The sequence below is a fragment of the Xenorhabdus budapestensis genome (assembly GCF_017743015.1).
Classification (GTDB): Bacteria; Pseudomonadota; Gammaproteobacteria; order Enterobacterales; family Enterobacteriaceae; genus Xenorhabdus; species Xenorhabdus budapestensis.
Map to the genome: position 1 here is coordinate 3,024,152 of NZ_CP072455.1, position 57,671 is coordinate 3,081,822.

Consider the following 57,671-nt stretch of genomic DNA (forward strand, 5'->3'; position numbering starts at 1 on the left):
GCAAAGCTACGCTAAAGGTATCTGGCAAATCTGGTTACAGCAACAAGGGCAAGATCGTGGGAGCTCAACGACGCCATTGATTGAGATGCAAATTCGCTATTGGTTTAATCCTGCCACTATCAGCCAACATTTCCTAATTCCCGGTGCTGTTTCAATTATCATGACAGTCGTTGGCGCAATCCTTACTTCTCTGGTTGTCGCTCGTGAATGGGAACGAGGTACAATGGAAGCCCTTTTATCCACCCAGGTTACCCGAACCGAATTGTTGCTTTCTAAGTTATTGCCTTATCAGATTCTGGGCTCTTTCGTTATGGTGCTTTGCATGGTATTTGCCGTATTTATTATGGATATTCCTTATCATGGTTCCCTTTGGATACTCGCTTTGATTTCCAGTCTGTATCTTGCTACAGCTTTGGGAATGGGATTATTAATTTCAACGGTAACACGCAATCAGTTTAATGCTGCGATGATTTCCCTGAATACCGCCTTTTTGCCAGCGGTTATGCTATCCGGCTTTGTGTTCGAAATTAACAGCATGCCGGCTTTGATTCAGGTATTCACTTATATCGTTCCTGCCCGTTATTTTGTCAGCAGCTTACAGACGTTATTTTTAGCAGGTAATGTCGTCACCGTTTTAATCACAAACTTGCTGTTTCTGATTGCCAGTGCCATCGTGTTTATCGGCCTGACTGCATGGAAAACCCGCCGGCATCTGGATTAAAAAGGAAAGAATATGTTTCATCGTCTATATACACTCGTTATGAAAGAATTGCAGTCTCTCCTGAGAGATCCTAAAACACGAGCCACTCTGATCTTACCTGTACTCTTCCAGATGAGCCTGTTTCCATGGGCTGCTACGCTGGAAGTAAAAAACGCTACCATTGCGATTTATGACGAAGATAAAGGACGGGCTTCCATTGAACTAACCCAGCGGCTGGCTAAATCGAAAGCCTTTCCTGATGTTATTATGTTGAACAGTTCACAGGAAATTCGGCCAACATTGGATAACCGTGACGCCCTGCTACTGGTTCGTTTCCCACAAAATTTTAGTGCCCATCTCGCCAGCCATATCCCTACTTCAATTCAAGTTCTGTTGGATGGACGTAATTCAAACAGCGCACAAATTGCCGCTAATTACCTTCAACAAATTGTAATGGATTACCAGAAAGAACTACTGGGTAATGCACCGAGTCTCAATAACAGTGAGTTGATCATTCGTAACTGGTATAACACCAATCTGGATTATAAATGGTTTGTTGTTCCATCTCTGGTTGCCATGATAACAACCATTGGCGTTTTGATCGTTACTGCCCTTTCCGTTGCCCGTGAAAGAGAACAGGGAACATTGGATCAATTATTGGTTTCCCCGCTGACTACTTGGCAGATTTTTATTGGCAAAGCCATTCCGGCGTTAGTCGTAGCAACGATTCAGGCAAGTATCGTTTTGTTGATTGGAACATTGTGTTACCAGATCCCTTTTTCCGGTTCATTGCTATTATTTTATGGTTGTATTCTGGTTTATGGATTATCGCTGGTTGGATTTGGCCTCCTTATCTCCGCCATCTGTTCAACTCAACAGCAGGCTTTTATCGGTGTATTTGTGTTTATAATGCCAGCTATTTTACTCTCTGGTTATATCTCTCCCGTCGAGAATATGCCAGCCTGGCTGCAAAACATAACGTGGATAAACCCAATCCGGCATTTTACAGATATAACCAAGCAGATTTATTTAAAAGGTGCTGACTTTTCGGTTATCTGGCATAGTTTATGGCCGTTATTGTTGATTATTGTCACTACAAATGGAATTGCTTACCGATTATTTCGGAGTAAGATTGCGTAATGTTTTAGTTTACGATACTTAAATAAATCCAAACAGGATAATTTATAAATAGAATTTTATTATATAAAATATTTTCCTCTATTTAACCCATTCAACTTTCTGGCTGATGTATTACAAGACTATATTATGACATAAATAAATATTATTTATGTCATAAGTTACTTTTATACTATTGTAATAACAAATGACCATATAAGTGAATTAACTATTTTTTTCATTTAAATGAATTAACGCATATCTTATTCTATAGAGTGACACTAATTATTATTTTTTATAAATACCTAATAACTTTTCAATATCTCTTTTTCTCTTTAGAAAAATTGAATTGTTATAAGTAATCCCTCTCCTAATAACATTAGATTCAATGAATTCGTTTTTACCAGGAATATTAAGTTTAACAGGTATACTTTCACTAGTGAGTGTACGTTCATGCCTTCGAAGTAAGGTCTCATTCAACTTATTCACTTTATAGGTATTTTTATTAAGGTTACCAAATATCCCTCTATCCAGCTCTGTTGAAAGATATTCCTTTACTCTCCTTGTTGACTGACAATGCTTCATTAATGAAGGAAGTAAGTATTTATCTGTATCCGATTGTTTAACAACAGATTTAAGTGTTTCCTCAACTTCAAAATCGTCATTTAGATTCTTTTCATGTAATGACAATAGTTTTTCTCGTTCTTTAAAAAGCATTTTTGCTAGAGCTAAGCTATATATCATACATTCTGTGCCACTGTTCTGCTGTCTAGTGGATAATATATGTAAAGAAACTTTATTATGTACATTATTAAAGTTAAGCTTTTCACAACGTTTCGCCATTTCCAAAGGGAAATCAGATAATCTTGAATTTCCAGACTCTATACCTAAAATAGATATACCTCTATTTTTAAAATGATAACAATCAAAAACTACAGCATGTGATAAAAAACATACTCTGTTATTGACAAACACAATAAATCTTGCAGAGTTCTCTTTATTATCTATCATATTTTCAATGTAAACAGGGAATTGAGAAACATCATTAACTACTTTTATATTTACTCCTTTATTTTCTTTATTAATCCTATCAACCATGTATAAGATATGGGATTTATCATGTAATTCTAAAATATCACTCTGGCTTATTTGCTCCCTTTTTTCTAATGATTTATTTATTTTAGATAAATATTCTGAAATTTCAGTTTTACCATAAGAATTTAACATATCTATACTCCTAATAAAACATGAAGTGAATTCTATAATGAAATTCATTTTTAGATATCAAAATACTACGTTTGATATCTTATAGGTATATTTATACTTATCGCTTCTCAAGTTGCAGCTTTGTTGACCATATTTTGAGGTATATAGGATAACTATTTGTATGTCAATTCTTCTATAAAAATAAGCCTCATTATTTTAAATAATGAGGCTTAGGGGCTTATTCACAATATGACTCTGTATCAAACAGGGTCTTTTTCATCAAAAATCGCAAGCCGTCAGCAATTAACGGCGATCACCCAGAATGCGCAGCAGCATCAGGAACAGGTTGATGAAATCCAGATACAGCGTTAGTGCACCAGTGATGGAGTATCTGCGCAAGTTCTCTTTATCGTTGACATCCAGCTCAGCACCCATTTCTTTCAGTTTCTGGGTATCGTAAGCAGTCAGGCCGGCAAAGATCAGAACCCCAATATAGGTAATTGCCCACATCAGAGCCGGGCTTTTCAGCCAGATATTGACCAAAGAAGCCAGTACAATACCGATTAGCCCCATAAACAGGAAACTGCCTAAACCGCTCAGGCTACGCTTCGTGGTATAACCATAAACACTCAGCGCACCAAACATCGCTGCCGAAATAACAAAAGTACTGGCAATAGAGCTACTGGTGTAAACCACAAAAATACTGGATAACGTCAGCCCGGTTAGCATGGAATAGAGCATAAACAGCCCTGTCGCCAGAGCACCACTCATTTTATGCACCAGACCAGACAGCACAAACACCAATGCAAGTTGCGCAATGATCAAACCATAAAATACGATAGAGTTACTGAAAATGGCATATAAAATTTCCGGCGTATTTGCCACATACCATGCAACAAATGCTGTTAATAACAAACCACAAGTCATCCAACCGTAGACTTGTGCCATATAAGTTTGTATACCTGAACCAGCTTGCTGGACAATCGAACCACTAGGACGTTGATATCGGTCCATGACGATTACCTTTTATGACAATGTTTAAGGGTATAGACTGTTAAAAATAAACAATCTATTTCAAATACTATACACTAGCATAGAACATGAACAAAACCATCTGCCAATTAATGACAATTTTAGTGATATATTATTTCTTTACCCAGTTTTAGAGATAGTTCGCAAAATACTCCGCTAATATATTTTTTCTGATTTTATATCATTGAGTTAACCAGCGACTAGCAGCTTCCCGATCGCTTTCCTTTGTTTCCACCCAACGTTCTCCATCATTAAGGAATTCTTTTTTCCAAAAAGGAGCCTGGGTCTTCAAGTAATCCATCAGAAATTCAGCCGCAGCAAAAGCCATGCTGCGATGGGCGCTTGTTACGCCGACAAATACAATTTCATCCCCCGGATATAACTTTCCAATACGATGAATAATGTTGATACGTTGTAATGGCCAACGCTGGCGAGCTTCATCAGCAATCTTCTGCAACATGTTTTCCGTCATGCCCGGATAGTGTTCCAGTGTTAACGCTCGGACATTATCGCCAAGATTGTGGTTACGTACCTTGCCTGTAAAAGTCACAACCGCACCATCTTCATCACACTGTGCCAGCCATTGGTATTCTGCACCAACATTAAATACCTCTTTCTGGATACAAATCCGTGTATTTTCCATACTTACCCTCCTGTAACAGGCGAAAAAAACGCCACTTCATCACCATCACACAGAGGATGTTCAGCATGGACAAAGGATTGATTCACAGCCACCAGCAATTTGCCTTCTTCCAACGCCAATTTCCAGCGTTTACCTTTCTCAAGTAGTGCCTGACGAAGATGGGCTACCGTTGGATATTCACTGGGCACTTCAAGATAATCGGTTCCCACCAACTCACGGACTTGAGCGAAAAACAGAACTTTTATCATTTTTCCACCTTAAAATTTCCCGATTTTCCACCACTTTTTTCCAGCAAACGTACAGGCCCGATAACCATATCTTTTTGTACTGCCTTGCACATGTCGTAAATTGTCAGTGCTGCTACGGAAACGGCTGTCAAGGCTTCCATTTCCACCCCGGTTTTGCCTGCCAAACGACAACAGGATTCAATTCTGACGCGGTTATGTTCTGTTTGTGCCTCTAATTGAACCTCAACTTTGCTGAGTAACAAAGGATGACACAAAGGAATTAATTCCCAAGTCCGCTTCGCGGCCTGAATGCCTGCAATGCGGGCCGTTGCAAAAACATCCCCTTTGTGATGATCGCCGGCAATAATCATAGCCAGCGTTTCGGCCTGCATTTCAACAAAGGTTTCCGCTCTGGCCTCACGCATAGTTTCTGCTTTGGCAGAAATATCCACCATATGAGCTTCACCCGCAGTATTGATATGAGTTAATTGGGACATTCTTGCTCCTGAAAATAAATTAAGCCGTTAAATTAACCGCCAATAAAAGAAAGATTAGGGGTAATGCCACTATTTCCCTGGTGTAGAAAATGCGTTTCACGTTTATGACGCAACCCGCCCTGAATACGTAATTTCAAATCACTAAGTGATGTGTCATCGGATAATAAATCACGCAACGGTATCCCCTGTTCACCAAACAAGCACAGGTGAAGATTGCCAATGGCTGAAACACGCAGGCGATTACAACTTTGGCAGAAGTCTTTTTCATACGGCATGATCAAACCGATTTCTCCCTGATAGTCTGTATGCCTGAACACCTGAGCCGGCCCGTCACTACGTGCTCGCTGCTGCTGCTGCCAACCTTGTTGGAGTAAATGACGACGGATCACATCGCCGGAAAGATGATGACGCTGGAAAGTTGCACTACCTTCTCCGGTTTTCATCAATTCGATAAAGCGCAATTGAATTGAACGATGCTTTATCCAATCAAGAAAAGCTGGCAGGCTGGTATCATTGATATTCTTCATCAACACCGAATTAACTTTTACTGTGCTGAAGCCTGCTTCAAAGGCCGCATCAATGCCACGCATAATCTGAAAAAACTTATCCTGCCCGGTAATAGCGTAAAATTGGCGGGGATCGAGACTATCCACACTCACATTGATTGCTGTAAGGCCAGCTTCTTTCCAGCGAGCAACATCACGCTCCATACGGTAGCCATTAGTCGTGACAGCAATTTTTTTAATCTGCGGATTTTCATGCACCGTCGCAATAATATCGCAAAAATCACGGCGCATAGTGGGTTCTCCTCCGGTCAGACGGATCTTTTCTGTGCCAAGCTCGGCAAATGCACGGCTGACACGACGGATCTCCGGCAGGGCCAGAAATGATTTGTGTTCCTTGGAGAGAGAGCTGTTGGGTTGATAGCCGTTGGGCAGACAATAGGTGCAACGAAAGTTACAGACATCAGTAACCGATAGCCTCAAGTAGTAAAACTTGCGGGAAAATATATCTATAAGTTGTTCCACTATAACACCTTCCAATCATGGGGGATGCAGGCATTTCTGCCTTGCACCCTGGTGACTCAAGAGCCACGGCCAAAGCATCATATCAATGTGGTATCCTTTGATAGAACTAATTAGTAGTAAAAAATTACACAGCAAAGACTTAGATGCAGAGGCTAGGGGTTAATTTCAAACTTAGTTATCATGTAAACTATTGCGTGAATAACCAAGTCTTAGTGTGGATTCTAACGCTTAAATCAATAAAAAGCTAACTTCCACATCGATATATATCTTTATATACAACGAGTTACGAAATATCATCAGCATCAACCTGTTGTCGTCTATTCATTCTATTTGAGTAGAAAAATAACTGATAAAAATCGCATAAAATCATGACAATTGCTCAAAACGTCATACTTTATGATAGATTACATAAAATTTATTCAATGACATTTATTCAGTAACAGGAACCCTATGCGAAACCGAACATTAGCCGATTTGGATCGTGTTGTTGCCCTCGGAGGTGGTCACGGACTCGGACGCGTCATGTCTTCCCTCTCATCTCTCAGTACCCGCCTGACTGGTATTGTCACTACAACAGATAATGGTGGCTCAACCGGAAGAATAAGACGTTCCGAAGGTGGTATCGCTTGGGGAGATACCCGCAATTGCCTTAATCAGTTGATTACGGAACCCACTATTGCTTCAGCCATGTTTGAGTATCGATTTGGTGGTAATGGCGAGCTAGCCGGACATAATCTGGGTAATTTGATGTTGAAGGCTTTGGATCATTTAAGTGTCCGACCTCTTGAGGCGATTAATCTGATCCGCAATCTACTGAAAGTGAATGCTCATCTGATCCCTATGTCTGAACAATCTGTTGATTTAATGGCCGTAGATGATCAGGGAAATACGGTATATGGCGAAGTAAATATCGACCAACTGAATTATGTCCCGCGAGAGTTAATGCTTTACCCCCATGTCAACGCCACTAAAGAAGCGCTGGAAGCAATTGAACAGGCGGATTTGATTCTAATCGGCCCCGGTAGTTTTTTCACCAGCTTAATGCCGGTATTACTGTTAGAAGATTTAACTCAATCCTTGCGTCGCAGTAATGCCAATATGATTTATATCGGTAATTTAGGGAAAGAACTCAGTCATGCTGCCGCTGATCTCTCATTGAAAGATAAACTCGATATGATAGAGAATACGATTGGTCGCAAGATGATTAATGCAATCATTGTTGGCCCATGCACAGATACCAGCAATTTGAATGACAGGATTATCACACAACAAGTTTTGGAAGCTCAGGATATTCCTTATCGTCATGATCGCGAATTATTACGGCAAGCGATAGAAAATACGCTGCAAAAATTGGGATAATTCATTCATTAGTGGCTTATATCAACAGATTACACAGCTAAATTACCGATGGAGAGTGATTATTTCACTCTCCATTTCAATTTAAGAATTGACAATAAACTGTGTTCTTAATGCCTGAACCTGATCACGCACGTTAGCCGCTTGCTCAAATTCAAGATCCCGAGCATATTGGTACATCTTTTCTTCCAACTCACGGATTTTACTCTCCAATTCTTTCATTGATAGTTTCTGGTAATTATCCATCCCCAAATCTGCTTTACCTTTGCCTTTGGTCTTAGTTCTCCCTTTACCATTAACAGGTTGGCCAAATTGCAGAATATCGCCGATTTTTTTATTTAGCCCTTTTGGTGTAATACCGTGCTTTTCATTAAACGCCTGTTGTTTAGCACGACGACGTTCTGTTTCACTAATTGCTTTCGCCATGGAATCAGTAATTTTATCACCGTACAGAATCGCTTTACCATGCAGGTTACGCGCTGCACGCCCAATCGTCTGGATCAAAGAACGTTCTGACCGAAGGAAACCTTCTTTATCAGCATCTAAGATTGCAACTAAAGAGACTTCCGGCATATCCAAACCTTCACGTAACAAGTTGATCCCAACCAGTACATCAAATTCTCCCAGGCGTAAATCACGGATGATTTCCACCCGCTCAACGGTATCAATATCAGAATGAAGATAACGCACCCGCTCGCCATGCTCTTCCAGATATTCTGTCAAATCCTCCGCCATACGCTTGGTCAGAGTGGTTACCAGTACACGTTCATTTTTTACTGCACAGGCACGGATTTCAGACAATAAGTCATCAACCTGAGTCGCAACTGGACGAACTTCAACCTCTGGGTCGATAAGGCCCGTTGGACGCACCACCTGTTCAACCACTTCATTGCCGGATTTCTCCAGTTCATAGCGGCTGGGTGTTGCCGATACATAAATGGTTTGTGGTGCCAGTGCTTCGAATTCTTCAAAGCGCATTGGACGGTTATCTAACGCTGATGGCAATCGGAAGCCATATTCCACCAACGTCTCCTTACGGGAACGATCTCCCCGATACATGCCACCCAATTGTGGGATAGTGACGTGGGATTCATCCACGATCAATAAACCATCCGCTGGCAGGTAGTCGAATAAAGTCGGAGGCGGTTCTCCCGGAGCACGGCCGGACAGATAGCGGGAGTAGTTTTCAATCCCGGAGCAATAACCCAGTTCATTCATCATTTCCAGATCAAATTGTGTTCTCTGAGTTATACGCTGTTCCTCCAACAGTTTATCTGAAGCCAGAAGAACTTTACGTCTCTCATCCAGCTCAACTTTAATATATTCTATCGCCTGAAGGATACGCTCACGTGGTGTTACATAGTGAGTTTTGGGATAAACAGTATAGCGGGGAACATTATATTGCACCTGCCCTGTCAGTGGATCAAACAAAGAAAGCCGTTCCACTTCATCGTCAAACAATTCAACACGCAACGCATGTTCATCTGATTCAGCAGGGAAAATATCAATTACTTCACCACGTACACGGAAAGTTCCTCGCTGAAATGCCTGATCATTACGCGTATATTGCAGCTCTGCCAGACGACGCAGAATAGAGCGCTGGTCTATCAACATCCCGTTAGTCAGGTGCAGCATCATTTTCAGATAACTATCGGGATCACCCAAACCATAAATTGCGGAAACAGAAGCAACCACAACAACATCCCTTCGCTCCAACAAGGCTTTTGTTGCAGACAAACGCATCTGTTCAATATGTTCGTTCACAGACGCATCTTTTTCGATAAAAGTATCAGAGCTGGGCACATAAGCTTCTGGTTGATAATAGTCATAGTAAGAAACGAAATACTCTATTGCATTCTCAGGGAAGAACTCCTTCATTTCACTATAGAGCTGAGCCGCCAACGTTTTATTCGGAGCCAAAATCATCGTTGGTCGATTCATGTTTGCAATAACATTAGCTATCGTGAACGTTTTGCCTGATCCCGTAACCCCCAATAATGTCTGATGGGCAAGACCATCCTCCAGCCCATCCTGTAATTTCCGGATAGCTTCTGGCTGATCTCCGCCAGGCTCGAAATCAGAACGTAACTTGAATACCTTGCTCGTTTCTTTACTCATCTTCCACCCGATATCATTTCATGCCTATACACTCATCTTTCAAGTTACAGCTTGGCTGACTGCACGTTGAAATTCATAGCGTATATATGCTAGCCAAAACACTCTTATAATACTGGATAAAAAACCAGCTTCAAGTAGATTAGCAAAATAATATTATCTCTAATTCAAAAGTTATATCTGATAGACGTTAACCAAGGGCAGAAACAACCATAAGGTGCATTAACATTAGTTGAGATTACTTTTATCCCCAGATAGCCATTTTGCTTTTTTCTATTTTCATTTTAGCTACTGAAATGATAAAGCAGGGAATAGTAAAGAGGCATTGAAAAGGATTGATTTTATATAACCAACTAATTTTAAATAAAAAAAACCAAAAGGAGAGAATAACAGCAAATCTTGCGCAAGCCGCGTATCATCTTGTGTCAGACTACTTTTCTAAACCTAATACACAAGGTTATCCACAGGAATAGTGGATAACTCAACAAATCCTATTAGGTATGGGAGGTTGCAGAGTTATCCTCTTCTGTGGATTTCTTCAATAATGAAATGTTTTCATACTATTTTGAAATAGTTTTACGCTATTTTTTGTTCAAAAATAGCGCAATAATTGTTAAAATGAAGCATATTTTATACCAACACCTCAATTTAAACCCATTTATTCAGGGGTCTACTTTAACTAATGGAGAATAAATAATTAGTTAACCAATAAATCAATATTTATATATTCTCCAATATTATTTTTTTTATCTGAGTCACTTAAATGGGGTATAACACCAAGTAACGGCGCAGAAATCATCCGTTTTAATGTTGCTAAATACTCATCCTGACGCTTGCCAGCAGGTTCAATTTCATTAGCAATCCAACCCACTAATTCCAAACCTGCATCTCGAATAACTTTTGCTGTTAAGACTGCATGGTTAATACAGCCCAATTTGATCCCTACTGTCAAGATCACAGGCAGTTTTTCCTGAACTACCCAATCTGCAAAAGTGGTATTTTCAGATAACGGCGTATACCAACCACCAGCCCCTTCAACTAACACCCAATTCGCTTTTGCCGCCAATTTTTCCAGACCTTGTGACATCACAGTAAACTCGATCGGCTGATTGAGTTCAGCACTGACAATATGGGGAGAAGTAGGTTCAACAAATACTAATGGATTAACTTCCTGATAAGACAGAGATACTGAACTGTTATACTGCAAAGCCAAAGCATCGCCATTACGTAACCCTTCCGAAGTCACTTCACTGCCTGATGCCACTGGTTTATAACCCGCAGTTTGATAGCCTTTTTTATTCGCCGCTTGTAACAAGGCGCAACTGACAACCGTTTTACCCACTTCGGTATCAGTCCCAGTAAGAAAGTATTTATTTGTCACAGTAAATGACTCCGAAAGCAATTTGATAGCTTAATGGATAATTCCCATTATTTCTCGGATACACTTCTGAAAGAGCATTCAGGCGTTTTCTCGTCATCAAGCCCTGTTGACGGCCACGATGAAGGTGTGTAGCTCCGATACCTTTCAAGGAATTCAATAAAGGCAGCAACTGTGGATAATACTGACTATATTGCTTGTGTATGAATTGATGCCGATACGGTTGACACGCACCAGCAATTGCCTGCAAGGGCAGAAATTGATTGATGTGTCGATAAGAATCAATGCGCTCCCATGCTGCTTCCAGTTCACACAGTGAACCCTGTGCAAGAGTGGAGAATAAAATAAAACCTCCGGGACGGGTTACGCGATGGAATTCCTGCAATGCACATGGCAGATCATTACACCACTGTACAGCCAAGTTACTGAAACAGATATCCACACTACTATCTGCCAGCCCTAAATGCTCAATATCGCCTTGCAGATAATAGTCAGCAACTTGCTGACTTTGAGCATGGTTTAACATGCCGGCAGCCAGATCCAATGCAATAACCTGTTTACCCCATTGTTTCCAGCGTTCACTAAAAAAACCTGTGCCACAACCGGCATCCAATACCCGCATACCAGTATCTTCTGCCCGTGCCAATTCCATCAGGTATTCCCCGGTTTGTTGTTGCAGCTTCGCAGCAGTGTCATAGTAAGAGGCAGCCCGGCCAAAAGCCCCCGCAATCGCCTGTTTATCAACATATTTAACAGCCAGATCCACGCAATGCCTCCAGTAATACATCAATATCTTGTCGGGTATGATTTGCTGTCAGTGTGACACGCAAGCGGGCACTATCCGGTGGTACTGTCGGTGGAAGAATCGCTTTCACCCATACTTTTTGTTGCATAAGCAAGTGGGATAAGGCGATACAACGTTCATTATCACCAATGATCACAGGTTGAATAGCAATTTCAGAATCCATCAGGGAAAAAGGTAAGTTTTGCGCCTCACGGCGAAAATAACGGATATTATTTTGCAGACGATAGCGTAATTCGTCTCCAGCCCGGATTTGCCGCACAGCTTCAGAAAGAGCTACAGCCTGAGCAGGCGGCATAGACGTGCTGTAAATCAAGTGTCGGGAATATTGAATCAGGTACTCTGCGGTCTGTTCATCACACAACACAGCCGCACCACTCAAACCAAATGCTTTACCAAATGTGACGATTAAAAGCTCTGGTTTCACATCCTGTAACCAACAACTGCCCCGTCCTTCATCCCCACGAATACCGATACCGTGAGCATCATCAACCATTAACCAACTGCCCGTAGATTGTGCTTGTTGTGCAATCACATCAAGTGGTGCGCTATCTCCATCCATACTGAAAATGCCCTCAGTGACCACTAATGTTTTACCTGCACACTCTTTTGCCAGATGCTGTTTCAGAGAATCAGGATTATTGTGCAGAAAGCGCCGCAGTTGAGCTGGAGATTGCATAGCTGCTTCCATCAATGAAGCATGGCTCAGGCGATCAGCAATGATACGATCCTCTTTTTCCATCAATGCGGCTATCACTCCTTGATTAGCGGCATAGCCAGAAATGAACAGTAAAGCCCGGGAATAACCAAGCCACTCTGCCAGTTGTTGCTCCAACATATAGTGAGCTGCGGTATAACCTGTAACATGCCCCGAACCACCGCTGCCTACACCATACTGCTCCGCCCCTTGTTGCCAGGCGGCAATAATTTGCGGATGTTGGCTCAATCCGAGGTAGTCGTTACTGGAAAAGTTCAGGTACTGACCATCAGAAGTGTCTAAGAGTTGCCCATCTGAACCCAAATGGACCTGCCTGCTACGCCATAAAGATGTGCCCCGGCGTTCAGCCAAACGCCGGGAGATAGAATCTGACCAATTCATCATATTGCCGCATTATAGAATTGTTCATTATCAGTATTGTTTATAAGTGCTTCTGTCAGGTATTGCTGCTGCTGATTGTCACCGAATGCTGTTTTTGTCTGTTGAGGATTGATGCCCAATCTGCGGAACAGTTGCAGGTCTTTGTCTTCCTCAGGATTCGGGGTCGTCAGCAATTTACAACCATAAAAAATAGAGTTGGCTCCGGCCATAAAACACATAGCCTGAGTCTGTTCATTCATCTGTTCACGCCCTGCGGATAAGCGGACATGAGATTTCGGCATCATGATCCGAGCCACCGCAATGGTGCGGATAAAGTCAAATGGATCGACGTCTTCGTTACTTTCCAACGGTGTTCCTTTCACTTTTACCAGCATGTTGATTGGCACACTTTCAGGCGGTTTCGGCAGGTTTGCCAGTTGTACCAACAATGCTGCCCGGTCACGAATTTCCTCCCCCAAACCCACAATACCTCCAGAGCACACCTTAATGCCTACATCCCTGACATTTTCCAGTGTATCCAGCCTGTCCTGATAACTGCGTGTGGTAATGATATTGCCGTAAAATTCCGGTGAGGTGTCCAGATTATGGTTATAGTAGTCCAGACCCGCCTCTGCCAGACGCTGTGCCTGAGATTGATTCAACATTCCCAGTGTCATACAGGTTTCCATGCCCAATGCCTTAACTTCTTCAACCATCTTCTCCAGATAAGGCATATCCCGTTCGTGTGGGTTTTTCCATGCTGCCCCCATACAAAAACGGGTTGAACCCGCACTTTTTGCTTTGCGTGCAGATTCAATGACTTTTTCCACTTCCATCAGGCGTTCTTTTTCCAGACCAGTTTTATAACGGGAACTTTGTGGACAATACTTACAGTCTTCTGGACAGGCTCCAGTTTTTATTGAAAGAAGTGTACTGACCTGTACTTGCTGTGGATCAAAATGTTCGCGGTGTATCTGCTGTGCCTGAAACAATAATTCAAAAAAAGGTTTATCAAACAGCACCTGCGCCTGTTTGATGGTCCATTGTTGACGCTCACTCACAGTAATTTCTCCAGTGTGAAAAAACGTTGTCAGTTTAAATAACGCCGCTATCATGTCAACTAAAATAGACCACAAAAGGTTTACAATAAATTTGTCATGAATCTTTCAGATATTGAATTCGACCTGCGCCATATCTGGCATCCGTATACATCAATGAGCAATCCCCTGCCGACTTATCCTGTTGTTTCAGCCAGTGGCGTTGAACTGGTATTGTCAGATGGTCGTAAGTTAATTGATGGTATGTCTTCATGGTGGGCCGCTATCCACGGCTACAATCATTCTGTACTTAATGAAGCGGCAATGTCGCAAATTGACAAGATGTCTCATGTCATGTTTGGCGGTATTACCCATCCACCTGCTATTGAGCTGTGTAAACAGCTAGTAGCAATGACCCCTTCACCATTAGAGTGTGTTTTTCTGGCCGATTCTGGATCTGTTGCCGTGGAAGTTGCCATGAAAATGGCGCTGCAATATTGGCAAGCCAAAGGGAAAAAACAGAAAAAAAGACGCCAGAAATTTCTGACACTACGTCATGGTTATCATGGCGACACTTTCGGCGCAATGTCGGTCTGCGATCCTGATAATTCAATGCATAGCCTTTATAAAGGCTATCTCCCCAATCATCTGTTTGCGGATGCCCCTCAATCCCGTTTTGATGGTGAATGGCAACCAGAAGATATCGCTTCTTTCCGGCAATTAATGCAACAGCATCATGATGAAATCGCCGCTGTTATTCTGGAACCGATTGTTCAGGGAGCAGGTGGAATACGAATTTATCACCCTGAGTATTTGCGTCAGGTTCGTCAGCTTTGTCATGAATACCAAATTTTGCTGATTGCGGATGAAATCGCTACTGGATTTGGCCGCACAGGCAAGTTATTTGCCTGTGAACATGCTGATATCGAACCAGATATTTTATGCTTAGGTAAGGCACTGACAGGTGGTTATATGACGTTATCCGCAACGTTAACAACCCGCCATGTAGCAGAAATCATCAGCCAGAGTGAGGCTGGCTGTTTTATGCATGGCCCAACTTTTATGGGCAATCCACTGGCTTGTGCCGTTGCCAGCGCCAGTCTGAAACTACTGACTGGAAGCCAGTGGCAACAGCGTATTCAATCAATTGAATCCCAGTTAAAAAGAGAGTTACTATCTCTGAAATCACATAAAACTGTTAAAGATGTGCGGGTATTAGGTGCAATTGGCGTTGTAGAAATGAAACAGCCTGTTGATATGGCCTCTCTACAGCATCATTTCGTACAACAGGGGGTTTGGATAAGACCATTTGGACGCTTAATTTATTTAATGCCTCCTTATATTATTCAGCCTGGGCAGTTGTCGAAACTGACAAATGCTATTACTGATGCAATAATTTAACAATTAAGGTCAGCATTAATAATGATGCTGGCTTTATTTCTTCCTCAAAATTTAATTCTCTCTTCTATTTTTCTACTTACTTATTTATCGATTTATGTCATTAAACTCGCCATATAATTACCCTGTTTAACCTCGAAAATCAGTCATTGATAAATATTAGTAACTAATTGGCTATATTCTTCATCATTTAAAAATAAATTTTCTGATATATTGCGTACACTGTCATATTTATTCTAACTAGAGAGGGATATATCATGAATCAAGAAAATTTAGTTGTACCTTCTAAAGAAGAGCTGGAAGCTATATTTACACAGTCTAACGACATGTATGAGCAAGAACAATCACATTATGAGGCAATAGCAAAAGAGAAACCTGAGCTGGCTCATTTATTTGGGAAAAACCCTGGGGCAAATTCATTACCTCATCCAGGCTTAAATATAACAGAATATGTCAGTGGATATTTTAATATTAACACATACCTCCAGTATGGAAGTTATCCGTTTATTCAAGTATCATCTTATCCTGTTTTAATTGGAACTGCTCCGAATACAAGAAGGAGTGCTAATTTCAATGGGTATATTTATGGTGGATATAATATGCCACAATTGAATTTTAACCATCTCTATCTTGGCGGTGTGATACACCATACCAATACAATTATAAACACTCCACTTAATTTCCAACTTTTCATTTACCCTCAAAAAATCTATCTGCGTTTATTTAAAGGACATGTTTATTTGGGAGATTTAATTTCTGTATATCAACATCATATACTGGTTACATATCCTATTGTTTTCTCAGGGGTTGGCACCTTTAACCTTGCTTAAAAGACAACGGATATCAGTATAATTCTTCAGAAGAAGAATCAAATGCCGCGCTAAAAATTTGCGCGGCTTCTAATTACAATGCCAATACTGTTACCCACATAGGGCTTTTACCAACCGGATAACGTGCCAGTTGGGTCAGTTCTCCGGTGTATTTATCAATGCTGGATACTGAAATATGATCGGATTTCTGCCCTGAAGAGATTAAAAAGTTACCACTGTAATCTATGGCAAAACCACGAGGCTGACTTTCTGTCAGGGAATGTCCTGCTAATGTCAGATGATAGCCATCTTCTGAAACACGGAAGTGACTAATCACACTTTCAGAACGCTCACTAGTATAGAGATGGCGGCCATCCGGCGTGATATGAATATCCGCAGACCAACGGACACTAGAAAAATCAGCAGGCAATGAATCAACAGATTGTACTATGCGGTACTTTTCCCATTTACGCAGCACATTCACGGTTGAATCGAGTTCATTTATACAATAAATTGCCTCTTTTTCTGGATGAAAAGCCATATGGCGTGGACCTGCACCCGCTTCTGTTGTGATTTCGTCAGCACGGCTTTCTGCCAGATATCCCTGCTCATTCAAATCAAAAATACGAATATGATCTTCTTTCAAACATGGAACCAATAACTGGCGATTCTCCCAATCAATATTGGCCGAATGTGGCGCTTTCAACCCTTCTACAATTTGGGTCGGCGCATTAACCACACCATTTTTGTCAATAGGGTGAACACTTAAATTATTGAAGCTATAGGAAGCAGAAAATAAAAAACGCCCTGCTTTATCCGTTGAAATATGGGTCGGGCTACCCGGTAATGGGGCAATGGCTTGCTGCTGCAATCGCCCATCAGAACCAATTTTATAAGTGACGATGTTGAATTGAGGTCGTATCCCTACATATAAGTGTTTACCATCAGGATTAACCACCATCGGTTGTACTTCACCCGGTACATTTACCGTTTGGAGTAACGAAAGTTCTCCAACAATATTCAGAGACCAGACATGAATCTGACGACTATTCGGACTGGCTGTATAAACCACTTGTTTCATTTTCTCTCCTTAAAGCTCCATCACTATTTTATTGATCTGTAATGATTCTTGGAAAAATTTGTTTGTTAAACCAGGTGTATATCGGTTTAACTGTTTTTAATTAACATATAATATTTGCTTAAATCATCAACAACCTAGAGGCTAACTCATGTCATACCGCGTTATCGCGCTGGATCTGGATGGAACATTACTTGATCCACAAAAAAATATTCTGCCAGAGTCAATAACAGCCCTAAATGAAGCTTGCCAGGCGGGTATTAAAGTCTTGATTGTCACTGGGCGTCATCATGTTGCCATTCACCCTTTCTATCAAGCACTCCAACTCGATACTCCGGCTATTTGCTGTAACGGGGCTTATTCATACGATTACCACGCTAAAAAGGTTCTGGCTGCCAATCCTCTCTCTATTCAAGAAGCCTCTCAAGCACTTTCTTATTTGCAAGATACGGAAGTTGAGCATCTGATGTACGTTGATGATGCTATTTTATATGAATTTCCACACACAGTTTCCCGTACCCTTGCGTGGTCAAATTCTCTGCCTGAACACCAACGCCCTATTCTCCAGCACATCAAGAATTTTCAGGAAGCTCTGCACAATGTGAATTTCATCTGGAAGTTAGCCACCAGCTCCCCCGATTTAGAGAAACTGCGTGAGGTCAGCGAGCAGATTGAGAAAAATGTGGGCCTGGAATGTGAATGGTCATGGTTTGACCAAATCGATATCACTAAAAAAGGCAATAGCAAAGGAATGCGTTTACAGCAATGGGTAGAGTCACAAGGGATGAGCATGAAAGATGTCATTGCCTTTGGCGATAACTTTAATGATCTCAGTATGCTGGAAACCGCAGGCTTGGGTGTTGCTATGGGAAATGCTGTTGATGATGTCAAAACACGGGCAGATCTTGTCACGAAGAACAATACTCAGCCCGGTATTGCGGAAGTAATTCGAAAATATGTGCTTTAGTTTTTCACTTAATTAGCCGGATTCAAGGGGAAGTGAAAAACAGTTTTACTCCCCGTACCACCGACTCTGTTCTTTTTTCTCAGTAATTTTCTTTCGTGAATAGTTGTTTTTACAAGTGACGATTCAGTGAAATACTCTTTATCTGAGCATATAACCATTGCCCTGTGCGTAAGTTAAGCTCTTCCCGCGCCCATAGTGTGATCCTTGCCCATAGAAATTGATCGCTTAACGACAATTTGACATCAACCTGACCAGCCTCTTCAAAGATCTCGATGACCTTCACCAGTAAGGTATTACGGATACTGCTGCCTCTTGGTGGTTCTAATATTAAAGAGACATCCGATGCATCAATTCGGATATGCAAATCAGTTCCTGCAACTGTATCAATTTTCGGCAGCCAAAGGGCTTTATCTCCCACCGCTACCGCCGTCATCTGATGACGTTGGTGGTGATCCATCACAGTCACAGGTAATATGCTGCTAAGACTCTCTTTTTGTAACCACGGACGCAGTATGCTGTTTGACCATACTTCTTCCAGTGAACCTGTGGCTCTGATTTTTCCCTTATCCATAACAACAACGTTATCTGCTAAACGGATAACTTCATCCAAACTATGACTGACATACAGGATTGGGATCTTGACGTCGTAAGACAATTTTTCCAGATAAGGCAACAATTCACGTTTACGCGGCAGATCCAGTGAAGCCATTGGTTCATCCATCAACAGTAATTCAGGCCCGGTCAGTAATGCACGCCCAATTGCAACTCGCTGTTTTTCACCTCCTGATAAAGTCATCGGGAAGCGGGACAGTAAATGTTCAAGACCGAGTAAATCTACAATTTTATCAAATTGCAGTTGCATATCGGGTGACATGCCATATTGCAAATTCCCTTTGACCCGATAATGAGGAAAAAGACGGGCATCCTGAAACACATATCCAATTCGGCGCTTTTCTGGTGGCAGAAGAATTTTTTGTTCTGTATCAACCAAGATACGTTCATTCAAGGCAATTCTGCCTTTTTGCGGTCGGGTTAAACCAGCGATGACATTGATTAACGAAGTTTTACCTGCCCCTGAAAGCCCAAATATGGCGGTAATGCTTTCTGTTGGCAAAGTGGTATCAATCTGCATATGCAGATCACCCAAACGCTGTTTAAAACTTAGCTCTAACATGCCGCCCCCAACCGCTTTCTTCCCCAACGAGTTAACCACTCAGAGATCAACAATGAAACCAAGGCGAGTACTACAGCAATGACACATAAACGAGCGGCTGCCGTTTCTGCACCAGGCATTTCAATCAATGTGTACATAGCCAGAGGGATGGTGCGTGTTTCTCCGGGGATATTCGATACAAAAGTGATTGTTGCACCAAATTCCCCCAGTGAACGGGCAAACGCCAGCACAGAGCCAACAATTATTCCCGGTAATGAAAGCGGTAAAGTAATGGTAAAAAAGACTTTAAGTGAACTTGCTCCTAATGTGCGTGCGGCCTGCTCCAGACGAAGGTCTATGGCCTCCAATGCCAACCGGATAGCCCTGACCATTAGCGGAAAAGATACAACTGCCGAAGCCAGCGCCGCTCCTGTCCAGTTAAACGCAAAGCTAATGCCAAACCAATTATAAAGAAATTCCCCAAGCACACCTCGACGTCCCATGCTGATTAACAACAGATAACCAACAACAACCGGAGGTAATACCAGCGGCAGATGGATAAGGCTATCAAGCAGAGACTTTCCAAAAAACTGACAGCGCGCCAAAACCCATGCCATCAAGATCCCTAATGGCAAACTGAATAACACCGCAATACCTGAGACTTTCAGGCTCAGTAAAATTGCCTGCCATTCATATTCACTTAACATCTCCAAAAGAATAGTTCCTACAGTGGACTAAAACCGTAACGTTTGAAAATGTTAACGGCTTCAGGGGTTTTGAGATAATCATAAAAATCACGTACCGCCTGATTTTCATGACCTTTAATAATTGCAATGGGATATTCCACTGGTTTATGACTTTCTTGCAGGAATATACCAACCACTTTCACTTTCTTGCTGGCAACGGCATCAGAACCATAGACAATTCCCAATGGTACTTCTTCCCGTTCCACCAAAGCCATACCACTGCGTACATTATTGGTACGAGCCAACAATGGGTTAACCAAGTTCCATGCTCCCAGATACTGAAGGGATTCTTTGGCATAAATACCAACAGGAACATGATCAGGGTCACCAACCGCTAAACGTCCTCCAGACAATAAAGACTGCCATTTTGTTTCTCGATTAATATCGACTTTATTCAGTTTACTCTCTTTGGGAGCAATCAAGACCAGTTGATTCCCCAGCAAAGTATGACGAGTATTTTCAACAATGAGGTTCTTATCAGAAACATAATCCATCCATTGTTGATCAGCAGAAACAAAGATATCTGTGGGCGCTCCCTGCTCTATCTGGCGAGCTAATGTTGAAGACGATGCGTAAGAAGCGACAATATCTCCCCGATTTTCTTTTTTATACTGCTCAGCAATATCATTAAGTGCATTCGTTAATGATGCAGCAGCGAAAACAGTCACTCTCTCCGCAGCCCAACTATTTCCGACAAGTGCAAAAGAAACTACGGCTCCTGTCAGTAACTGATAAAAATTCTTTGCGATGCGCTTTTTCATGTTGTATTCCACTTATGATAACCAAGACGGTGCGCTGTATATAACAAGATACAACGTTAAATGAAAATACTATTCTGAGATTAATCGGCAAGTTGTGAGCCAATTTTAGCTTTTGTGTTCACTCAGGGCAGGTGTTGCAATCTAGATGTGGAGAATTTTTATTTGAAAGCTGGCAGTTGATGAGAAAAAAGCGTAAAGCAAAAAAATTACCCGGAAAAACCGGGTAAGATAAACTCTGATAATCAATCAACTGAAATCAAAGCTTCCGTTCAAGATTTTTCGTTTCATTTTTGGAAATAATGTTAAACAGCTCGCCAAGTCCATAAATCAATCCCAGAATTACTACCATGACAACAGGAACCATGACCAGCGAAAACGCCATACTTTTAATCAACTCAAACATGTAAACCTCATATCATGAGTGACTATCATCTAGTCCAAAATAAACTGTACCGTATTTAACTCTCTTTTCCCCTATCAGAGCAAGAGCAACGTACTGCACAGACGACAATCTCGCTATTCTAGACAATAAAAAGGTAACAGTAACCGACGAAACGTGCGATTCTTATGGTTATTCTGTAAAAACTTTCAAATAGTTGCCTGAATAAATCACTATGCAAGCAGAAATATTGTTAACACTCAAATTGCAGCATCGGGTTTTCGCCGATCCCCGACGAATCGAGTTACTAAAACAGATTAAAATCACGGGTTCCATCAGTCAGGGAGCCAAGCAAGCTGGTATCAGCTATAAAAGTGCCTGGGATGCTATCAATGAAATGAACCATCTCGCAGATGAGTTAATGGTTGATCGTGCAACTGGTGGTAAAGGTGGTGGAGGTGCCCAACTTACACGTTATGGTGAACGTCTGATACAACTCTACGATCTGCTGGAAAAAATTCAGCAAAAAGCATTTGATGTTCTCAATCAGGATTCATTGCCTTTGGATAGCCTGTTGGCAGCCATATCCCGCTTTTCCCTGCAAACAAGTGCCAGAAATCAATTTTTCGGAACAATTGTCGAGCGTGATTATGAGAACATTCAGCAAAATATCCGTATCCTGCTGGCTGATGACAAAACATCAATCTGTGTTGCGGTAACAGAGCAAAGCGCTAACCGATTAAATCTGGTAAAAGGCAAAGAAGTGATCGCCTTAATTAAGGCTCCGTGGATTACCTTAAGAAAAGGCACTGTAGCTGCAACTTCCTCCAACAATATCTCTTTTGAGAATAGGTTATCTGGCCAAATCAGCCAGATTGAAACAGGAAAACAATGCAGTGAAATTATCCTGACCCTTGATGGCGGTGAATCGCTCTGTGTCACGTTATCCAATCAGGAAATAGAAGATTTGGCTCTTCAACTGCATGATCCCGTGACTGCGCTTTTTAATGCAGATAAGGTGATTATTGCAGCACTATATTAATTAGCGATATGTTATTGATGCTTGCCCCCTGATACTTACTGTCAGGGGCATCTGTACTGTTGTTGTGACAATTGTTGTAACGATTTCTGTAACAATTTTTGTACCTCCCTTCCTAAAATATCAACCCATAACGAATAACAGACGGTTACTCATTGACATTGAACATTATTACGCTTATTTCTGTGATCCTTTAGTTGATGTTGCTTAAAAAGGAATAGAAATGTCTGAATTGCAAGTAAAGCAAGGTAGTTTCCGTTTAAGTGACACCCGTATTCTGCGGCTACCGTCACTAAAAATTATTTCCGGGGAAAGCTGGGCATTTGTCGGCGCGAATGGCAGTGGAAAGTCTTCTCTGGCTCGTGTTTTATCAAATGAATTAACTCAACTGACAGGTGAAACACATTGCTCTTTTCATACTCCGATACGACTCTCTTTCGAGCAGCTTCAGCAGCTGATCGATGAAGAATGGCAATGCAACAATACAGGTTTGCTCAGAGAAGAAGAAGATACGGGACGTACTGCCGCAGAAGTGATCCAAATGTATCACAAAGACAATGAATTGTGCCTTGAACTGACAAAATACTTTGGCATTAAAGACTTGCTGTCACGCCGTTTTAAATATCTTTCTACTGGAGAAGTACGCAAAGTATTGCTTTGCCAGGCATTAATGGCCGATCCAGACCTTTTAATCCTTGATGAGCCTTTTGACGGGTTAGATGCTTATGCCAGAAATCAGTTATCTCAGTTATTAGAGACTCTGACCACAAAAGGCATCACTCTGGTTTTAATCTTAAACCGATTTAACCAGATCCCTGATTTTGTCGAACAAATTGGTGTATTGGCCGATTGTCATTTGACGTTAGCCGGAGAAAAAAAGCGTATTTTGGCTGAATCTCTTGTCGCACAGTTAGCACACAGTGAAGCTCTAAAAAATATTCAACTACCAGAGCCAGATGAATATCGGATTGATAAGCAACTCCCCGCAGATCAACCTTTAGTATCAATGCACAATATGGTTGTTAAATACAACGATAAACCAATATTACATGGCCTGAACTGGCAGATTATCCCTGGTGAACACTGGCAAATCATCGGTGAAAATGGTGCTGGAAAATCCACTCTTCTCAGTCTGATCACTGGCGAGCATCCTCAAGGTTATAGCAATCACCTGGTTTTATTTGGCCGCCAACGAGGAAGTGGTGAGACTATCTGGGATATAAAACGTCATATTGGTTATGTCAGCAATAGTATTCATCTCGAATACCGTGTCAGTACCAGCGTCCGCAATGTTATCCTCTCCGGTTTCTTCGACTCTATCGGGCTTTATCAGGCAGTTTCAGATCGCCAGCAACAATTAGCTGATGAATGGCTAATACTGTTAGGTTTATCCGGCGCAACTGCAAACAGTCCATTTCATAGCTTGTCGTGGGGACAGCAGCGGTTGGTATTGATTGCCCGCGCTTTAGTGAAACATCCGGCATTATTAATTCTGGATGAGCCATTACAAGGGCTTGACCCACTTAATCGTCAATTAGTCCTGCGCTTCATTGATATCATGATTAGAAGTGGTGATACTCAACTTTTGTTTGTTTCTCACCACCAGGAAGATGCGCCTGAGTGTATTACTCATCGGCTGAAATTCATTCCTGATGGTGATGTCTACCGATATGAAACAGAGCTGACTTCTCGCTCACTTTCGTGATGACTTAATAATACCCCCTCTCAAATGAAACTAAGAGAGGGTAAGTCTACACACTGCACCGTCTCTCGAATGAAGAAGATTGTGCGCCAGTTCACAGAATGGTACGGAACACTTTTTTGGTATTTTTTATTATTTTTTTTGAATTTTTCTTCTCTTGCTATAAAATCCCAGTCTATTTTTAGACTATTTACCTATTTTTTCAAAAATAACCGAGAGTTGTATGGGCTGGACTTTACTTGCTGCTTCGTTGGCACTGCTAGATATTCGCCAAAAAATCGCTTTTTTCATTGCACTTTTAGCGATTGTTGTTGGGATCAGCACTCACGTGCTGGCCTATCCCGCGATTATCTCACTATTAATGATAAGTGTGTTGGGTGTAACACATATCTATTTCAATACCAAAAAACATGCTATCGGTAAAAACATTACCGAATTGCTATTGGTTATCGTGAGTATTTTGTTATTTATACATTACATCCCCGGTTTTCATAACCTGAAATATCTGAATAAAGTACAAGTTGGGCCACTCAGCGCCCCTTTTTCCATGTATTTTAATTTTGATAAAGCTTTGATCCCCTTTATTTTATTATGCTGCATGCCGAGTTTATTCCGCCGTAATCCGGTGGTTAATGCTCCTACACATGGTTGGGCACTATTAATCACAACTATACCTGCGTTATTAGGACTCGCGACTGTTCTCGGTGGATTATCCGTTGAACTCCATCTCCCTAACTGGTTTCCTGTATTTGTTGCTGCCAATATCTTCTTCGTTTCATTGGCAGAAGAAGCCTTGTTCCGTGGTTATATTCAACAAAAACTCAGCCAGTGGATGAGCCCTTATTTTGCACTTATCATAACTTCGCTACTATTTGGTGTTGCCCATCTTGCTGGTGGTGCCCTGCTGATGGCTTTCGCAACACTGGCGGGTCTGATTTATGGTATAGCATGGATGTGGAGTGGACGTTTATGGGTAGCTGTCGGCTTCCACTTTACGCTCAATGTATTACATCTGCTGTTTTACACTTATCCGATAAAAGCAGTAATCAGCTAAACGGAATCTGATTCCAACCAAATCTCCAGTTGCAGCCATACTCAATAAATTTCAAGATACAGTTCAACGGCAAGGGAACAAACTCCGGGGAACATAGATCTATATAACAGATACTAGGTAACCAAGATGAGTGAACATCGCCAATAAAGCTACAATTTGAAAAATGGCAGGAATAATCAGGCTGCAACTGTCTCCAGATGTGCCCAAATATGATTTAAAACAGGTGATTCGAGACTATTGTTTGCCGTTTCAGTCTATCGCACCATATAATGCCACCAGCAAACATTTCATTTTGTATTAAAAAGTAATGATAGGAGTTTAAGCTATGGCTGTAACTAAGCTGGTCCTTGTAAGGCATGGTGAAAGTGAGTGGAACAAAGAAAACCGCTTTACCGGTTGGACTGATGTTGAACTGTCTGATAAAGGCCGCACTGAAGCACAACAAGCTGGTCAATTGCTAAAACAAGAAGGTTTTACTTTTAATTTTGCCTACACTTCTGTTTTAAAACGTGCCATTCATACTTTGTGGAATATTCTGGACCAAGTCGATCAGCAATGGCTGCCAGTTGAAAAAAGCTGGAAACTGAATGAACGCCATTATGGTGCACTGCAAGGTCTGGACAAGGCTGAAACAGCGGCTAAATACGGTGATGATCAAGTTAAATTGTGGCGTCGTGGGTTCGCAATCACGCCTCCAGACCTGACTAAAGATGATGAACGTTATCCTGGTCATGATCCTCGCTATGCAAACCTGAAACCAGAAGAACTTCCTGTCACAGAAAGTCTGGCAACCACTATCGAGCGTGTTGTCCCTTATTGGGAAGAAATTATCAGACCTCGTGTTGCAAACGGTGAAAAAGTCATTATTGCCGCTCATGGCAACTCTCTGCGTGCGCTGGTGAAATATCTGGACAACATGGGCGAAGATGAAATTCTTGAATTGAATATCCCAACTGCTGTGCCATTGGTTTATGAATTTGACGAAAACATGAAACCAATCAAACACTATTATCTGGGTAATGCTGATGAGATAGCTGCAAAAGCAGCCGCAGTAGCAAACCAAGGTAAAGCGAAGTAATTCAAACTATCTCTTGAATATAATAAGCAAAAGCCGGAAACCACTCCGGCTTTTTTCATACTACTTTAACCCCGGCGAGCTCTGACAGCCTGAGATAATTGCCGCAATAAAGTCTCTGTATCATCCCAACCAATGCAGGCATCTGTCACACTTTGGCCATAAACCAGAGGTTCGTCACCATCCAAGCTTTGGTTGCCTTCAACCAGATTGCTTTCAACCATCACACCAATAATCGCAGTTTCTCCTGCGGAAATCTGACCACAAACATCAGTGCCAACATCCATTTGCCTTTTGAATTGCTTCGCGCTGTTTGCGTGGCTAAAATCAATCATTACCCGTGGCGCCAATCCTGCTTTTATTAACCCTTCTTTAACAGCACCGACATGTTCAGCACTATAATTAGGTTCCTTACCACCACGCAGAATAATATGACAATCCTGATTACCTGTGGTGTTAACAATTGCAGAGTGGCCCCATTTAGTCACTGACAGAAAACAGTGTGGTGAGCTGGCTGCATTAATAGCATCAATCGCCACTTTTATTGTACCGTCAGTACCATTTTTAAAACCAACCGGGCAAGAAAGACCAGATGCCAACTCACGATGAACCTGGGACTCTGTTGTACGCGCTCCTATTGCTCCCCAGCTCATGAGATCTGCAAGATATTGAGGTGTGATCATATCAAGGTATTCACCTGCTGCTGGTAATCCCATATCGTTAATATCGATCAGAAGTTTACGTGCTACACGTAATCCATCGTTAATATCAAAACTACAATCCATTTTCGGGTCATTAATTAACCCTTTCCAACCGATTGTAGTACGAGGTTTTTCAAAATAAACCCGCATCACGATTTCCAAATCTGCCTTCAATTCCTTACGTAATTTGTTCAGGCGCTCTGCATATTCCAATGCAGCCTCTGGATCATGAATTGAGCACGGGCCAATTACTACCAATAGCCGATCATCTTCACCCGCTAAAACGTTATGAATAGCTTCACGAGCTTCACGGACAGTAATAGCAGTATCTTTTGTTGCAGGAAATTTTTCGAGCAATGCAACTGGTGGTAATAATTCTGTTATTTTCCTTATTTTTATATCGTCATTCTGGTAATTCATCGACCTTCCACCTAATGTGTTTACAGTTATTTGAAATAATTTTGTGATCTCAATCTAACTGTTAGGCGCTATTCTGTAAATAATCTTTGTAGGTAAGAAAAGAACTTTTTTCATAGAAGAATAAGAATATACATAAAAATTATGTAGATTCAGATGATTAAATTAATAAAGCAGGAACTTGCAAGATGGAGCAAATAAACGAAATATCAATAACAGGCTATAAGCCAATTAATGACTTATAGCCTGCGCTAACTGTTAGTTTGCGTTTTTAATAGATTACACTTTATTCATTATTTTTAGCTGCTTTGATCCACAAACGAGCACCATTCAGAGCGATCCCCGTCAGGATAATGTACTGCAACGACATAGCCAGAACACCTTGATAGAAATAAATCACTACACTAATAACATTAATGATCACCCATATCAGCCAATTTTCCACATGCTTACGGGTCATTAAAATCATTGCCACTATTGATAGCACTGTCATCACTGAATCCCAGAATGGGAATGCATCTGGCTGTAAATTCGGCATGGTAATATTAGATCCTATACCCTGTAAGGCAAGAACCACAATTTTTGCCATATAACCAAAGATCTGATTAATATTGAATGTCATGATCAGGATGAAAACGATAGAAACTACCGCCACACTGAGCATTTGTTTAGGGTTTAGCCAACGGATCTTTAATTCTATCTGTTTCTGTTCGTTGACCCGACTCCAGGCATACCAGCCATAAATATTAGCGGCGAAGAAAAAGATTTGTAGAATAAGACTGGCATAGAGTTGAATTTGGAAAAATATCACAGCAAATAATGACACATTAATCACACCAAACAGGTAATTAATAATTTTTTCCTGACTGGCGAGCCAAATACATAATAAGCCCGCAATTGTACCAACAGCTTCTACGTATGAAAGGTTATAACCGTCTGCTCCTAGCGGAATATGTACCAATATGTTATGAATGTTGAAAAAATCCATGCTTTCTTATCCTTAACCATAAATGATGTTTAGTATATTAATACAGAAAACGTAAAGTTAAGATGAAAATCGACTATTTTGCCCTACATTGTTTTACATACTAAACAAGATAGCCAATCTGTAAGCGAATGTCTTCAAATATTTTAAAGTTTTTAATATGATATAGAGGAGTTAATTTCGGCTCGAACCTGCAACCCATTAAGTAAAGATCAACCGCTCTACCGACTGAGCTAACGATCTATCTGGGGAGTGTCTGATGGAAACTTAGATGGTGGGTCGTGCAGGATTCGAACCTGCGACCAATTGATTAAAAGTCAACTGCTCTACCGACTGAGCTAACGACCCATCTAAATCTTGTCTGGCATTGCTTTTCTTATTGCTTGCCAACGGCGGCATATATTACTGATTTCTCTGCGAGGCGCAACGTTTATTTTATCAAACCCCGTTTAAACGCCTATTAATCGGCCAATTATCCCCAAAAAGACCGATAAATAACCTCTTGGGGATAATTATTACATTCCTGCAATCTTTTTTTCGGCCATTTTAGCCGCACTAGTACCAGGGTATTGCTTAACCACCTGTTGATAAACTGCCTTCGCCTTATCCTTTTGCCCTTTTTCCTGCATGATCAAACCAACTTTATACAGAGAATCACTGCTTTTCTGTGATTTAGGATAATTTTTCACTACGGTCGCAAAATAATAAGCCGCATCATCTTTCTTACCTTTGTTGTAATTCAACTGGCCTAGCCAATAGCTGGCATTCGGTAAGTATTTCGACTTAGGATAAACTTTGACAAAATTCTGGAATGCTACGATAGCTTTATCATATTCCTTAGTATTGATAGCCAAAGCGACAGCGGCATCATAATCTCCCTTTTCACTTCCTGTGCTAGTGGCGGCAGCGGGCTGATTATCAGCCCGCTTTTCCACTGGAGTAGCTGCATTATCGTTTTCTGCACCTGAAGGGTTAGTGATTTTATCCAACTGCTGATAAATATCTTTCTGGCGCTCAATGATCTGATTTAATTGATACTGATTTTCCTGAATCTGGCCTCGGAGTGTATCAATATCACGCTGAGAATCAGCAAGCTGTTGCTGGAGTTGAGTTAATAACTGACTATGAGCGTCGGAAATACGCTCTAATTGGGAAAGACGCTCATCTGTGGAGCCTGAGCCGACATTACTGATTGGCGCTCGGGCGGTAGCGACCCAAGGAGCCGCTACGCCAACCAATAACGACAGACCCAATACAAAACGTCTGAAGTTACTGTTCATGCCTTACTCTTAGTATACGATTACAGCGCGACGATTTTTAGCGTATGCTGCTTCGTCATGACCAAGTACAGCTGGGTTTTCTTTACCATAAGAAACGATAGCAAGCTGGTCAGCTGAAACACCTTTGCCTTGCAGATACATTTTAACTGCATTTGCACGACGCTCACCCAGAGCGATATTGTATTCAGGAGTACCGCGCTCATCCGCATGGCCTTCAATAGTTACTTTAACAGATGGATTGCTACGCAGGAATGCAGCATGTGCATCCAACATCTGAGCAAATTCGCTGTTAATGTCGTATTTATCGAAACCGAAGTATACGATGTTATTGTTTTGCAGCTCTTGCATCTGCTGACGTGCTAATTCTTCAGCAGACAAACCTGCTTTAGAAGAATTATCAACAGTGCCTACACCAGACTGATCATTGTTGCCATTTTTGTTAGTGTTAGTACACGCTGCTACGGCCATGATTGGTAAAGCTAACATCAGCCCTTTTAGCACTTTGTTCAGTTGCATCTCTTTGATCCTTTTATAGTTTGCCATACATACTTATTATGCATCACAGATACGGCGACCAGGCAGGAAATTTAACCTGTCCATCGGTAGCCGGAAGACGCGCTTTGAAACGCCCGTCAGTCGAAACTAGCTGCAATACAGTCCCCAACCCTTGAGTGGAGCTATAAATAACCATAGTGCCGTTAGGTGCGATACTCGGCGTTTCATCTAGAAACGTATCTGTCAAAATCTGGACAGATCCCGTTACCAGATCCTGTTTGGCGATGTGCTGACTGCCACTCGCTGTACTAACCATAACGATAAAAATACCGTCTGGACTCACATCAGCATCTTGGTTTTGTGAACCTTCCCAAGTCAGTCGTTGTGGAGCACCGCCATTAATATCGATTTTATACAATTGTGGACGACCACCCTGATCAGAGGTATAGACCAGTGTCTGGCTATCCGGCATCCAGCTCGGCTCAGTATTGTTACTGCGGCCATCAGTTATTTGACGAATCTGCCCTGAAGCCAAATCCATCACATACAAATTCAAACTACCTGTTTTAGATAGCGCAAAAGCGAGCTTAGCCCCATCAGGGGAGAATGCTGGCGCTCCATTGTGGCGAGGAAATGAAGCTACATGACGAATTGCTCCTGTTGCCAATGTTTGGATAACCAGAGAAGAACGGCCACCTTCAAATGTCACATATGCCAGTTGAGAATTGTCTGGTGACCATGCCGGTGACATTAAAGGTTCTGCTGAACTGCGTACCGAAGTTTCGTTATAACCGTCATAATCAGAAACACGCAATTCATACGAATACTTATTCGTAACAGCCCTCTTAACCACATAAGCTATACGAGTGGTGAATGCGCCTTTAATACCTGTCAGCTTTTCAAATACTTCATTGCTGGCTGTATGCGCAGCATAGCGTAGCCATTTTTTCTCAACTGGAAATTGATTCTGCGCCAATACTGAACCCGGTGTCCCAGCTACATCAACCAACTGATAGGAAACCAAAAATTTACCATCAGCGGCAGGTTGAATTTGCCCCACAACTACAGAATCTATTCCAAGCGCAGACCATACCGCAGGTGTTACTTCAGACGCTGTAGTAGGTTGTTGCGGCATACGATCCGGAGTAATGGGATTAAATTTCCCACTGTTCCTCAAATCAGCAGCAACAATTGAACCGATTTCTTCTGGCGGATTACCTGCACCAGTCCATTTAAATGGAACAACGCCAATAGGACGGGCAGAGTCAACACCTTCTGTAATTTCAATACGAACTTCTGCATGAGCAAACGTTGCCCATAGCATCAGAAAACCCAATAATGCTTTAAACGTCAGTTTAAAAGTTTGCTTCATCATCTCTCCCTTATCGCGATCGATATGCCAGCAATAATCCGCCGGATTCTAACAAACGCCAACAAACAAAACCAGATACATAAATAAAATCTAATAATTTTATTTATGTAAATAAATTATCCGAAGTTTCATCTAATAAATAACACATTTCCACCAAATATTTACCTTACTGTGGTTTAAAGTCTAGTGAGAAACTCTTGAAATGTTCATAAACCTCTTTACTTGGTGGACGTGGCATTTTGGTTTGATTCGCCGCGGCAATTGCAGCCCTACATAATGCGGGGTCGCCACCATTAGCCTGAACACTAATCAACATACCATCTGATGCCAATTTTATGCTCAAATCACAAGTACGCCCTAAGTACAAACTCGGATCACGAAAATTCTTCTGGATAGCGGCCCGAATTTGCCCTTTATAATTATTGATATCCGATTCAGAAACGCCACTTTTCTTACTACCGCCTTTACCTGCAGCGGAGGCTCCACCTTGCTGTTTGGGTGCATTAGACGTTAATCCCCCAAGCAGATCATCGACTGCCTGAGCCTCTTTTTGGGCTTCAGCCTTAGATTTGGCTTCAGCTTTAGCTTTCTCTTCAGCAGCAGCTTTAGCTTTTGCCGCTGCTTCCGCTTTTGCCTTCGCTTCGGTTTCAGCTTTTCGTTTCGCTGCTTCTTCTGCTTCTTTCTTAGCTTGGGCTTCTGCCTTTCTCTGAGCTTCTGCCTGCTCTTTCAGAATTCTTTCTTGCTCCGCTTTCGCTTTAGCAGCAGCCTCTTCGGCAATCTTTTGCTCTTCACGGGCCTTAGCCGCCGCAGTATCAGCCAGCTTTTTCTGTTCTTCCGCGGCTTGCTGTGCTTTTATCCGCTCTTCTTCTGCGGCTTTTAGCCGCTCCTGCTCTTCTGCCTGTTTAGCACGCAATTCGGCTGCCTGCTGTTCAGCTTTTTTCTTCCGCTGCTGCTCAGCCAGCTTTGCATTAGCCTGCTGTTGCTGCTGCTGGTTATATTGCTGAACTACCGCATTCGGATCGACCATAACGGCATCAATCACCGTACCACTATTTCCACCGCCTCCCATTTCTGTTTTTTGCTTCAAAGACCCCCAAATCAGGAATCCGAACAGAATAATGTGCAAAATAATCGAAATGATAATGGCACGATTTAGCCTACTGTTTTGCTTGTTTGTCTTTCCCACGCTCGACATCCAGAAACTTTAAGTAAAAGCCGCCATCAGGCACCAATAGGCTGAGTCATTAAACCAACCGATTTCACACCCGCTTGACGAAGCATATTCAGTGCTTTGATGATTTCATCATAAGGGACTTCCTTTGAACCCCCAATCAAGAAAATTGTTTTTGGGTTAGCTTTCATCAAGGTTTGAGCTTCAGCAATAATTTGCTGCTCAGGTAATAATTCTAAACGCTCCTGATTAACAACCATGTTGTACTGCCCTACCCCAGAAACTTCTACAATAACAGGTGGATTATCAGAACTGGAGACGGTTTTGGAATCCACCGAATCAGGTAAATCAACTTCTACGCTTTGTGTGATAATCGGGGCGGTTGCCATAAAAATCAGCAGCAAAACCAACAACACGTCCAGCAAGGGAACGATATTGATCTCGGATTTTAGCTCACGTCTGCGACTACGAGTGCGCGCCATTCGCTTTTTCCCCTTACGATGAATTACGACTTATTGGAATTGGAAACAAAAGCCTGACGATGCAAAATCGCCAGAAATTCTTCCATAAAATTGTCGTAACTTTGTTCCAGTTTATTGACACGCTGGTTCAGACGGTTATAAGCCATCACCGCCGGAATTGCAGCAAACAAACCAATTGCTGTTGCAATCAAAGCTTCCGCAATACCAGGGGCAACCATTTGCAATGTTGCCTGTTTCACTGCTCCCAGAGCAATAAAAGCGTGCATAATCCCCCAAACTGTGCCGAACAAACCGATATAGGGGCTAATAGAACCGACAGTACCCAGAAATGGGATATGATTTTCCAATGTTTCTAATTCACGGTTCATTGAAATTCTCATAGCGCGGGAAGCTCCCGTAATGACAGCCTCTGGTGCATGGTTATTCGCCTGATGTAAGCGAGCGAATTCTTTAAAACCAGAATAAAAAATCTGTTCAGTACCACTTAAAGAATCACGGCGTGACTGGCTTTCTTTATAAAGACGGGATAACTCAACCCCAGACCAAAATTTATCTTCAAATGCTTCCGCTTCCCGAGTAGCAGCATTCAGGATTCTTGTTCGTTGAATAATAATTGCCCAAGAAACTACAGAGAAGCCAATCAGGATTAACATGATCAGCTGCACTAAAAAGCCTGCCTTCAGGAATAAATCTAGGATGTTCATGTCAGTCACTGCTTAAACTCCGCGACAATAGACTTTGGAAGCGCAATAGGCTTCATTTGAGATGAATTTACGCAGACGATCAGACATTCTGCGTTACTGATAACTACATCATTACCATCAACAATTCGTTGAATAAATGTCAGTGAAGCACCACGGATGTTCGTTATCTCGCTTTCCACAACCAACTGATCATCCAGCCTCGCTGGTTTCCGGTAGTCAACAGTCATGCGGCTGACAGCAAAACCGACTTGTTCATCCAACATATACTTTTGGTGGAAGCCCTTATCACGCAACATCTCTGTACGCGCTCTTTCATAAAAAGCCAAATATTGAGCGTGATAGACTATACCACTAGCATCTGTGTCTTCGTAATAAACACGGATAGGCCAACGGAACAACATATTACTCACATATAATCCTAATCAGGCGAATTGACGCTGTCACTATACTCAAGACAATAGCGCTTTGGAATGACTTGTTATTAAAGAAATCAAAAAAATTTATAAGCCAACGTCCTATAAAATCATAAATAGTTTACTTAAGGAAATGATATAAGCCAAAAATCAGAATCAAAAATGCAGGTAATGGATGAAAAAAAAGACGCCAGATAAAATGTTTAGGGTTAAATCCAATGCCAAAAATGACCCCAGAACACACCGCCCAGATCAGTAAAATGCCTTGCCATACAGGCAATGAACTTGTGTTCGCAGCAAAACGTGTTGGATCCCACAATACACATCCAGCAAGTACCAAAGCCATTATGAGGATAAGGGCCCTCAGCAGGCCCTTATTCATCAGTTGGTAAAACTTTTCAACCAACATTATCTTTCGTCACTCTCAGTTACTTTTTCTGATTCACTATGCTCAAGTGCCAAAGCTGCAATAACTGCAAAACTACAAGCTAAGAGCGTTCCCAGAATCCAAGCAAAATACCACATGCTCTATGCTCCTTTAGTACAATGAGTGTTTGTTGTTTTCAATGTAGCTCTTATCCAAACGCCCAAAGGTTTTGTAGTAACACCAAATGGTGTATGACAGAATGATAGGAACGAAGATAAGCGCAACAATGAACATAACTTGCAACGTCCACTGACTGGATGTCGCATCCCACATAGTCAAACTGACATTCGGATTAAGGCTTGATGGCATCACAAACGGGAACATGGATATTCCTGCGGTCAGAATAATACAAGCAACCGTCAATGATGAGAACAGGAACGCCCAGGCACCTTTATCCAATCGGGTCGCCAGCATAGTCAACAAAGGAAGAATAACACCCAATGCAGGTATCGCCCACAATACTGGCCGATTATCGAAGTTAATAAGCCATGCCCCTGCTTGTTGAGCAACTTGTTTATGCAATGGATTAGATACTCCATTCACATCCAGACCACCAGTCACAACATAACCATCAATGCCATAAACCAGCCACACTCCCGCTAGTAAGAAAGCCACAGCGGTTATCAATGCACAAACGTGTGTCGCAGCACGGGAACGCAAATGCAATTCACCCGTAGTACGCATTTGCAGGTAGGTTGCCCCTTGTGTCGTAATCATCATCAAACTGATGATACCTGCCAGCAACCCATAAGGGTTCAACAGCTCAAAGAATGACCCTTCATAGGAAACCCTCTGGTCTACATCTATCATCAGTGGTACACCTTGCAGCAGGTTACCGAATGCAACTCCAATGACTAATGGAGGTACAAAACTGCCAACAAACAGCCCCCAGTCCCACATGTTACGCCATTTTCTGTCTTCCAGTTTTGAACGATAGTCAAACCCTACAGGACGGAAGAACAACGCAGCCAACACCAAAATCATCGCTACATAGAAACCGGAGAAAGCGGCAGCATATATCGCTGGCCAGGCAGCAAACAATGCACCACCCGCGGTGATTAACCATACCTGGTTACCATCCCAGTGAGGTGCAACCGAGTTAATCATGACACGACGTTCAGTGTCGTCTTTGCCGATAATCCGCAGCAGGATACCAACACCCATGTCAAAACCATCGGTCACTGCAAACCCGATTAGCAATACACCAATCAACAGCCACCATATAAATCGTAACACTTCATAATCAAGCATAAGTGGACTCCTGCTTACTCAATATTATTCGCTGAAGAATTATTGGTTGAAGAAATGGTTTTCTGTTCAAAATGGTAACGTCCGGTCTTAAGGCTACTTGGGCCAAGGCGCGCAAATTTGAACATCAAAAACATTTCAGCGATCAGGAACAAGGTATACAGACCACAAATCAGTGTCATTGAGAAAATCAGATCACCAATACTGCGTGTCGAAGCAGCCACTGCGGTTGGCAATACTTCACCAATTGCCCAAGGCTGACGGCCATACTCTGCAACAAACCAACCAGCTTCAACCGCAATCCACGGTAATGGAATACTGAACAACGCCGCACGCAACAACCACTTCTGTTGACCAATGCGATTACGGATCACGCTGAAGAATGCCAGGCCGATAACCAGTAACATGATGAAGCCACAGGCAACCATGATACGAAATGCAAAATAAAGTGGTGCCACAAGTGGAATAGAATCTTTCGCAGCGGCTTTAATTTGCTCTTCTGTCGCGTTTGCCACCTCTGGGGTGTAACGTTTTACGAGCATGCCGTAACCAAGGTCTTTTTTGCTTTCATTGAATGCTTTACGTACTGCCGGATCAGTGTTACCTGCACGCAGCTCTTCCAGCAATTCATATGCTTTAAGACCGTTACGGATACGTTGTTCATGCTGATTCATCAAGTCACGCAGGCCAACAACCGGAGTATCAGTGGAGCGTGTAGCGATAAGACCTAATATGTAAGGAATTTGAATGGAATATTTGTTTTCCATCTTATCCTGATCAGGAATACTAATCAGCGTGAATGCAGCCGGAGGAGTTTGAGTTTCCCACTCTGCTTCAATGGCAGCCAGTTTGGTTTTCTGCACATCCCCCATTTCGTATCCAGATTCATCCCCCAGTACAATGACAGACAGAACTGCTGCAATACCGAAACTTGATGCAATGGCAAATGAACGTTTAGCAAACGGAATATCCCGCCCTTTAAGTAAATAATAAGAGCTGATCCCCAAGACGAAAATTGCGCCTGTCACATAACCAGCAGCTACAGTATGAACAAACTTCACCTGGGCAACAGGATTCAGAACCAGATCACTAAAGCTCACCATCTCCATGCGCATGGTTTCAAAATTGAAATCAGATGCAATCGGATTTTGCATCCAGCCATTCGCAATTAGGATCCATAAAGCAGAAAAGTTAGAACCTAATGCAACCAACCAAGTCACAACCAAATGCTGTTTCTTGCTCAGACGATCCCAACCGAAAAAGAACAAACCAACAAATGTGGATTCAAGGAAGAACGCCATTAAACCTTCAATGGCCAGTGGTGCACCAAAAATATCACCAACGTAATGTGAGAAATATGACCAGTTTGTTCCGAACTGGAACTCCATAGTCAAACCTGTTGCGACACCCAAGGCAAAGTTAATACCAAATAGCTTACCCCAGAATTTCGTCATATCTTTGTAGATTTGTTTACCAGACAGAACATATACCGTTTCCATAATCGCAAGCAAAAACGCCATACCGAGTGTTAATGGTACGAATAAGAAATGGTACATAGCAGTTAAGGCAAACTGTAATCGTGACAGTTCGACAATATCAAACATCTTGACTCCTTGCTCCTAGCAGGAAGACACCGACTTGCGGCAACCCGACTTTCGTTTTACGAAAGTCTCGTAACTACCAGCAATAAGTGCCTCAAACACAACAACAACTTATTAAGTAAATTAAAATTTAGTAGATGCCTCAATAATATTACGCCTATATTCACACACAATAAATAGCTTTTGCGTGACTAAGATTAGAATTCTCTATATAGGTCAATAGTACCGAGGTAATATCTGTTTATTTTAGAAAAATTAAATCAAGTTTAGCGAACACACTCCACAGTAATAAATTGATTTTATTCAATTTTCTCTGTTTTCTGTTAATCATTGCAGCTATTATTTCATTACAGTTGATTTAGTGTTAATAATTTGTTTCCCACAATGCCTATTAATTTATTTTTTGCTGTAAAAAGCATTATAAAATTAACTTTCCATTTTCATTATGAGAAAAATATATTTTTCTAACATTTCTAATTAAATTAAACGATTAAATAGAGTTTTCTAAAATAAGTTCAATTAAATTTTAAAATATCCATCAGTATAAAAAGACTAACCTACTGTTTATATTATAAATAAAAATAAAAAGGCTGCTTTGAAGCAGCCTTTTTCTATAAAAATAACTTATTTAGTGACTATTTGCTGGCCAATAAACCCTTAACTGCATCGCCGATGTCAGCAAGGCTGCGGACAGTCTTCACTCCCGCGGATTCCAATGCTGCGAATTTTTCATCCGCCGTACCTTTACCACCTGCAATAATCGCCCCTGCATGCCCCATTCGCTTACCTTTAGGTGCTGTTACACCAGCGATGTAAGCCACAACAGGTTTAGTAACATGCTCTTTGATATACGCAGCCGCTTCTTCTTCTGCTGTACCACCAATTTCACCAATCATGACAATAGCTTCAGTCTGTGGATCTTCCTGGAACAGTTTCAGAATATCAATAAAATTTGAACCCGGGATTGGATCACCGCCGATACCAACACAAGTGGATTGACCTAATCCTGCGTCAGTTGTCTGCTTCACAGCCTCGTAAGTCAAAGTCCCTGAACGAGACACAATACCCACTTTACCTGCCTTATGAATATGACCGGGCATAATACCGATCTTACATTCATCCGGAGTAATAACACCCGGACAGTTAGGGCCGATCATGCGAACGCCATCCTGATCCAGTTTTACCTTAACTGCCAGCATATCCAGCGTTGGGATGCCTTCAGTAATGGTAATGATCAGTTTAATACCTGCATCAATAGCCTCCAGAATAGAGTCTTTACAGAATGGCGCTGGCACATAAATAACAGAAGCTGTCGCACCTGTTGTTTCAACTGCTTCGCGGACGGTATTAAAAACAGGCAGACCAAGATGTTGCGTGCCACCTTTACCTGGCGTCACACCGCCAACCATTTGAGTACCGTAAGCGATCGCTTGTTCTGAATGAAAAGTACCCTGACTGCCAGTGAAACCCTGACAAATCACTTTGGTGTTTTTATCAATTAAAATAGACATTATTTGTTCCCCGCTGCTGCGACTGCCTGTTTAGCTGCGTCTGTTAAACTGGTTGCTGCAATAATATTCAAACCACTATCAGCCAGTTTCTTCGCACCCAGTTCAGCATTATTCCCTTCCAAACGAACGACTACAGGTACGTGAACACCCACTTCTTCCACCGCACCAATAATACCGTCAGCAATCAGGTCACAACGGACGATCCCACCAAAGATATTTACCAAGACAGCTTTCACATTTTCATCCGACAGGATAATTTTGAACGCTTCAGTAACACGCTCTTTTGTCGCACCACCGCCCACATCAAGGAAGTTAGCTGGTGCGCCACCATGCAGCTTGACAATGTCCATAGTTCCCATCGCCAAACCAGCACCATTTACCATACAACCAATGTTGCCATCCAACGCAACATAATTCAGTTCCCATTGTGCAGCCTGAGCTTCACGTGGATCTTCCTGTGAAGGGTCGTGCATTTCACGTAGTTCAGCTTGACGGAACATAGCATTACCGTCCGCACCTAACTTCCCATCCAGACAGACAAGATCACCTTGAGTTGTAATAACCAACGGATTAATTTCGACTAGAGCCAGGTCACGTTCAAGGAAAAGGTTTGCCAATCCCAGGAAAATTTTAGTGAATTGGTTGACTTGTTTACCAGTCAGACCCAGCTTGAACGCTAGTTCACGGCCTTGGTAGGACATAGGGCCAGCCAGTGGATCGATGATTGCTTTATGAATCAGTTCGGGCGTTTCTTCCGCCACTTTTTCTATTTCGACGCCACCTTCGGTAGAGGCCATGAACACTACACGACGTGTACCACGGTCAACAACGGCACCAAGATACAGCTCCTTGGCAATATCGGTAGCCCCTTCTACCAGGATTTGATGGACAGGTTGCCCCTGTACATCTGTCTGGTAAGTTACCAGTCGTTTACCCAGCCACTGTTCAGCAAAAGCACGGATATCCTCCTTGCTATTGACGACTTTCACGCCCCCGGCTTTACCGCGACCGCCAGCATGAACCTGACATTTAACGACCCAAGGGCCTGCACCAATCTTGGATGCTGCTTCTTCTGCTTCGCGTGGTGTAGTGCAGGCATAACCAGCAGGCGCTGGTAAGCCATACCGTGCAAAAAGTTGTTTTGCCTGATACTCGTGTAAATTCATGATGTTCTATCCATAATTTAATCTAAGAAAGGTAAACTATCTTCTATTTTGTTGCTCTGGATATGACCAGCCCGAAGGCTGGCCGCATAATTTATTACATCAGCACTTTTTACATCAACATCGTTTTACTTCAGACTGGGCGGAATTTAACACCCTCCACCCTGATGGTGATGCTATACATCCAGCAACAAACGTGTTGGATCTTCCAGCATTTCTTTGATAGTCACCAGGAAACCTACAGACTCACGTCCGTCAATCAGGCGATGGTCATAAGACAGAGCCAGATACATCATCGGAAGGATCTCAATCTGACCATTTACTGCCATTGGGCGATCTTTAATAGCATGCATGCCAAGGATCGCACTTTGTGGTGGGTTAATTATCGGAGTAGACATCAAGGAGCCAAAAACACCACCATTGGTAATAGTGAAATTACCGCCAGTGAGTTCTTCAACGGTCAATTTGCCGTCACGGCCTTTAATAGCCAGCTCTTTGATGTTTTTCTCAATATCAGCCATGCCTAATGCATCTGCATCACGCAGTACTGGCGTCACCAAACCACGAGGTGTGGATACCGCAATGCTGATATCAAAATAGTTGTGGTAAACCACGTCTGTGCCATCAATAGAAGCATTAACTTCTGGATAACGTTTCAATGCTTCAACAACGGCTTTCACATAGAAAGACATAAAACCCAGACGGACACCGTGACGTTTTTCAAACTCATCACCGTATTGCTTACGCAATTCCTGAATTGGCTTCATATTGACTTCGTTAAAAGTCGTCAGCATTGCAGTGTTGTTTTTCGCTTCGAGCAGACGTTCTGCAATACGCTTACGCAAACGAGTCATTGGTACGCGTTTTTCACTGCGGTGTGGTAGCTGAGATGGTTGAGCCGCTGGAGCAGATTTAGCACTCTCTTTTTTATTCGCAGCAATATATTTTTCTACATCTTCGCGCACAATACGGCCACCTACACCACTGCCTTTAATTGCAGTAGGATCTAAATCATGCTCTGCAATTAAACGACGAACTGCCGGGCTCAGTGCATCATTGCTTTCTTCTTCCAAAGAAGCTGTCTGGCGTTGTGCTGGTGTTGCTTCTGTTTGTTCTTTCACCACAGCAGGCATACCAGTACTGTCACTCAGGTTAATGCGGCCAAGCAGTTGCTTAGACAGTACAGTGGCTCCTTCTTCTTCCAGAATAGATTCCAGAACACCCGCTTCACTTGCTGGTACTTCTAAAATCACTTTGTCTGTTTCGATTTCAACCAGAATGTCATCACGCTCTACGGGATCACCTGGTTTTTTATGCCATGTCGCAACAGTGGCATCCGCAACAGATTCAGGAAGGTCTGGAACCAGAATTTCTACGCTACTCATTTTCTATCCTTTATTTATTCAACGTTCAGTGCGTCATTAACCAGAGCTTGCTGTTGCTGCTGGTGAACAGATGTATAGCCCACAGCCGGGGAAGCAGAAGCCGGACGCCCTGCATAACGTAAAGAAGCCCCAAATGGGATCGCTTCACGGAAATTATGTTGACTGCAATACCAAGCCCCTTGGTTCAATGGCTCTTCCTGGCACCAGACAAAATCATGAGCATGTGCATACTGCTCAAGTAAAGTCTGCATGTCCTGACGCGGGAATGGATACAGTTGTTCAATACGCACAATGGCGACGTCGGTCTGCTCGTTCTTACGACGTTGTTCCAGCAGATCGTAATAAACTTTACCAGAGCAAAGTACAACGCGTTTCACACCTTTTGGATCCAACGCATCAACTTCACCAATCACTGTTTCAAATTTACCGTTAGCCAGTTCATCTAGGCTGGATACTGCCAATGGATGACGCAGCAACGACTTAGGTGACATGACTATCAGGGGACGACGCATACCACGCAGTGCCTGACGACGCAGCATGTGGTAAACCTGAGCCGGAGTTGATGGCACACAAACCTGCATGTTCTGTTCTGCACACAATTGCAGGTAACGTTCCAGACGTGCTGATGAGTGCTCAGGGCCTTGTCCTTCGTAGCCATGTGGCAACAACATGACCAGGCCACACATACGACCCCATTTTTGCTCACCAGAACTGATAAACTGATCAATCACAACCTGCGCTACGTTGGCAAAATCACCAAACTGGGCTTCCCAGATAGTTAATGTACGAGGCTCTGTCGTTGCATAACCATATTCAAATGCCAGTACAGCTTCTTCTGACAGGACTGAATCCCATACGTTAAATATACCCTGACCGTTGTGAACATTTGCCAGAGGGACATAAACAGAAGCATTAGCCTGATTGTGGACAACAGCATGGCGGTGGAAGAATGTGCCACGGCCAGCGTCTTCACCAGACAAACGAACTGGAATACCTTCATCAACCAAGGTTGCATAAGCCAGTGTTTCCGCTCCACCCCAGTCAAACAGTTTGTTGCCGTTGGCCATGTCTGCACGATCAGCGTAGATTTTTGCAACACGAGAGTGCATTTCCACTTCGGCAGGAATGGTACTAATGCGTTTACCAAGATCTTGCAGACGCTTCATATCCATTTTATGTGGATACTCTTCATCCCATTCGTGATTCAGGTAAGGTTCCCATGTAAACGAATGCAATCCCATTGGGCGCCATTCATCTACAACACATTCACCATGATCCAGTACATCACGATATAAGTTAACCATTTCAGTCACATCGTTAGGCGACAACAGACCTTCTGCGATGAGTTTGTCCGCATAGATCTTACGTGGAGTCGGATGCTTCTTGATTTTCTGATACATCAGTGGCTGAGTTGCACTTGGCTCATCAGCTTCGTTATGACCGTGACGACGGTAACAAACCAGATCAATCATCACGTCACGTTTAAAGGTATTACGGAAATCCAGAGCCAGGCGGGTAACAAAAGCAACAGCTTCCGGGTCATCAGCATTAACGTGGAAAATCGGTGCCTGAACCATTTTCACAACATCAGTACAATATTGTGTTGAACGGGCATCTTTCGGGTTGGAAGTAGTAAAACCAATCTGGTTGTTAACCACAATGCGAACAGTGCCACCAACTTCATAACCGCGAGCCTGAGACATGTTCAGTGTTTCCTGAACAATCCCCTGCCCTGTTACTGCTGCGTCACCATGAATGGTTACTGGCAACACCATGTTGCTCTGACCTTCATCAAGACGGTCACGGCGAGCACGTACTGAACCAATAACTACAGGACTGACAATTTCAAGGTGAGATGGGTTGAATGCCAACGCTAAATGTACTAAACCACCTTCGGTTTCGAAATCAGAGGAAAAACCCTGATGATACTTCACATCACCTGTTCCGAGATGTTCTTTATGTTTCCCGGCAAATTCATCAAACAGATCAGCAGGTTTTTTACCTAAGATATTAATAAGAACATTGAGGCGACCACGGTGAGCCATGCCAAGTACAACTTCGCGTGTATCTTGCTTACCTGCATGACGGATCAAGTCCTTCAGCATTGGAACCAGTGCATCACCGCCTTCCAGAGAAAAACGTTTCGCCCCTGGAAATTTAGCCCCCAGATAACGCTCCAGACCTTCTGCCGCAGTTAACTCCGCCAGAAAGCGACGTTTTTCATCTGCGCTGAATTGTGAACTGACAGAGACAGATTCCAGGCGCTGCTGGATCCAGCGCTTTTCTTCTGTATTGGTGATATGCATATATTCCGCACCAATAGAGCCGCAATAAATGCGCTTCAGTACGTCATACAAATCCGCCAATTTCATTGTCTCTTTGCCGCTAGCAAATGAGCCTACATTAAACGTTTCTTCAAAATCTGCTTTTGTTAAATTATGGAAAACAGGATCGAGATCCGGTACAGGTTCCTGTTTCCATAATCCCAATGGATCAAGATTCGCATGTTGATGACCGCGGAAGCGGAATGCGTTGATAAGCTGCAAAACCTTAACTTGTTTTGCATCCATTGCTGGATCGCTGACTGAAGTGTGGTAACGAGTGGCATCCTTTGCCAGACGACGGAAGTAATCACGTGTCTGTGAGTGAAGTTGTTCCCCGTGAAGTCCTGCATCCGGTAATTGTTGGAAAATTTCTCTCCAACCTGCATCAACAGAATTAGGATCGGTTATATAGTCTTCATAGATTTGCTCTATGTAAGACTGGTTTGCACCAGCCAGAAAGCTTGAATCCAGCCAGTCCTTCATTGCACCGTTCTGCATTGTGATCCCTTAAGCTTTAAAAGCTTTAGTTTTCGCCGTGGTTAACAAATACCGCTTTATTAATAAGCGGTGTTGATAAAAGGTTCATTTGGACGTGCTTAATGCATGTTCTTTATTTAGGTTATCCTACCCTTCAAGGAACCTTTAAAAACTGAGAAGCAGTTTTTAAAGGTCCCTTATTCCAATAACATGCGCCGTCATTAGCAGCAGGCAATTTATCATCTTTCATTCTTTATGCCCTCCACTGGTTTGATATTTATTTCAAAATTGTGGAGGGCAACCTTATATGCATTATTTACACACAATTTATGTGTTATTTATGCACTATCTATACATTATCGGTATATTTAATTAGGTAATATTTTAATTAAGCACTATGTCTTAACAACATCGACTTAATATGCCCAATCGCCTTTGTCGGGTTAAGGCCTTTAGGACACACACTGACGCAGTTCATGATCCCATGACAACGAAAGACACTGAAAGCATCATTCAATCCATCCAATCGGGATGAAGTTTCAGTATCACGGCTATCAATCAGAAAACGATATGCGGCTAAAAGACCTGCTGGCCCAATAAATTTATCCGGGTTCCACCAGAATGACGGGCATGACGTCGAACAACAGGCACACAGGATACATTCATAAAGACCATCCAATTTTGCGCGCTGTTCTGGTGATTGCAGATGTTCACGCGCAGGTGGATTTTTACCGTCATTAAGCAAATAAGGACGGATTTTCTCATATTGCGCGTAAAACTGCCCCATATCAACAACCAGGTCACGAATAACGGGTAAACCAGGCAGCGGACGAATAACAATCTTCTTGTTACCACGGCGTAATGCTGAAACAGGAGTAATACAAGCCAGCCCGTTTTTACCATTCATATTCAGACCGTCAGAACCACATACACCTTCACGGCACGAACGGCGGAATGACAACGTTGGATCTTGTTCCTTCAACTGGATAAGTGCATCCAGCAGCATCATGTCACGCCCTTCTTCAGCTTCCAGCGTGTAATCCTGCATACGGGGTGCGTTGTCTACATCCGGATTATAACGATAAATTGAGAATTCAAGTTTCATAATCTATTTCTCCGCAACTGGAACATCAGCAACGCAATTAGTAAGAACGCACTTTCGGCGGGAAGGCTTCACGCAATTTTGGCTGCATGTTAACTTCACGACGGGTCATGCTCTCAGTCTGCGGTAAATACAAGCTATGGCACAGCCAATTTGCATCATCACGCTCTGGATAATCGAAACGGCTATGCGCTCCACGACTTTCTGTACGGAAATTTGCAGCCACAGCAGTCGAATAAGCGGTTTCCATCAGGTTATCCAATTCCAGACATTCAATACGCTGGGTATTGAACTCTGATGATGTATCATCCAAACGGGCATTTTGCAGGCGCTCACGGATGACTTTCAATTCATCTAATCCTCTCGCCATCGCATCACCTTCACGGAATACAGAGAAGTTGTGCTGCATACAAGCCTGCAATGCTTTACGGATTTCAACCGGATCTTCGCCTGAACGGGTATTGTTCCAACGGTTCAGACGTTGCAGTGCTGCATCAACATCAGACTCGCTGGCATCACGGCTGGTTCCTTGTTCCATCAGACACTCTTTCAAGTGCAAACCAGCAGAACGGCCAAAGACCACCAAATCCAGTAATGAATTACCACCTAAACGGTTCGCACCATGAACAGATACACAAGCGATTTCACCCACAGCAAATAAGCCCGGAATGATAACATCTTCGCCTTTCTCATTAATAGTCAGTGCCTGACCAGTAATTTTAGTTGGAATTCCACCCATCATATAGTGGCAGGTTGGGATCACCGGAATCGGTTCTTTTACAGGGTCTACGTGGGCAAAAGTACGGGATAGTTCAAGGATACCCGGCAGGCGGGATTCTAGAACCTCTTTACCCAAATGATCCAGCTTCAATTTCACGTGAGGTCCCCATGGGCCTTCACAACCGCGACCTTCACGAATTTCGATCATCATAGACCGTGCAACCACATCGCGACCAGCCAGATCTTTAGCATTTGGTGCATAACGCTCCATAAAGCGTTCACCATCTTTATTCAGCAGATAACCACCTTCACCACGGCAGCCTTCTGTCACCAATACACCAGCACCCGCAATTCCTGTCGGATGGAATTGCCACATTTCCATATCCTGAACAGGAACACCAGCACGCAACGCCATACCAACACCATCACCAGTATTGATATGCGCATTAGTTGTAGATTGAAAAATACGGCCTGCACCGCCTGTTGCGAGAATAGTTGCCTTGGCTTTGAAATAGACGACTTCACCTGTTTCAATACAGATGGCTGTACAGCCAACAGTAGCACCATCTTGGTTTTTTACCAGATCCAGAGAATACCACTCAGAGAAAATGGTCGTGTGGTTCTTCAGGTTTTGCTGATACAGGGTATGAAGTAATGCGTGACCAGTACGGTCAGCAGCAGCAGCTGTGCGGGCAGCCTGCTCACCGCCAAAATTTCTGGATTGCCCACCAAATGGACGCTGATAGATACGTCCATCATCCAGGCGTGAGAATGGCAACCCCATGTGTTCCAGTTCCAAAATCGCTTCAGGGCCAGTTTTACACATATATTCGATGGCATCCTGGTCACCGATATAGTCGGAACCTTTCACGGTGTCATACATATGCCATTCCCAGTTATCATCATGAGAGTTGCCCAGAGCAACGGTAATGCCACCCTGTGCTGAAACTGTATGGGAGCGGGTCGGGAAAACCTTAGAAATCAGGGCACAAGACAAGCCCATTTGTGAAATTTGCAGTGCAGCACGCATACCTGCGCCGCCAGCACCAATAACAACAGCGTCAAACTCTCTTACTGGCAGTTTCATTTATGCACCCCACACAACAATTGTTCCGTAAATCAAATAAGCCAGCAGCGCAACAATAATCACCAGTTGCAACACCAGACGCAGTGCCAGTGGCTTCACATAATCTGTCAGCACCTGCCACATTCCGATCCATGCGTGGACCAGAATAGAAATCAGTGCCAATATGGTGAACACTTTAGTGAGAGATGAAGAAAAAAAACCGCTCCAAACTTCATAAGTGATGTCTGACGTTATTGCTACAAAACCAATAAGATAAAGAACATATAAAACAATAACGATTGCAGATGCACGTAACAACAGCCAGTCCTGAATACCCGTGCGCCCCAATGCGGATGCGTTGCTTACCATATTAATACCCCAGCCAGAATAGACAGAATAACTGCGATCACTATTGCCAATTTGGCAGAAGTTTTACCAGTAGCAAGGCTCTCTTCCAAAAAGCCAAAATCCATCAAAACATGGCGGATCCCACCACAGATGTGGTAACCCAATGCCGTTAATATCCCCCACAGGATAAATTTGGCGAAAAAGCCAGTCATAATTTCAGATGCATGCTGGAAGCCCTCTTGCGAAGACAGTGACATACCCAGCAACCACAACAGAATGCCGACTGCTATAAAGGTGATGATGCCTGAGATACGGTGCAAGATCGAAGCTATCGCGGACACGGGTTGATTTATCGTCCGCAAATCGAGGTTGACAGGTCTTTGTTTTTTCACAATTTTGCCCACACAGCTTTTTTTTATTTTCCATCCTCCGGCCCTGGGTGGGAATCAGACAGCGTTAAGAGGATACAAAGACACAACATAATTAATTTAACAATCCTTACTGTTCATCAAACGTTGTGATTTGATTACGCTGGGTGCTCCTACATCAGGTATCCGGAGACCTTAACGCAGTATAAGTACTTCACATTGTTATTACAATTCCCACACAATATGATTATTAACATTTAGCTTGAACAGTGAGTAAGATCACGCTTCAAACATTTATCATAAAAACCATTATCTTGTTTGACAAAGATTAAACATTTATCTTACATATATGACGGTGCATATTATTCACCGTCGTTTTGCGATGAAAAAGTAAACTTCACGAAAAACGCGAGCTTTGTAAAAGTATCGTTATGACACAAAATGGTAACATTTTATGTTAAGAATACTTTAGATATGACATCCAGAAACTTTTTAACAACCTGAAAACGATTGTCGTCCGTAAATGAGATTTCAGCATTAAATGTATACAGCCTGATTTTTAATTCTCTCCGGTAGCACAATGCCGTCGGCACAGTAAAAAATTGCGCCTATCTGAAGGTTGTTAGGGGTTATAAAAAATAAGCGCTAAGGAGATGTAAATGGCTGATAAAAAGGCTACGTTGACCATAAATGGTTCAGCTGCTATCGAACTAGACGTACTAACGCCAACCCTAGGTTCTGAAGTGATTGACGTTCGTACCCTCGGCTCAAAAGGCTTCTATACCTACGATCCCGGTTTCACTTCCACTGCCTCTTGTGAGTCGAAAATCACCTATATTGATGGCAACGAAGGCATTTTGCTGCACCGTGGTTTTCCCATCGATCAGCTCGCAACGAAATCAAACTATCTGGAAGTTTGTTATATTCTGCTGTACGGGGAACCACCAACACCCGAAGAATACGAAAAATTCAAAAAAACTGTGACTCGTCATACGATGATCCACGAGCAGATTACCCGCCTGTTTCACGGTTTCCGTCGTGATTCTCATCCTATGGCTGTACTTTGTGGTGTGACTGGCGCTCTTGCGGCTTTCTATCACGATGCAGTGGATGTTCATAATCCTCAACACCGCGAAATCACTGCATATCGTCTGCTATCCAAAATGCCAACTGTGGCAGCAATGTGTTACAAATACTCCATTGGTCAACCTTTCGTTTATCCTCGTAATGATCTTTCTTATGCCGGTAACTTCCTGTATATGATGTTCTCAACGCCTTGTGAGGAATATAAGGTCAATCCGGTGTTGGAAAAAGCAATGGATCGCATTTTTATTCTACATGCGGATCATGAACAGAATGCTTCGACTTCAACAGTACGTACCGCGGGTTCTTCTGGTGCGAATCCATTCGTCTGCATCGCTGCGGGAATTGCATCATTGTGGGGACCTGCACATGGTGGCGCAAATGAAGCTTGTCTGCGTATGCTGGAAGAGATCCAGACTGTCGATCACATTCCTGAATTTGTCGCCCGCGCCAAAGATAAAAATGACTCTTTCCGCCTGATGGGCTTTGGTCATCGCATCTATAAAAACTATGATCCACGTGCTACTGTGATGCGTGAAACCTGTCATGAAGTACTGGATGAACTTGGTCTGAATGACAGTTTGTTGGAAGTTGCCATGGAGCTGGAACGTATTGCCCTGAGCGATCCGTACTTTATTGAGAAAAAACTGTATCCGAATGTCGATTTCTATTCTGGTATTATTCTGAAAGCAATGGGGATTCCATCCTCCATGTTTACCGTAATCTTTGCCATTGCCCGTACAATTGGCTGGATTGCACACTGGAATGAAATGCATGACGATGGTTTGAAGATCGCTCGTCCTCGCCAGCTTTACACTGGTCATACTAAGCGCGACTTCACGAGTAAGATTAAAAAATAATCTAACAAACTTACTGACACACTTCATATTCTGAAGCGTGTATATACTGCACCTTACCTGCCAATCCACCACAATTGGCTTGCCATCTGATAGTAGGGTGCAGTATCCGCTACGTGATACCCATTATTATTTCAATAAAAGGGACTGCTTATGATCCTTCCTAAAAAGCTTTCTATTGGTGAAACTATTGGTTTTTTCTCCTCTTCATCCCCTGCAACTGCTTTTGCCCCTTAGCCTGCCATATACTCACGTGGCGGCTTTCCGATGATTTTGCGAAAGAACGTGACAAAAGCACTGTCATTGGCAAACCCCAACTCCTGAGCCACATAAGATATCGTCTTACCCTGTGCCAATAATTCAATTGACTTAATCAACCGCCATTGTTGCCGCCATTGTTGATAATTCATTCCCGTTTCACGCTGAAATATGCGGGTAATCGTTTTTTCACTGGCACCAATATAAGTAGCCATTTCCTGTAGTGGAGGAGGTAATTGCTCAAACAACAAACGAGCCAAACGACGATCAAGAGGCAAAGGCAATAACGTTGGCTCTCGGTGTGCCGCACACATTTCATCAAAAAGCACTGCCAATAAATGTGCGTCTTTTCCCTGATTCCAGTCAGTATCAAAAGGCGATATTGCAATACGTTCCAAAACTGCCTGTAGCAATGGTGTAGCTTCCAGTACTTCACTCCTGTCAGATATCCAATCCACCTCAGAAACATCAAGATAGATAGAACGATATCCAACAGAACCACGCATTTCCGCCCGATGTAATGTCCTTGGCGGGATCCATGCCACTCTGGTCGGAGGTAAAACAGAAATCTGATTAGCCAAAGTGATCTTGATACAACCCCGCTGAGTAAACAATAGCTGACCCATAACATGTTGATGAAAACCAGAGTCGTGCTGTCCCATCTCTGCCGCAATGCCTACTACAGGTACATTCAAACTGTCAGGATCAAAATGATCACTTTGCCTCAACCATGCCATATTAGCTCCCGTTAAATTAATGTCTGATTATATAAATTTATTGTCTTTATTATCATAACTAGACAGCTATCAGAATGCTAACCTTCTGGTCATCACTCATTAACGATCAGAAGAAAAATACCATGCAAGTTAAACCATCACTTTGGCTCGCTATTGCTTTAATGATGTTTCCTCAAATTGTGGAAACTATCTATAGCCCTGCCCTAACCAATATTGCCAATAGCTTTGCCGTCAATGCAGAACAAGCCTCGCAAACCTTGTCACTCTACTTTTTCGCCTTTGCTATTGGTTTCGTCGTATGGGGTCGCATGTGTGATGTTATTGGCAGACGTCCTACCATTATTGCCGGGTTATTACTCTATGGTCTGGCTTGTGTTATAGCTCTATTAACAGAGCACTTCTGGTTACTACTGTGCGCCAGAATGTTATCCGCTTTCGGAGCAGCGGTCGGCTCAATCGGGACACAAACTATCATGCGCGATAGTTACAGTGGTGAAGAACTGGCACGTGTTTTCTCCATTATGGGCATTGCTTTGGCGGCCAGTCCTGCCATTGGTATGATCAGCGGCTCTGCACTGAATCATTTTGGCGGTTATCAGGCCGTATTCGCAGGATTGACTATTTTGGCTGCTATTTTGACCAGTTGGTCTGTTATTCGCTTACCAGAAACACACCCGGTAACTGTAACAAAAGTTGCGCTATCTGATACCGCCAGCGTGATGTTGAAAGATATTGCCATTTGGCGAAGTGTATTTCTCATCGCTTTATTCAATGTTTGTCTATTCAGCTACTATCAACTGGCTCCTTTCCGTTTTGCACAATTCGGATTATCACCAGAGCTTTTCGGTTATACCGGACTACTCTTCACACTCGGTGCTGGGGTGGGTTCAGTATTTAATAAACAATTTTTAAAAAAGAAATGGACAACTAAAAAAATCATATCCCTTACGGCATGGCTTGTCTTATTAAGTGGGATTGGTGTTTATCTGCTTGAAAATAGTTGGCTGTTTATTTTCCCTATGTTGGGTATTGTGATTGCTTACGGCCTTGCAATTCCCAATATTTTAGCCTCTGCCTTAAATCGCTATACAGATAGATTGGGCACAGCAGGCGCCTTGTTAGGGTTATTTTACTATTTGCTGTTAGGGGCTGGCCTAGCTCTTGCTGGTTGGAGTCAAGCGTTAGGTAATATTCTAATTTATTGTGGATTAATCACAGTGTTTCTATCCTTGCCGGGTATTACACCCAGCAAGAACAATAACCTTAAAGGTTAGTGCAAGTATTCAACTATCTGCTAAATATGGAAAATTTTTCCATTACCAGTTGGGAGTTCTACAGTTAAGCTCAACTTACCTCCCATCGCTTCAACATAACGTTTTAGTGTAACTAACTTTATATCATTACCCCGTTGTTCTATTTGAGTAATGGCTGGTTGGCTGATACCTAAACTGTTAGCCAATTTTTGCTGAGAAATATTTAACTCTTCCCTCAACAGTTGTAATCCAGTTTCTAAAACTAGCTCATCAGCCATTTGTTTTATCTCTGCTTGATCTTCTTCCAAAAATTCTTGAATTTTCTCTTTGAGAGTTTTCATTTCTTACCCTCCAAATTAGCTAAATGTGCTTCATATTCCGCATCAGCAATCGCGATCATTTCTTTGTAAAAACGTTTATCATTTGTGGCTTTATCACCTGCACACAGGGCAATAGCCTGCCTTAAAGGATCAAAAGCAAAAAGCGCTCTGATAGGTCTTCCTTTACATTGGATCCTTAATTCTTTCATATACAATCCACACGATGACCTCATAAGCCATAACTTATAATAGCATTATATAAGTCATGACTTATATATCAATGGTTATGCATTGTAAGACATCAAGCCGGATTAGGAATATCAATAAAAGTGACATTCAACCCATGATGATTCGCCAGCCATTCACCAAGCGTTTTGATGCCATAGCGCTCGGTGGCATGGTGCCCTGCCGAATAAAAATGTAACCCCATTTCACGGGCAACATGAATGGTCTTTTCGGATACCTCACCAGTAACAAAAGCATCAACACCAAATTCAGCAGCTTGCTCAATAAAACTTTGTCCGCCACCTGTACACCATGCGATAGTGCGGATCTCTTCCCGGGCGTTATCACCACAATGCAGTACCTTGCGCTCCAGTCTTTTTTCAAGGCGTTCGGTCAATTCTACCGGAGTAATAGGTTGATCAAATGCACCATGAGGAAGTAAGGGATCAATCGTTCCTATGATTTTCACACCCATCTGACGTGCTAACTGAACATTATTGCCTAATGTAGGATGAGCATCCAGCGGGAGATGGTAACCGTACAGGTTAATGTCATTACAGAGTAAAGTTTGTAAACGACGGCGTTTCATGCCTCGGATAACAGGCGATTCATTCTTCCAAAAATATCCATGATGTACGATGACAGCATCAGCTTCCAGACGAACAGCTTCATCCAGTAGAGCCTGACATGCTGTCACGCCCGTTATAACCCGTTGAATATGACGGCGTCCTTCCACCTGCAATCCATTAGGGGCATAATCCTGAAACTCACGAACATTCAGTTCCATATTGAGTACATGCTCTAATTCAACATTATTCATTACACACCCCTTATTATTTAGCTTTTTCACCATAGAAAACGTACCTATTCTTCGCTTACCCAAAGTGATATATATATGTATTAAGTAACGACATCAGTAGTAATAAGTAAGAAGAGCAAAACACCCTGCCAGCATAAGTTGGCAAGGTGTCAGAATACTACATTTAATACTATATTCAGAAGGCTATATTAGTCAGAAAACATTATGCAGAAAAAACGAAGAACAGCCAGTCACCGAGTAGAAGATTCAGGGAATTAACGTGTCAGAGGCAATTTCTGCACGTTCTAACCATACGGGTTTATCACTTGTTTTTACCCATACTTTGTGCAAGTAGCTGTAAAAACGGGCACGGTTTCGGCTAAATAACATAACAGGAAGCGCAGTGACGCCTAATGCGACAGCGCCAACACGCCGCAAGAGAACCTGATGCCGGGAATATTCACGATATGTAGACATAAAGACCCTCCTTAATGGGCAATGCCTGTAAGACATATTAAATTTTACTTGATGAAATGAAATTTTACTACTGATCAGACCACTTTTTTAGTGCTTAAAATCACTCTTTTTTTGTCGGTACGTAATTTAATTACAAAAAAAACTTAAACAGAAACAAAACCAACATTTTAAAAACATAAAATTAACTCATTGGAATTTGCTAAACTAAACTTATTCTTTATAACGACGAATCAATCAAATTTATTTATATTTTAATTTTACAGGCTCTCTTTATTTAATCACTTCTTTGTATGGTCACTTTTATTCTCAACCGTCTGTTGTTATTAAGAAGTAAACAAGGAGATAAGCAGTGAATAAATTACTCATTATCGTTGGCGCTATCCTGCTAGTGCTATTACTGTTCTATTTGATTTATGCGTTATTAAATGCGGAGGATTTCTAAATGGAAGCCTCTCCTTTTCTGCTGATAGCCACTTTCTTATTATTTCTATTTATATTAAGTAAACCTCTTGGAAATTTTATCGCTAACCTAATTGAAGGAGAATTACCTCACTGGATTACAAATACAGAAATAATCTTATGGCGCTGTTGTGGTTTACAAAAACCCGGTAATAGCTTCAAAGAAATGAACTGGTGGCAATATACATTTGCCATTATTATATTCAACGTTGCAGGCCTGTTGTTATTATTTATCCTGCTGATAAGTCAAAAATATCTGCCACTCAATCCACAACATTTTGCGGGAATGAAATGGGATTTGGCACTCAATACAGCAATTAGCTTTATCACTAATACTAACTGGCAAGCCTACAGTGGCGAAAACACCCTCAGTTATCTGAGCCAGATGGCAGGATTAACCGTGCAAAACTTCCTGTCAGCTGCGACAGGTATTGCCATTGCGTTTACCTTAATACGAGCATTTTCCCGTCAGGGTATAAAAACTCTAGGGAATGCGTGGGTTGATATCACCCGTATTACTCTATATTTACTGCTACCTCTGGCGATCATTTTTGCTCTTATCTTTGCCAGCCAAGGTGTGATTCAAAATTTCTCTCCCTATGTTGCAGTCCATACCCTTGAAGGACAGCAACAATTACTCCCTATGGGGCCGGTAGCTTCTCAGGAAGCTATCAAATTACTGGGAACAAATGGCGGAGGTGTATTTGGAGCAAATTCAGCTCATCCTTTTGAAAACCCAAATGCCATCAGTAACTTTGTACAAATGCTTGCAATTTTTCTGATCCCCAGTGCCTTGTGTTTCGCATTTGGTCTGGTTGTTGGAGATAATCGCCAGGGGTATGCCTTACTCTGGGCAATGAGCATTATTTTCATCATTTCTGTATCTGTTGTGATGTACGCTGAAACTGTGGGTAATCCCCACTTCATGCAATTAGGAGTCAGCAGCAATATCAATATGGAAGGAAAGGAAAACCGCTTTGGTATTCTTGTTTCCTCCCTTTACAGCATAATCACGACAGCGGCCTCTTGTGGAGCAGTCAATGCAATGCATGATTCTTTCACGGCATTAGGGGGCATGATACCACTCTGGTTAATGCAAATTGGCGAAGTCGTATTTGGTGGTGTAGGCGCCGGGCTCTATGGCATGTTGCTATTTGTTCTGTTAGCCGTTTTTATTGCGGGCTTGATGATAGGTCGTGCTCCTGAATATTTGGGCAAGAAAATTGATGTTCATGAAATGAAAATGGTCGCTCTTGCAATTCTGGTTACCCCCTCTCTTATCTTGCTAGGAACTGCGCTGTCAGTTTCGTTTGATGCGGGACGAGCTGCCGTAACCAATCCCGGAGCGCACGGTTTCACAGAAATACTTTATGCTGTCACATCTGCGGCAAATAATAACGGTAGTGCTTTTGCTGGCCTGGAAGCCAATAACCTGTTTTACAATCTGCTCTTAGGAATAGTGATGTTTCTTGGGCGTTTTGGTGTCATTCTGCCTGTACTATCCATCGCTGGTTCCATGAGTAGTAAAAAACGCCAGCCGATCAGTAACGGTACGCTACCGACGCATAGTGCCTTATTCATTGGTTTACTAATTTTGGTCATCTTATTGGTTGGAGCACTCACTTTCATTCCCGCATTGGCTCTTGGCCCTATTGCTGAGCATTTACAACTTTGGCAACTATCACGTTAGGTGAAGTTGTGAGATAAATTGTGAGATAAGTAATGAGAAATAAAAAACAGGCATTGTTTGAATCCGATCTCATTCGCCAAGCGATTATCGATTCAATAAAAAAATGTCATCCGGCCATTCAGTGGCACAATCCGGTCATGTTTGTCGTTTATCTTGGTAGCTGCCTGACTACCTTGTTATGGCTCGGTATATTAATCGGTCAGACAGAAGGCAATGCACTTTTTACTGGATCAATTGCTTTATGGTTATGGTTCACTGTACTGTTTGCCAATTTTGCTGAAGCGCTGGCAGAAGGACGCAGTCAGGCTCAGGCTTCCAGCCTGAAAGGTGTAAAACAAACGACCTGGGCCACCAGACTTTCCACGCCCAGTCGCAACGCTACAAAAGAGAAAGTCACTTCAGATAGTTTACGCAAAGGAGATATTGTACTGATAGAAGCGGGTGAAATTATCCCCTGTGATGGAGAAGTCATTGAAGGCGGTGCTTCTGTTAATGAAAGTGCTATTACAGGGGAATCAGCCCCGGTGATCCGGGAATCAGGAGGAGATTTTGCTTCCGTAACGGGAGGAACCCAAGTGTTATCAGATTGGCTAATCATAGAATGTTCTGTCAATCCGGGAGAAACCTTCCTTGACAGGATGATCTCAATGGTTGAAGGAGCCAAACGGCGAAAAACACCGAACGAAATTGCTCTCTCGATTCTACTTACTGCTCTCACCATCATTTTCCTGCTAACCTGCGCCAGTTTACTCCCTTTTTCCTTATTCAGTGTTGAAGCCAACCATTCCGGTGCCCCCATTACAATCACAGTAGTGATCGCGCTGTTAGTTTGTTTAATTCCCACCACCATTGGCGGATTGCTTTCTGCTATCGGTGTTGCAGGTATGAGTCGCATGTTGGAAGCTAATGTCATTGCTACCAGCGGGCGTGCCATTGAAGCCGCAGGCGATGTAGATGTTCTGTTGCTGGATAAAACCGGCACAATCACATTAGGCAACCGTCAGGCATCTCAGTTTTTGCCTGCTCCCGGTGTGACGGAACAACAATTGGCTGATGCTGCACAACTTTCCTCACTTGCCGATGAAACACCTGAAGGACGCAGCATCGTGATTCTGGCAAAACAGCGTTTTAATATGCGTGAACGTGACCTGCGTGCCTTAAACTCTACGTTTATTCCTTTTTCTGCCATGACCCGCATGAGTGGGGTCAACATTAACGACCGCATGATCCGCAAGGGAGCAGTTGATGCTATCCGCCGCCATATTGAAGCTAACCGTAGTCAATTTCCTGAAGCTATTAACCTACTGGTACAGCAAGTAGCAAGCAAAGGTGGTACGCCACTGGTTGTTGCCGAAAATCAGCGGGTTTTGGGAGTCG

The 57,671-nt window shown here is 42.5% G+C and carries 56 protein-coding genes, 1 tRNA gene, 1 pseudogene and 1 riboswitch (2 of these 59 running past the window's edge); of the genes and pseudogenes, 15 read left to right on the plus strand and 43 right to left on the minus strand.

Features of this window, described 5'->3' with window-relative positions; all coding sequences use genetic code 11:
- Both HGO23_RS13205 and HGO23_RS13210 read left to right on the plus strand, forming a co-directional pair.
- Positions 1–721, plus strand: the 3' portion of a protein-coding gene (locus HGO23_RS13205; RefSeq protein WP_099134562.1) for an ABC transporter permease. The gene continues 458 nt to the left of window position 1, outside the view; 721 of the gene's 1,179 nt are visible here — the last part of the coding sequence; its start codon lies beyond the left edge, outside the window; its stop codon occupies positions 719–721.
- Between the two features lie 12 nt (positions 722–733).
- Positions 734–1,840, plus strand: coding sequence for an ABC transporter permease (locus tag HGO23_RS13210; protein WP_099134561.1), 1,107 nt, complete (start codon positions 734–736; stop codon positions 1,838–1,840).
- Positions 1,841–2,104: 264 nt separating this feature from the next.
- Here HGO23_RS13210 and HGO23_RS13215 read toward each other — a convergent pair whose 3' ends face one another.
- From HGO23_RS13215 to moaA, 6 genes are all read right to left on the minus strand, one after another.
- On the minus strand, positions 2,105–3,043 hold the full coding sequence (locus HGO23_RS13215) for a YopJ family acetyltransferase (protein WP_209026949.1): 939 nt from the start codon (positions 3,041–3,043) through the stop codon (positions 2,105–2,107).
- 282 nt (positions 3,044–3,325) lie between these two features.
- Positions 3,326–4,036: a Bax inhibitor-1/YccA family protein gene (locus tag HGO23_RS13220; RefSeq protein ID WP_099134559.1), complete on the minus strand. Its 711-nt coding sequence runs from the start codon at positions 4,034–4,036 to the stop codon at positions 3,326–3,328.
- A 199-nt stretch (positions 4,037–4,235) separates the two neighbouring features.
- Positions 4,236–4,697 (minus strand): molybdopterin synthase catalytic subunit MoaE, encoded by a 462-nt coding sequence (moaE, locus tag HGO23_RS13225; protein WP_099134558.1) that lies wholly within the window; start codon positions 4,695–4,697, stop codon positions 4,236–4,238.
- Between the two features lie 2 nt (positions 4,698–4,699).
- Positions 4,700–4,945 carry a molybdopterin synthase sulfur carrier subunit gene (gene moaD / locus HGO23_RS13230; RefSeq protein ID WP_099134557.1) on the minus strand — a complete coding sequence of 82 codons (246 nt, stop codon included), beginning with the start codon at positions 4,943–4,945 and terminating at the stop codon, positions 4,700–4,702.
- On the minus strand, positions 4,942–5,421 hold the full coding sequence (gene moaC / locus HGO23_RS13235) for a cyclic pyranopterin monophosphate synthase MoaC (protein WP_209026950.1): 480 nt from the start codon (positions 5,419–5,421) through the stop codon (positions 4,942–4,944). The genes moaD and moaC overlap by 4 nt, the downstream gene beginning before the upstream one ends.
- Before the next feature lie 32 nt (positions 5,422–5,453).
- Positions 5,454–6,449 (minus strand): GTP 3',8-cyclase MoaA, encoded by a 996-nt coding sequence (moaA, locus tag HGO23_RS13240; protein WP_209026951.1) that lies wholly within the window; start codon positions 6,447–6,449, stop codon positions 5,454–5,456.
- Positions 6,439–6,620, minus strand: a riboswitch (molybdenum cofactor riboswitch). It overlaps the preceding gene by 11 nt.
- Positions 6,621–6,899: 279 nt before the next feature.
- Here moaA and HGO23_RS13245 point away from each other — a divergent pair.
- On the plus strand, positions 6,900–7,808 hold the full coding sequence (locus HGO23_RS13245; protein WP_209026952.1) for a gluconeogenesis factor YvcK family protein: 909 nt from the start codon (positions 6,900–6,902) through the stop codon (positions 7,806–7,808).
- Between the two features lie 81 nt (positions 7,809–7,889).
- On the opposite strand, the gene uvrB is transcribed toward HGO23_RS13245, so the two are convergent.
- The 5 genes from uvrB to bioB all read right to left on the minus strand — a co-directional run bounded on the left by uvrB (position 7,890) and on the right by bioB (position 14,239).
- Positions 7,890–9,923, minus strand: a complete 2,034-nt coding sequence (gene uvrB / locus HGO23_RS13250) for an excinuclease ABC subunit UvrB (RefSeq protein WP_099134553.1) — start codon at positions 9,921–9,923, stop codon at positions 7,890–7,892.
- Positions 9,924–10,617: 694 nt separating this feature from the next.
- Complete coding sequence (bioD, locus tag HGO23_RS13255) at positions 10,618–11,301, minus strand: dethiobiotin synthase (RefSeq protein WP_209026953.1); 684 nt, start codon at positions 11,299–11,301, stop codon at positions 10,618–10,620.
- A complete protein-coding gene (gene bioC / locus HGO23_RS13260) occupies positions 11,291–12,064 on the minus strand; it encodes a malonyl-ACP O-methyltransferase BioC (protein ID WP_244967807.1) in 774 nt (257 codons plus the stop codon). The genes bioD and bioC overlap by 11 nt, the downstream gene beginning before the upstream one ends.
- Positions 12,048–13,199 carry an 8-amino-7-oxononanoate synthase gene (gene bioF, locus HGO23_RS13265; protein ID WP_209028787.1) on the minus strand — a complete coding sequence of 384 codons (1,152 nt, stop codon included), beginning with the start codon at positions 13,197–13,199 and terminating at the stop codon, positions 12,048–12,050. Before bioF ends, bioC begins: the two co-directional genes overlap by 17 nt.
- The gene (gene bioB / locus HGO23_RS13270) at positions 13,199–14,239 is read right to left on the minus strand and encodes a biotin synthase BioB (protein ID WP_099134548.1); all 1,041 of its coding nucleotides are present in this window, start codon (positions 14,237–14,239) and stop codon (positions 13,199–13,201) included. Before bioB ends, bioF begins: the two co-directional genes overlap by 1 nt.
- A gap of 96 nt (positions 14,240–14,335) precedes the next feature.
- Here bioB and bioA point away from each other — a divergent pair, with 96 nt between their 5' ends.
- Both bioA and HGO23_RS13280 read left to right on the plus strand, forming a co-directional pair.
- The gene (gene bioA / locus HGO23_RS13275) at positions 14,336–15,616 is read left to right on the plus strand and encodes an adenosylmethionine--8-amino-7-oxononanoate transaminase (RefSeq protein WP_209026955.1); all 1,281 of its coding nucleotides are present in this window, start codon (positions 14,336–14,338) and stop codon (positions 15,614–15,616) included.
- A gap of 254 nt (positions 15,617–15,870) precedes the next feature.
- Positions 15,871–16,443 (plus strand): hypothetical protein, encoded by a 573-nt coding sequence (locus HGO23_RS13280; RefSeq protein ID WP_209026956.1) that lies wholly within the window; start codon positions 15,871–15,873, stop codon positions 16,441–16,443.
- A gap of 73 nt (positions 16,444–16,516) precedes the next feature.
- On the opposite strand, the gene pgl is transcribed toward HGO23_RS13280, so the two are convergent.
- Entirely contained in the window at positions 16,517–17,503 is a 987-nt protein-coding gene (gene pgl, locus HGO23_RS13285) for a 6-phosphogluconolactonase (RefSeq protein ID WP_209026957.1), read from the minus strand.
- A gap of 148 nt (positions 17,504–17,651) precedes the next feature.
- Here pgl and HGO23_RS13290 point away from each other — a divergent pair, with 148 nt between their 5' ends.
- Entirely contained in the window at positions 17,652–18,467 is an 816-nt protein-coding gene (locus HGO23_RS13290) for a pyridoxal phosphatase (protein WP_209026958.1), read from the plus strand.
- A gap of 109 nt (positions 18,468–18,576) precedes the next feature.
- Here the strand turns inward: HGO23_RS13290 and modC are convergent, their stop codons facing one another.
- The 4 genes from modC to HGO23_RS13310 all read right to left on the minus strand — a co-directional run bounded on the left by modC (position 18,577) and on the right by HGO23_RS13310 (position 21,530).
- Positions 18,577–19,641: a molybdenum ABC transporter ATP-binding protein ModC gene (gene modC, locus HGO23_RS13295; RefSeq protein ID WP_169923012.1), complete on the minus strand. Its 1,065-nt coding sequence runs from the start codon at positions 19,639–19,641 to the stop codon at positions 18,577–18,579.
- Entirely contained in the window at positions 19,635–20,327 is a 693-nt protein-coding gene (gene modB, locus HGO23_RS13300) for a molybdate ABC transporter permease subunit (RefSeq protein WP_099134542.1), read from the minus strand. Before modB ends, modC begins: the two co-directional genes overlap by 7 nt.
- 17 nt (positions 20,328–20,344) lie before the next feature.
- A complete protein-coding gene (gene modA / locus HGO23_RS13305) occupies positions 20,345–21,127 on the minus strand; it encodes a molybdate ABC transporter substrate-binding protein (protein WP_209026959.1) in 783 nt (260 codons plus the stop codon).
- Positions 21,128–21,383: 256 nt separating this feature from the next.
- Positions 21,384–21,530 carry an AcrZ family multidrug efflux pump-associated protein gene (locus HGO23_RS13310; RefSeq protein ID WP_099134540.1) on the minus strand — a complete coding sequence of 49 codons (147 nt, stop codon included), beginning with the start codon at positions 21,528–21,530 and terminating at the stop codon, positions 21,384–21,386.
- Positions 21,531–21,741: 211 nt separating this feature from the next.
- Here HGO23_RS13310 and modE point away from each other — a divergent pair, with 211 nt between their 5' ends.
- The 4 genes from modE (at position 21,742) to gpmA (ending at position 26,379) form a co-directional block, all read left to right on the plus strand.
- Positions 21,742–22,548 carry a molybdenum-dependent transcriptional regulator gene (gene modE / locus HGO23_RS13315; RefSeq protein WP_209026960.1) on the plus strand — a complete coding sequence of 269 codons (807 nt, stop codon included), beginning with the start codon at positions 21,742–21,744 and terminating at the stop codon, positions 22,546–22,548.
- Positions 22,549–22,768: 220 nt separating this feature from the next.
- A complete protein-coding gene (gene modF, locus HGO23_RS13320; RefSeq protein WP_209026961.1) occupies positions 22,769–24,250 on the plus strand; it encodes a molybdate ABC transporter ATP-binding protein ModF in 1,482 nt (493 codons plus the stop codon).
- A 220-nt stretch (positions 24,251–24,470) separates the two neighbouring features.
- Positions 24,471–25,301, plus strand: coding sequence for a CPBP family intramembrane glutamic endopeptidase (locus tag HGO23_RS13325; protein ID WP_099134537.1), 831 nt, complete (start codon positions 24,471–24,473; stop codon positions 25,299–25,301).
- Between the two features lie 325 nt (positions 25,302–25,626).
- Positions 25,627–26,379, plus strand: coding sequence for a 2,3-diphosphoglycerate-dependent phosphoglycerate mutase (gene gpmA, locus HGO23_RS13330; RefSeq protein WP_209026962.1), 753 nt, complete (start codon positions 25,627–25,629; stop codon positions 26,377–26,379).
- A gap of 65 nt (positions 26,380–26,444) precedes the next feature.
- On the opposite strand, the gene aroG is transcribed toward gpmA, so the two are convergent.
- The 22 genes from aroG to sdhC form a co-directional block, all read right to left on the minus strand.
- Positions 26,445–27,497, minus strand: coding sequence for a 3-deoxy-7-phosphoheptulonate synthase AroG (aroG, locus tag HGO23_RS13335; protein ID WP_099134535.1), 1,053 nt, complete (start codon positions 27,495–27,497; stop codon positions 26,445–26,447).
- 283 nt (positions 27,498–27,780) lie between these two features.
- The gene (gene pnuC, locus HGO23_RS13340; RefSeq protein ID WP_099134534.1) at positions 27,781–28,482 is read right to left on the minus strand and encodes a nicotinamide riboside transporter PnuC; all 702 of its coding nucleotides are present in this window, start codon (positions 28,480–28,482) and stop codon (positions 27,781–27,783) included.
- Positions 28,483–28,751: 269 nt separating this feature from the next.
- Positions 28,752–28,827, minus strand: a tRNA-Lys gene (locus HGO23_RS13345).
- Between the two features lie 167 nt (positions 28,828–28,994).
- The gene (gene cpoB, locus HGO23_RS13350; protein WP_209026963.1) at positions 28,995–29,759 is read right to left on the minus strand and encodes a cell division protein CpoB; all 765 of its coding nucleotides are present in this window, start codon (positions 29,757–29,759) and stop codon (positions 28,995–28,997) included.
- A 9-nt stretch (positions 29,760–29,768) separates the two neighbouring features.
- Positions 29,769–30,275: a peptidoglycan-associated lipoprotein Pal gene (pal, locus tag HGO23_RS13355; RefSeq protein WP_099134532.1), complete on the minus strand. Its 507-nt coding sequence runs from the start codon at positions 30,273–30,275 to the stop codon at positions 29,769–29,771.
- Between the two features lie 43 nt (positions 30,276–30,318).
- Positions 30,319–31,626, minus strand: a complete 1,308-nt coding sequence (gene tolB, locus HGO23_RS13360; RefSeq protein ID WP_209026964.1) for a Tol-Pal system beta propeller repeat protein TolB — start codon at positions 31,624–31,626, stop codon at positions 30,319–30,321.
- 166 nt (positions 31,627–31,792) lie between these two features.
- Positions 31,793–32,812 (minus strand): cell envelope integrity protein TolA, encoded by a 1,020-nt coding sequence (gene tolA / locus HGO23_RS13365; RefSeq protein WP_209026965.1) that lies wholly within the window; start codon positions 32,810–32,812, stop codon positions 31,793–31,795.
- A 35-nt stretch (positions 32,813–32,847) separates the two neighbouring features.
- The gene (gene tolR, locus HGO23_RS13370; RefSeq protein ID WP_099134529.1) at positions 32,848–33,279 is read right to left on the minus strand and encodes a colicin uptake protein TolR; all 432 of its coding nucleotides are present in this window, start codon (positions 33,277–33,279) and stop codon (positions 32,848–32,850) included.
- A 23-nt stretch (positions 33,280–33,302) separates the two neighbouring features.
- The gene (tolQ, locus tag HGO23_RS13375; protein ID WP_209026966.1) at positions 33,303–33,992 is read right to left on the minus strand and encodes a Tol-Pal system protein TolQ; all 690 of its coding nucleotides are present in this window, start codon (positions 33,990–33,992) and stop codon (positions 33,303–33,305) included.
- The gene (gene ybgC / locus HGO23_RS13380; RefSeq protein ID WP_169923010.1) at positions 33,989–34,393 is read right to left on the minus strand and encodes a tol-pal system-associated acyl-CoA thioesterase; all 405 of its coding nucleotides are present in this window, start codon (positions 34,391–34,393) and stop codon (positions 33,989–33,991) included. Before ybgC ends, tolQ begins: the two co-directional genes overlap by 4 nt.
- Before the next feature lie 124 nt (positions 34,394–34,517).
- A complete protein-coding gene (gene ybgE, locus HGO23_RS13385) occupies positions 34,518–34,805 on the minus strand; it encodes a cyd operon protein YbgE (RefSeq protein ID WP_099134527.1) in 288 nt (95 codons plus the stop codon).
- Entirely contained in the window at positions 34,805–34,921 is a 117-nt protein-coding gene (gene cydX, locus HGO23_RS13390; protein ID WP_099134526.1) for a cytochrome bd-I oxidase subunit CydX, read from the minus strand. The genes ybgE and cydX overlap by 1 nt, the downstream gene beginning before the upstream one ends.
- A 13-nt stretch (positions 34,922–34,934) precedes the next feature.
- Positions 34,935–36,074: a cytochrome d ubiquinol oxidase subunit II gene (gene cydB, locus HGO23_RS13395; RefSeq protein ID WP_209026967.1), complete on the minus strand. Its 1,140-nt coding sequence runs from the start codon at positions 36,072–36,074 to the stop codon at positions 34,935–34,937.
- Positions 36,075–36,088: 14 nt separating this feature from the next.
- Positions 36,089–37,675, minus strand: a complete 1,587-nt coding sequence (gene cydA / locus HGO23_RS13400) for a cytochrome ubiquinol oxidase subunit I (RefSeq protein ID WP_209026968.1) — start codon at positions 37,673–37,675, stop codon at positions 36,089–36,091.
- Between the two features lie 632 nt (positions 37,676–38,307).
- Positions 38,308–39,183, minus strand: a complete 876-nt coding sequence (gene sucD, locus HGO23_RS13405) for a succinate--CoA ligase subunit alpha (RefSeq protein ID WP_209026969.1) — start codon at positions 39,181–39,183, stop codon at positions 38,308–38,310.
- Entirely contained in the window at positions 39,183–40,349 is a 1,167-nt protein-coding gene (sucC, locus tag HGO23_RS13410; RefSeq protein WP_099134522.1) for an ADP-forming succinate--CoA ligase subunit beta, read from the minus strand. The genes sucD and sucC overlap by 1 nt, the downstream gene beginning before the upstream one ends.
- Positions 40,350–40,522: 173 nt before the next feature.
- Positions 40,523–41,731: a 2-oxoglutarate dehydrogenase complex dihydrolipoyllysine-residue succinyltransferase gene (gene odhB, locus HGO23_RS13415; RefSeq protein ID WP_209026970.1), complete on the minus strand. Its 1,209-nt coding sequence runs from the start codon at positions 41,729–41,731 to the stop codon at positions 40,523–40,525.
- A 14-nt stretch (positions 41,732–41,745) separates the two neighbouring features.
- A complete protein-coding gene (gene sucA / locus HGO23_RS13420) occupies positions 41,746–44,553 on the minus strand; it encodes a 2-oxoglutarate dehydrogenase E1 component (protein ID WP_209026971.1) in 2,808 nt (935 codons plus the stop codon).
- A gap of 367 nt (positions 44,554–44,920) precedes the next feature.
- The gene (locus tag HGO23_RS13425) at positions 44,921–45,637 is read right to left on the minus strand and encodes a succinate dehydrogenase iron-sulfur subunit (protein WP_038263156.1); all 717 of its coding nucleotides are present in this window, start codon (positions 45,635–45,637) and stop codon (positions 44,921–44,923) included.
- A gap of 37 nt (positions 45,638–45,674) precedes the next feature.
- Positions 45,675–47,441: a succinate dehydrogenase flavoprotein subunit gene (gene sdhA, locus HGO23_RS13430; protein WP_209026972.1), complete on the minus strand. Its 1,767-nt coding sequence runs from the start codon at positions 47,439–47,441 to the stop codon at positions 45,675–45,677.
- The gene (sdhD, locus tag HGO23_RS13435; protein WP_209026973.1) at positions 47,442–47,789 is read right to left on the minus strand and encodes a succinate dehydrogenase membrane anchor subunit; all 348 of its coding nucleotides are present in this window, start codon (positions 47,787–47,789) and stop codon (positions 47,442–47,444) included.
- Positions 47,783–48,172 (minus strand): succinate dehydrogenase cytochrome b556 subunit, encoded by a 390-nt coding sequence (gene sdhC / locus HGO23_RS13440; protein WP_209026974.1) that lies wholly within the window; start codon positions 48,170–48,172, stop codon positions 47,783–47,785. Before sdhC ends, sdhD begins: the two co-directional genes overlap by 7 nt.
- 623 nt (positions 48,173–48,795) lie before the next feature.
- On the opposite strand from sdhC, the gene HGO23_RS13445 reads away from it, so the two are divergent.
- Positions 48,796–50,079: a citrate synthase gene (locus tag HGO23_RS13445; protein ID WP_099134516.1), complete on the plus strand. Its 1,284-nt coding sequence runs from the start codon at positions 48,796–48,798 to the stop codon at positions 50,077–50,079.
- 230 nt (positions 50,080–50,309) lie between these two features.
- On the opposite strand, the gene HGO23_RS13450 is transcribed toward HGO23_RS13445, so the two are convergent.
- Complete coding sequence (locus HGO23_RS13450) at positions 50,310–51,071, minus strand: AraC family transcriptional regulator (RefSeq protein ID WP_209026975.1); 762 nt, start codon at positions 51,069–51,071, stop codon at positions 50,310–50,312.
- A 122-nt stretch (positions 51,072–51,193) separates the two neighbouring features.
- Here HGO23_RS13450 and HGO23_RS13455 point away from each other — a divergent pair, with 122 nt between their 5' ends.
- Positions 51,194–52,345, plus strand: a complete 1,152-nt coding sequence (locus HGO23_RS13455) for an MFS transporter (protein WP_209026976.1) — start codon at positions 51,194–51,196, stop codon at positions 52,343–52,345.
- A 20-nt stretch (positions 52,346–52,365) separates the two neighbouring features.
- Here the strand turns inward: HGO23_RS13455 and HGO23_RS13460 are convergent, their stop codons facing one another.
- From HGO23_RS13460 to HGO23_RS13475, 4 genes and pseudogenes are all read right to left on the minus strand, one after another.
- Positions 52,366–52,665, minus strand: coding sequence for a helix-turn-helix domain-containing protein (locus HGO23_RS13460; protein ID WP_099134513.1), 300 nt, complete (start codon positions 52,663–52,665; stop codon positions 52,366–52,368).
- A pseudogene (locus tag HGO23_RS13465) lies at positions 52,662–52,853 on the minus strand (type II toxin-antitoxin system RelE/ParE family toxin); the annotation flags it as partial. The gene HGO23_RS13460 and the pseudogene HGO23_RS13465, both read right to left, overlap by 4 nt.
- 92 nt (positions 52,854–52,945) lie before the next feature.
- Positions 52,946–53,689 carry a type 2 GTP cyclohydrolase I gene (locus HGO23_RS13470; protein ID WP_099134511.1) on the minus strand — a complete coding sequence of 248 codons (744 nt, stop codon included), beginning with the start codon at positions 53,687–53,689 and terminating at the stop codon, positions 52,946–52,948.
- Between the two features lie 246 nt (positions 53,690–53,935).
- On the minus strand, positions 53,936–54,145 hold the full coding sequence (locus HGO23_RS13475) for a YbfA family protein (protein ID WP_099134510.1): 210 nt from the start codon (positions 54,143–54,145) through the stop codon (positions 53,936–53,938).
- Between the two features lie 349 nt (positions 54,146–54,494).
- Between HGO23_RS13475 and kdpF the strand changes: the two genes are divergently transcribed.
- The 3 genes in view from kdpF to kdpB are tightly spaced (at most 32 nt apart) and all read left to right on the plus strand, a layout consistent with a single transcriptional unit that may run on beyond the window.
- A complete protein-coding gene (gene kdpF / locus HGO23_RS13480) occupies positions 54,495–54,587 on the plus strand; it encodes a K(+)-transporting ATPase subunit F (protein ID WP_099134509.1) in 93 nt (30 codons plus the stop codon).
- Positions 54,588–56,294 (plus strand): potassium-transporting ATPase subunit KdpA, encoded by a 1,707-nt coding sequence (gene kdpA / locus HGO23_RS13485; protein WP_209026978.1) that lies wholly within the window; start codon positions 54,588–54,590, stop codon positions 56,292–56,294.
- Between the two features lie 32 nt (positions 56,295–56,326).
- On the plus strand, positions 56,327–57,671 hold the 5' portion of the coding sequence (gene kdpB / locus HGO23_RS13490) for a potassium-transporting ATPase subunit KdpB (RefSeq protein ID WP_209026979.1). 722 nt of this gene lie beyond the right edge of the window; 1,345 of the gene's 2,067 nt are visible here — the first part of the coding sequence; its start codon is at positions 56,327–56,329; its stop codon lies beyond the right edge, outside the window.

Excerpts from the sequence above, each read along its gene's own strand:
- HGO23_RS13210 (WP_099134561.1), top strand. The coding sequence starts at position 734 with ATGTTTCATCGTCTATATACACTCGTTATGAAAGAATTGCAGTCTCTC.
- HGO23_RS13215 (WP_209026949.1), bottom strand. The coding sequence starts at position 3,043 with ATGTTAAATTCTTATGGTAAAACTGAAATTTCAGAATATTTATCTAAA.
- HGO23_RS13220 (WP_099134559.1), bottom strand. The coding sequence starts at position 4,036 with ATGGACCGATATCAACGTCCTAGTGGTTCGATTGTCCAGCAAGCTGGT.
- moaE (WP_099134558.1), bottom strand. The coding sequence starts at position 4,697 with ATGGAAAATACACGGATTTGTATCCAGAAAGAGGTATTTAATGTTGGT.
- moaD (WP_099134557.1), bottom strand. The coding sequence starts at position 4,945 with ATGATAAAAGTTCTGTTTTTCGCTCAAGTCCGTGAGTTGGTGGGAACC.
- moaC (WP_209026950.1), bottom strand. The coding sequence starts at position 5,421 with ATGTCCCAATTAACTCATATCAATACTGCGGGTGAAGCTCATATGGTG.
- HGO23_RS13245 (WP_209026952.1), top strand. The coding sequence starts at position 6,900 with ATGCGAAACCGAACATTAGCCGATTTGGATCGTGTTGTTGCCCTCGGA.
- uvrB (WP_099134553.1), bottom strand. The coding sequence starts at position 9,923 with ATGAGTAAAGAAACGAGCAAGGTATTCAAGTTACGTTCTGATTTCGAG.
- bioF (WP_209028787.1), bottom strand. The coding sequence starts at position 13,199 with ATGAATTGGTCAGATTCTATCTCCCGGCGTTTGGCTGAACGCCGGGGC.
- bioA (WP_209026955.1), top strand. The coding sequence starts at position 14,336 with ATGAATCTTTCAGATATTGAATTCGACCTGCGCCATATCTGGCATCCG.
- HGO23_RS13280 (WP_209026956.1), top strand. The coding sequence starts at position 15,871 with ATGAATCAAGAAAATTTAGTTGTACCTTCTAAAGAAGAGCTGGAAGCT.
- pgl (WP_209026957.1), bottom strand. The coding sequence starts at position 17,503 with ATGAAACAAGTGGTTTATACAGCCAGTCCGAATAGTCGTCAGATTCAT.
- HGO23_RS13290 (WP_209026958.1), top strand. The coding sequence starts at position 17,652 with ATGTCATACCGCGTTATCGCGCTGGATCTGGATGGAACATTACTTGAT.
- modC (WP_169923012.1), bottom strand. The coding sequence starts at position 19,641 with ATGTTAGAGCTAAGTTTTAAACAGCGTTTGGGTGATCTGCATATGCAG.
- modB (WP_099134542.1), bottom strand. The coding sequence starts at position 20,327 with ATGTTAAGTGAATATGAATGGCAGGCAATTTTACTGAGCCTGAAAGTC.
- modA (WP_209026959.1), bottom strand. The coding sequence starts at position 21,127 with ATGAAAAAGCGCATCGCAAAGAATTTTTATCAGTTACTGACAGGAGCC.
- HGO23_RS13310 (WP_099134540.1), bottom strand. The coding sequence starts at position 21,530 with ATGTTTGAGTTGATTAAAAGTATGGCGTTTTCGCTGGTCATGGTTCCT.
- modE (WP_209026960.1), top strand. The coding sequence starts at position 21,742 with ATGCAAGCAGAAATATTGTTAACACTCAAATTGCAGCATCGGGTTTTC.
- modF (WP_209026961.1), top strand. The coding sequence starts at position 22,769 with ATGTCTGAATTGCAAGTAAAGCAAGGTAGTTTCCGTTTAAGTGACACC.
- HGO23_RS13325 (WP_099134537.1), top strand. The coding sequence starts at position 24,471 with ATGGGCTGGACTTTACTTGCTGCTTCGTTGGCACTGCTAGATATTCGC.
- gpmA (WP_209026962.1), top strand. The coding sequence starts at position 25,627 with ATGGCTGTAACTAAGCTGGTCCTTGTAAGGCATGGTGAAAGTGAGTGG.
- aroG (WP_099134535.1), bottom strand. The coding sequence starts at position 27,497 with ATGAATTACCAGAATGACGATATAAAAATAAGGAAAATAACAGAATTA.
- pnuC (WP_099134534.1), bottom strand. The coding sequence starts at position 28,482 with ATGGATTTTTTCAACATTCATAACATATTGGTACATATTCCGCTAGGA.
- cpoB (WP_209026963.1), bottom strand. The coding sequence starts at position 29,759 with ATGAACAGTAACTTCAGACGTTTTGTATTGGGTCTGTCGTTATTGGTT.
- pal (WP_099134532.1), bottom strand. The coding sequence starts at position 30,275 with ATGCAACTGAACAAAGTGCTAAAAGGGCTGATGTTAGCTTTACCAATC.
- tolB (WP_209026964.1), bottom strand. The coding sequence starts at position 31,626 with ATGAAGCAAACTTTTAAACTGACGTTTAAAGCATTATTGGGTTTTCTG.
- tolR (WP_099134529.1), bottom strand. The coding sequence starts at position 33,279 with ATGGCGCGCACTCGTAGTCGCAGACGTGAGCTAAAATCCGAGATCAAT.
- ybgE (WP_099134527.1), bottom strand. The coding sequence starts at position 34,805 with ATGTTGGTTGAAAAGTTTTACCAACTGATGAATAAGGGCCTGCTGAGG.
- cydX (WP_099134526.1), bottom strand. The coding sequence starts at position 34,921 with ATGTGGTATTTTGCTTGGATTCTGGGAACGCTCTTAGCTTGTAGTTTT.
- cydB (WP_209026967.1), bottom strand. The coding sequence starts at position 36,074 with ATGCTTGATTATGAAGTGTTACGATTTATATGGTGGCTGTTGATTGGT.
- cydA (WP_209026968.1), bottom strand. The coding sequence starts at position 37,675 with ATGTTTGATATTGTCGAACTGTCACGATTACAGTTTGCCTTAACTGCT.
- sucD (WP_209026969.1), bottom strand. The coding sequence starts at position 39,183 with ATGTCTATTTTAATTGATAAAAACACCAAAGTGATTTGTCAGGGTTTC.
- sucC (WP_099134522.1), bottom strand. The coding sequence starts at position 40,349 with ATGAATTTACACGAGTATCAGGCAAAACAACTTTTTGCACGGTATGGC.
- odhB (WP_209026970.1), bottom strand. The coding sequence starts at position 41,731 with ATGAGTAGCGTAGAAATTCTGGTTCCAGACCTTCCTGAATCTGTTGCG.
- sucA (WP_209026971.1), bottom strand. The coding sequence starts at position 44,553 with ATGCAGAACGGTGCAATGAAGGACTGGCTGGATTCAAGCTTTCTGGCT.
- HGO23_RS13425 (WP_038263156.1), bottom strand. The coding sequence starts at position 45,637 with ATGAAACTTGAATTCTCAATTTATCGTTATAATCCGGATGTAGACAAC.
- sdhA (WP_209026972.1), bottom strand. The coding sequence starts at position 47,441 with ATGAAACTGCCAGTAAGAGAGTTTGACGCTGTTGTTATTGGTGCTGGC.
- sdhD (WP_209026973.1), bottom strand. The coding sequence starts at position 47,789 with ATGGTAAGCAACGCATCCGCATTGGGGCGCACGGGTATTCAGGACTGG.
- HGO23_RS13445 (WP_099134516.1), top strand. The coding sequence starts at position 48,796 with ATGGCTGATAAAAAGGCTACGTTGACCATAAATGGTTCAGCTGCTATC.
- HGO23_RS13450 (WP_209026975.1), bottom strand. The coding sequence starts at position 51,071 with ATGGCATGGTTGAGGCAAAGTGATCATTTTGATCCTGACAGTTTGAAT.
- HGO23_RS13455 (WP_209026976.1), top strand. The coding sequence starts at position 51,194 with ATGCAAGTTAAACCATCACTTTGGCTCGCTATTGCTTTAATGATGTTT.
- HGO23_RS13460 (WP_099134513.1), bottom strand. The coding sequence starts at position 52,665 with ATGAAAACTCTCAAAGAGAAAATTCAAGAATTTTTGGAAGAAGATCAA.
- HGO23_RS13470 (WP_099134511.1), bottom strand. The coding sequence starts at position 53,689 with ATGAATAATGTTGAATTAGAGCATGTACTCAATATGGAACTGAATGTT.
- HGO23_RS13475 (WP_099134510.1), bottom strand. The coding sequence starts at position 54,145 with ATGTCTACATATCGTGAATATTCCCGGCATCAGGTTCTCTTGCGGCGT.
- kdpA (WP_209026978.1), top strand. The coding sequence starts at position 54,588 with ATGGAAGCCTCTCCTTTTCTGCTGATAGCCACTTTCTTATTATTTCTA.